Annotated in this window: 48 protein-coding genes, 1 pseudogene and 1 riboswitch (1 of these 50 running past the window's edge); of the genes and pseudogenes, 27 read left to right on the plus strand and 22 right to left on the minus strand. The window is 61.5% G+C overall.

Annotation, left to right across the window (positions count from 1 at the left end; all coding sequences use genetic code 11):
• From ASD32_RS03040 to ASD32_RS03055, 4 genes are all read left to right on the plus strand, one after another.
• Positions 1 to 874, plus strand: partial view of an EAL domain-containing protein gene (locus ASD32_RS03040; RefSeq protein ID WP_060636428.1) — the end only. The gene continues 2,306 nt to the left of window position 1, outside the view; only the last 874 of its 3,180 coding nucleotides appear in the window; the start codon falls outside the window, past its left edge; the stop codon is at positions 872 to 874.
• 158 nt (positions 875 to 1,032) lie between these two features.
• On the plus strand, positions 1,033 to 2,130 hold the full coding sequence (aroC, locus tag ASD32_RS03045; RefSeq protein ID WP_060636429.1) for a chorismate synthase: 1,098 nt from the start codon (positions 1,033 to 1,035) through the stop codon (positions 2,128 to 2,130).
• An 18-nt stretch (positions 2,131 to 2,148) separates the two neighbouring features.
• Positions 2,149 to 3,249, plus strand: coding sequence for a 3,4-dihydroxy-2-butanone-4-phosphate synthase (ribB, locus tag ASD32_RS03050; RefSeq protein WP_060636430.1), 1,101 nt, complete (start codon positions 2,149 to 2,151; stop codon positions 3,247 to 3,249).
• A 147-nt stretch (positions 3,250 to 3,396) separates the two neighbouring features.
• The gene (locus ASD32_RS03055; RefSeq protein WP_082546620.1) at positions 3,397 to 4,041 is read left to right on the plus strand and encodes a GNAT family N-acetyltransferase; all 645 of its coding nucleotides are present in this window, start codon (positions 3,397 to 3,399) and stop codon (positions 4,039 to 4,041) included.
• Between the two features lie 169 nt (positions 4,042 to 4,210).
• On the opposite strand, the gene ASD32_RS03060 is transcribed toward ASD32_RS03055, so the two are convergent.
• Entirely contained in the window at positions 4,211 to 5,401 is a 1,191-nt protein-coding gene (locus tag ASD32_RS03060) for a winged helix-turn-helix domain-containing protein (protein ID WP_060636431.1), read from the minus strand.
• Positions 5,402 to 5,513: 112 nt separating this feature from the next.
• On the opposite strand from ASD32_RS03060, the gene ASD32_RS03065 reads away from it, so the two are divergent.
• The 6 genes from ASD32_RS03065 to ASD32_RS03090 all read left to right on the plus strand — a co-directional run bounded on the left by ASD32_RS03065 (position 5,514) and on the right by ASD32_RS03090 (position 9,708).
• On the plus strand, positions 5,514 to 6,194 hold the full coding sequence (locus tag ASD32_RS03065; RefSeq protein WP_060636432.1) for an ABC transporter ATP-binding protein: 681 nt from the start codon (positions 5,514 to 5,516) through the stop codon (positions 6,192 to 6,194).
• Positions 6,188 to 6,808, plus strand: coding sequence for an energy-coupling factor transporter transmembrane protein EcfT (locus ASD32_RS03070; protein ID WP_060636433.1), 621 nt, complete (start codon positions 6,188 to 6,190; stop codon positions 6,806 to 6,808). Before ASD32_RS03065 ends, ASD32_RS03070 begins: the two co-directional genes overlap by 7 nt.
• A 78-nt stretch (positions 6,809 to 6,886) precedes the next feature.
• On the plus strand, positions 6,887 to 7,450 hold the full coding sequence (locus tag ASD32_RS03075; RefSeq protein WP_060636434.1) for a biotin transporter BioY: 564 nt from the start codon (positions 6,887 to 6,889) through the stop codon (positions 7,448 to 7,450).
• A gap of 75 nt (positions 7,451 to 7,525) precedes the next feature.
• Positions 7,526 to 8,449, plus strand: coding sequence for a zinc-dependent alcohol dehydrogenase family protein (locus ASD32_RS03080; protein WP_060636530.1), 924 nt, complete (start codon positions 7,526 to 7,528; stop codon positions 8,447 to 8,449).
• A 63-nt stretch (positions 8,450 to 8,512) separates the two neighbouring features.
• Positions 8,513 to 9,439, plus strand: coding sequence for a histone deacetylase family protein (locus ASD32_RS03085; RefSeq protein ID WP_060636435.1), 927 nt, complete (start codon positions 8,513 to 8,515; stop codon positions 9,437 to 9,439).
• Positions 9,440 to 9,441: 2 nt separating this feature from the next.
• The gene (locus ASD32_RS03090; RefSeq protein ID WP_060636436.1) at positions 9,442 to 9,708 is read left to right on the plus strand and encodes an exodeoxyribonuclease VII small subunit; all 267 of its coding nucleotides are present in this window, start codon (positions 9,442 to 9,444) and stop codon (positions 9,706 to 9,708) included.
• Between the two features lie 12 nt (positions 9,709 to 9,720).
• Here ASD32_RS03090 and ASD32_RS03095 read toward each other — a convergent pair whose 3' ends face one another.
• On the minus strand, positions 9,721 to 10,071 hold the full coding sequence (locus ASD32_RS03095; protein ID WP_060636437.1) for a hypothetical protein: 351 nt from the start codon (positions 10,069 to 10,071) through the stop codon (positions 9,721 to 9,723).
• Positions 10,068 to 10,385: a DUF6516 family protein gene (locus ASD32_RS03100; RefSeq protein ID WP_244490087.1), complete on the minus strand. Its 318-nt coding sequence runs from the start codon at positions 10,383 to 10,385 to the stop codon at positions 10,068 to 10,070. Before ASD32_RS03100 ends, ASD32_RS03095 begins: the two co-directional genes overlap by 4 nt.
• A 96-nt stretch (positions 10,386 to 10,481) precedes the next feature.
• Between ASD32_RS03100 and ASD32_RS03105 the strand changes: the two genes are divergently transcribed.
• Both ASD32_RS03105 and dxs read left to right on the plus strand, forming a co-directional pair.
• Complete coding sequence (locus tag ASD32_RS03105; RefSeq protein WP_060636439.1) at positions 10,482 to 11,405, plus strand: pirin family protein; 924 nt, start codon at positions 10,482 to 10,484, stop codon at positions 11,403 to 11,405.
• A gap of 163 nt (positions 11,406 to 11,568) precedes the next feature.
• Positions 11,569 to 13,482 carry a 1-deoxy-D-xylulose-5-phosphate synthase gene (gene dxs / locus ASD32_RS03110; protein WP_060636440.1) on the plus strand — a complete coding sequence of 638 codons (1,914 nt, stop codon included), beginning with the start codon at positions 11,569 to 11,571 and terminating at the stop codon, positions 13,480 to 13,482.
• Between the two features lie 20 nt (positions 13,483 to 13,502).
• On the opposite strand, the gene opgC is transcribed toward dxs, so the two are convergent.
• Positions 13,503 to 14,606 carry an OpgC domain-containing protein gene (gene opgC / locus ASD32_RS03115; protein ID WP_060636441.1) on the minus strand — a complete coding sequence of 368 codons (1,104 nt, stop codon included), beginning with the start codon at positions 14,604 to 14,606 and terminating at the stop codon, positions 13,503 to 13,505.
• Between the two features lie 251 nt (positions 14,607 to 14,857).
• Here opgC and ASD32_RS03120 point away from each other — a divergent pair, with 251 nt between their 5' ends.
• Both ASD32_RS03120 and ASD32_RS03125 read left to right on the plus strand, forming a co-directional pair.
• Positions 14,858 to 15,661, plus strand: coding sequence for a TlyA family RNA methyltransferase (locus tag ASD32_RS03120; RefSeq protein ID WP_060636442.1), 804 nt, complete (start codon positions 14,858 to 14,860; stop codon positions 15,659 to 15,661).
• Positions 15,658 to 16,908, plus strand: coding sequence for a class I SAM-dependent RNA methyltransferase (locus ASD32_RS03125; RefSeq protein ID WP_060636443.1), 1,251 nt, complete (start codon positions 15,658 to 15,660; stop codon positions 16,906 to 16,908). Before ASD32_RS03120 ends, ASD32_RS03125 begins: the two co-directional genes overlap by 4 nt.
• Positions 16,909 to 16,928: 20 nt before the next feature.
• Here the strand turns inward: ASD32_RS03125 and ASD32_RS03130 are convergent, their stop codons facing one another.
• The 6 genes from ASD32_RS03130 to ASD32_RS03160 all read right to left on the minus strand — a co-directional run bounded on the left by ASD32_RS03130 (position 16,929) and on the right by ASD32_RS03160 (position 24,402).
• Complete coding sequence (locus tag ASD32_RS03130) at positions 16,929 to 17,660, minus strand: nucleotidyl transferase AbiEii/AbiGii toxin family protein (RefSeq protein WP_060636444.1); 732 nt, start codon at positions 17,658 to 17,660, stop codon at positions 16,929 to 16,931.
• A gap of 59 nt (positions 17,661 to 17,719) precedes the next feature.
• Positions 17,720 to 17,944: a hypothetical protein gene (locus tag ASD32_RS03135; protein ID WP_060636531.1), complete on the minus strand. Its 225-nt coding sequence runs from the start codon at positions 17,942 to 17,944 to the stop codon at positions 17,720 to 17,722.
• Between the two features lie 89 nt (positions 17,945 to 18,033).
• Positions 18,034 to 20,112, minus strand: a complete 2,079-nt coding sequence (gene mcpU / locus ASD32_RS03140; RefSeq protein WP_244490093.1) for a methyl-accepting chemotaxis protein McpU — start codon at positions 20,110 to 20,112, stop codon at positions 18,034 to 18,036.
• A 311-nt stretch (positions 20,113 to 20,423) separates the two neighbouring features.
• The gene (locus ASD32_RS03145; protein WP_060636446.1) at positions 20,424 to 21,491 is read right to left on the minus strand and encodes a PHB depolymerase family esterase; all 1,068 of its coding nucleotides are present in this window, start codon (positions 21,489 to 21,491) and stop codon (positions 20,424 to 20,426) included.
• 346 nt (positions 21,492 to 21,837) lie between these two features.
• The gene (locus ASD32_RS03155; RefSeq protein WP_060636532.1) at positions 21,838 to 22,590 is read right to left on the minus strand and encodes a crotonase/enoyl-CoA hydratase family protein; all 753 of its coding nucleotides are present in this window, start codon (positions 22,588 to 22,590) and stop codon (positions 21,838 to 21,840) included.
• 30 nt (positions 22,591 to 22,620) lie between these two features.
• Complete coding sequence (locus ASD32_RS03160) at positions 22,621 to 24,402, minus strand: acyl-CoA dehydrogenase (RefSeq protein ID WP_060636448.1); 1,782 nt, start codon at positions 24,400 to 24,402, stop codon at positions 22,621 to 22,623.
• A gap of 205 nt (positions 24,403 to 24,607) precedes the next feature.
• Between ASD32_RS03160 and ASD32_RS03165 the strand changes: the two genes are divergently transcribed.
• Complete coding sequence (locus ASD32_RS03165; protein WP_060636533.1) at positions 24,608 to 25,600, plus strand: transporter; 993 nt, start codon at positions 24,608 to 24,610, stop codon at positions 25,598 to 25,600.
• 72 nt (positions 25,601 to 25,672) lie between these two features.
• On the opposite strand, the gene ASD32_RS03170 is transcribed toward ASD32_RS03165, so the two are convergent.
• On the minus strand, positions 25,673 to 26,122 hold the full coding sequence (locus ASD32_RS03170) for a BA14K family protein (protein ID WP_060636449.1): 450 nt from the start codon (positions 26,120 to 26,122) through the stop codon (positions 25,673 to 25,675).
• 154 nt (positions 26,123 to 26,276) lie between these two features.
• Between ASD32_RS03170 and ASD32_RS03175 the strand changes: the two genes are divergently transcribed.
• From ASD32_RS03175 to ASD32_RS03185, 3 genes are all read left to right on the plus strand, one after another.
• On the plus strand, positions 26,277 to 27,290 hold the full coding sequence (locus tag ASD32_RS03175) for a GH25 family lysozyme (protein ID WP_060636450.1): 1,014 nt from the start codon (positions 26,277 to 26,279) through the stop codon (positions 27,288 to 27,290).
• Between the two features lie 129 nt (positions 27,291 to 27,419).
• Positions 27,420 to 29,090, plus strand: coding sequence for a calcium-binding protein (locus ASD32_RS30915; protein WP_060636451.1), 1,671 nt, complete (start codon positions 27,420 to 27,422; stop codon positions 29,088 to 29,090).
• Positions 29,091 to 29,294: 204 nt separating this feature from the next.
• On the plus strand, positions 29,295 to 30,917 hold the full coding sequence (locus ASD32_RS03185) for a phosphoethanolamine--lipid A transferase (protein ID WP_060636452.1): 1,623 nt from the start codon (positions 29,295 to 29,297) through the stop codon (positions 30,915 to 30,917).
• Between the two features lie 169 nt (positions 30,918 to 31,086).
• Here ASD32_RS03185 and ASD32_RS03190 read toward each other — a convergent pair whose 3' ends face one another.
• Positions 31,087 to 32,184: a hybrid-cluster NAD(P)-dependent oxidoreductase gene (locus ASD32_RS03190; RefSeq protein WP_060636453.1), complete on the minus strand. Its 1,098-nt coding sequence runs from the start codon at positions 32,182 to 32,184 to the stop codon at positions 31,087 to 31,089.
• Position 32,185: 1 nt separating this feature from the next.
• Positions 32,186 to 33,436 (minus strand): aromatic ring-hydroxylating dioxygenase subunit alpha, encoded by a 1,251-nt coding sequence (locus ASD32_RS03195; protein ID WP_060636454.1) that lies wholly within the window; start codon positions 33,434 to 33,436, stop codon positions 32,186 to 32,188.
• Between the two features lie 125 nt (positions 33,437 to 33,561).
• Positions 33,562 to 33,760, minus strand: a riboswitch (cobalamin riboswitch).
• A 353-nt stretch (positions 33,761 to 34,113) separates the two neighbouring features.
• Here ASD32_RS03195 and ASD32_RS03200 point away from each other — a divergent pair.
• The 3 genes from ASD32_RS03200 (at position 34,114) to ASD32_RS03210 (ending at position 37,241) form a co-directional block, all read left to right on the plus strand.
• Positions 34,114 to 34,719 (plus strand): DUF6656 family protein, encoded by a 606-nt coding sequence (locus tag ASD32_RS03200; RefSeq protein WP_060636455.1) that lies wholly within the window; start codon positions 34,114 to 34,116, stop codon positions 34,717 to 34,719.
• 109 nt (positions 34,720 to 34,828) lie between these two features.
• Positions 34,829 to 35,803: an L-threonylcarbamoyladenylate synthase gene (locus tag ASD32_RS03205; RefSeq protein WP_060636456.1), complete on the plus strand. Its 975-nt coding sequence runs from the start codon at positions 34,829 to 34,831 to the stop codon at positions 35,801 to 35,803.
• Positions 35,804 to 35,807: 4 nt separating this feature from the next.
• Complete coding sequence (locus ASD32_RS03210; RefSeq protein WP_060636457.1) at positions 35,808 to 37,241, plus strand: FAD-binding oxidoreductase; 1,434 nt, start codon at positions 35,808 to 35,810, stop codon at positions 37,239 to 37,241.
• A 9-nt stretch (positions 37,242 to 37,250) separates the two neighbouring features.
• Here the strand turns inward: ASD32_RS03210 and ASD32_RS03215 are convergent, their stop codons facing one another.
• Positions 37,251 to 39,857 (minus strand): DUF1217 domain-containing protein, encoded by a 2,607-nt coding sequence (locus ASD32_RS03215; protein ID WP_060636458.1) that lies wholly within the window; start codon positions 39,855 to 39,857, stop codon positions 37,251 to 37,253.
• Positions 39,858 to 40,206: 349 nt separating this feature from the next.
• Here ASD32_RS03215 and ASD32_RS03220 point away from each other — a divergent pair, with 349 nt between their 5' ends.
• On the plus strand, positions 40,207 to 40,773 hold the full coding sequence (locus tag ASD32_RS03220; RefSeq protein WP_060636459.1) for a DUF6101 family protein: 567 nt from the start codon (positions 40,207 to 40,209) through the stop codon (positions 40,771 to 40,773).
• 310 nt (positions 40,774 to 41,083) lie between these two features.
• Here ASD32_RS03220 and ubiA read toward each other — a convergent pair whose 3' ends face one another.
• The 3 genes from ubiA to ASD32_RS03235 all read right to left on the minus strand — a co-directional run bounded on the left by ubiA (position 41,084) and on the right by ASD32_RS03235 (position 43,984).
• A complete protein-coding gene (ubiA, locus tag ASD32_RS03225) occupies positions 41,084 to 42,043 on the minus strand; it encodes a 4-hydroxybenzoate octaprenyltransferase (RefSeq protein WP_060636460.1) in 960 nt (319 codons plus the stop codon).
• A 66-nt stretch (positions 42,044 to 42,109) separates the two neighbouring features.
• Positions 42,110 to 42,889: a MipA/OmpV family protein gene (locus ASD32_RS03230; RefSeq protein WP_156383046.1), complete on the minus strand. Its 780-nt coding sequence runs from the start codon at positions 42,887 to 42,889 to the stop codon at positions 42,110 to 42,112.
• Between the two features lie 276 nt (positions 42,890 to 43,165).
• Positions 43,166 to 43,984 (minus strand): helix-turn-helix transcriptional regulator, encoded by an 819-nt coding sequence (locus ASD32_RS03235; protein ID WP_060636461.1) that lies wholly within the window; start codon positions 43,982 to 43,984, stop codon positions 43,166 to 43,168.
• Positions 43,985 to 44,093: 109 nt separating this feature from the next.
• Here ASD32_RS03235 and ASD32_RS03240 point away from each other — a divergent pair, with 109 nt between their 5' ends.
• The 5 genes from ASD32_RS03240 to ASD32_RS03260 all read left to right on the plus strand — a co-directional run bounded on the left by ASD32_RS03240 (position 44,094) and on the right by ASD32_RS03260 (position 50,895).
• A complete protein-coding gene (locus ASD32_RS03240) occupies positions 44,094 to 45,293 on the plus strand; it encodes an MFS transporter (protein ID WP_060636462.1) in 1,200 nt (399 codons plus the stop codon).
• A gap of 148 nt (positions 45,294 to 45,441) precedes the next feature.
• Positions 45,442 to 46,485 carry a spermidine/putrescine ABC transporter substrate-binding protein gene (locus ASD32_RS03245; RefSeq protein ID WP_060636535.1) on the plus strand — a complete coding sequence of 348 codons (1,044 nt, stop codon included), beginning with the start codon at positions 45,442 to 45,444 and terminating at the stop codon, positions 46,483 to 46,485.
• A complete protein-coding gene (locus ASD32_RS03250) occupies positions 46,482 to 48,875 on the plus strand; it encodes a bifunctional diguanylate cyclase/phosphodiesterase (protein WP_060636463.1) in 2,394 nt (797 codons plus the stop codon). Before ASD32_RS03245 ends, ASD32_RS03250 begins: the two co-directional genes overlap by 4 nt.
• Before the next feature lie 113 nt (positions 48,876 to 48,988).
• Positions 48,989 to 50,260 (plus strand): phosphoribosylamine--glycine ligase, encoded by a 1,272-nt coding sequence (gene purD / locus ASD32_RS03255; RefSeq protein WP_060636464.1) that lies wholly within the window; start codon positions 48,989 to 48,991, stop codon positions 50,258 to 50,260.
• 107 nt (positions 50,261 to 50,367) lie between these two features.
• Positions 50,368 to 50,895 carry a plant virulence effector HPE1-like domain-containing protein gene (locus ASD32_RS03260; RefSeq protein ID WP_060636465.1) on the plus strand — a complete coding sequence of 176 codons (528 nt, stop codon included), beginning with the start codon at positions 50,368 to 50,370 and terminating at the stop codon, positions 50,893 to 50,895.
• Positions 50,896 to 51,099: 204 nt separating this feature from the next.
• Here ASD32_RS03260 and ASD32_RS03265 read toward each other — a convergent pair whose 3' ends face one another.
• The 5 genes and pseudogenes from ASD32_RS03265 to ASD32_RS31005 all read right to left on the minus strand — a co-directional run.
• Positions 51,100 to 51,588, minus strand: a complete 489-nt coding sequence (locus ASD32_RS03265; RefSeq protein ID WP_060636466.1) for a DUF523 domain-containing protein — start codon at positions 51,586 to 51,588, stop codon at positions 51,100 to 51,102.
• Positions 51,589 to 51,650: 62 nt separating this feature from the next.
• Complete coding sequence (locus tag ASD32_RS03270; protein ID WP_060636467.1) at positions 51,651 to 51,965, minus strand: hypothetical protein; 315 nt, start codon at positions 51,963 to 51,965, stop codon at positions 51,651 to 51,653.
• Between the two features lie 44 nt (positions 51,966 to 52,009).
• Complete coding sequence (locus ASD32_RS03275; RefSeq protein WP_060636468.1) at positions 52,010 to 54,364, minus strand: glycine--tRNA ligase subunit beta; 2,355 nt, start codon at positions 54,362 to 54,364, stop codon at positions 52,010 to 52,012.
• The gene (locus tag ASD32_RS31000) at positions 54,364 to 54,588 is read right to left on the minus strand and encodes a DUF559 domain-containing protein (protein ID WP_348270733.1); all 225 of its coding nucleotides are present in this window, start codon (positions 54,586 to 54,588) and stop codon (positions 54,364 to 54,366) included. Before ASD32_RS31000 ends, ASD32_RS03275 begins: the two co-directional genes overlap by 1 nt.
• A 35-nt stretch (positions 54,589 to 54,623) precedes the next feature.
• Positions 54,624 to 55,283 (minus strand): annotated as a pseudogene (locus tag ASD32_RS31005) (DUF559 domain-containing protein); the annotation flags it as partial.
• Positions 55,284 to 55,378: the final 95 nt, after the last annotated feature.

The raw sequence follows: 55,378 nt of genomic DNA on the forward strand, positions 1-55,378 counted from the left end.
GCTTTTGGTCAATGCCGATATCGCGCTCTACCGGGCCAAGGAAAACGGCCGCAACCGCCACGAATTCTTCACCGAGGCGCTGCAGGCCGAGATCGTCACCACCAAGCGCATCGCCGACGAAATTCTCGAGGGTATCGAACAGAACCAGTTCGTCGCCTGGTATCAGCCGCAATTCGACGCCGTGACCCTGCGGCTTTCCGGCGTCGAGGCGCTGGTGCGCTGGAACCATCCACGCGAGGGGGTGCTGACGCCTGACAAGTTCCTGCACATTGCCGAGGAACTGAACGTGGTGGCCACGATCGACCGCATCGTCCTCGACCGCGCGCTGATCGATGCGATGCGCTGGGCGGCCATGGGCATCGACGTGCCGAAGATTTCCGTCAACGTTTCGGCCAAGCGGCTGAGCGACGACTTGCTGTTGAACTCGCTGCAAGGCCTATCGTTCAAGCCGGGCCAGCTGTCGTTCGAGCTGGTGGAATCGATCTTCCTCGACGAAAGCGACGATATCGTCACCGCCAATATCGAGGGCATCAAGAAGCTCGGCATCGACATCGAAATCGATGATTTCGGCACCGGCCATACCTCGATCGTCAGCCTCTTGAAGATCAAGCCGAAGCGGCTGAAAATCGACCGCCAGCTGGTGGCCCCAATCCTCAATTCGCGCAACGAACAGGCGCTGATCCGCTCGATCATCGAGATCGGCCGGTCGCTGGGCATCGAAACCGTGGCCGAGGGCGTGGAAACCATGGCGCATGCGGAAATGCTGGGCCTGCTCGGTTGCGATCTGCTGCAGGGCTATGCCTTTGCCAAGCCGTTGAGCTTCGATAGGTTCGTGGCCTTTGCCGGCAAGGAAGCGCTGCAGCTGGCCTCCTGATTAGCGTTTCCCGCGAGACAGACTGTTCACGCCGCAATCCATGAAATTTCGCCAGAAAGGTTTTCCCTTTCCGGCATTTTCCACTATGAGTCTGCGCCTACTGAATGGCGCGGCGGCTCGCCCGGATGCGCTTGGCCTCATTTCCGGTTGCCTGATCCATGTCGCATAACACTTTCGGTCATCTTTTCCGCGTTACCACCTGGGGCGAAAGCCACGGACCGGCGCTCGGCTGCGTCATCGACGGCTGCCCTCCCGGCATCCGCTTCACCCTGCCCGAGCTGCAGGCCTGGCTCGACAAGCGCAAGCCCGGCCAGTCGCGCTTCGTCACCCAGCGCCGTGAGGACGATCTGGTCAAGATCCTCTCCGGCGTCATGCTGGACACGGACGGCGAGACGATGATCACCACCGGTACGCCGGTCTCGATGATGATCGAGAACACCGACCAGCGCTCCAAGGACTATTCCGAGATCGCCAAGAGCTACCGGCCGGGTCACGCCGACTATACCTATGACGTCAAATACGGCATCCGCGACTATCGCGGCGGCGGCCGGTCGTCGGCGCGCGAAACCGCAGCCAGGGTCGCGGCCGGCGGCCTTGCGCGCAAGGTCGTGCCGGGGCTTCTCGTGCGCGGCGCGCTGGTGCAGATCGGCAAGCACAAGATCAACCGCGACAACTGGGACTGGAACGAAGTCGGCAACAACCCGTTCTTTGCGCCGGATCCTGCCATCGTTCCGGTCTGGGAAGACTATCTCGACGGCATCCGCAAATCCGGCTCCTCGGTCGGCGCCGTTGTCGAAGTCATTGCCGAAGGCGTGCCTGCCGGGATCGGCGCGCCGATCTATGCCAAGCTCGACCAGGACATCGCCTCCAACCTGATGTCGATCAACGCCGTCAAGGGCGTGGAAATCGGCAACGGTTTCGGCGCGGCCGAAATCACCGGCGAGGAAAATGCCGATGAAATGCGCATGGGCAATGACGGCAAGCCGATCTTCTTGTCCAACCATGCCGGCGGCATATTGGGCGGCATCTCGACCGGCCAGCCGGTGATCGCCCGTTTCGCCATCAAGCCGACCTCCTCGATCCTCACCGAGCGGCAGTCGATCGACTCGGACGGCAAGAATGTCGATATCCGCACCAAGGGCCGCCATGACCCTTGCGTCGGAATCCGCGCCGTGCCGATCGGCGAAGCCATGCTTGCCTGCACCATTGCCGATCATTACCTGCGTGACCGTGGCCAGACCGGCCGGTTGAAGTAACATCCAAGGAAGAACCCCATGCCCTTTGACCAGAAGCGCGTTGCCGATGCCATCCGGGCCTTCGAGGCCGGCGAGATCGTTGTCGTCACCGATGATGACGGCCGCGAGAACGAAGGCGACCTGATCGTCGCAGCCGTCCATTGCACGCCGGAAAAAATGGCCTTCATCGTGCGCCACACATCCGGCATCGTTTGCGCACCGATGCCGAAGGAAGAGGCAAAGCGCCTCAACCTCAACGCCATGGTGGCGGAAAACGATTCGGCCCATACCACGGCCTTCACCGTCACCGTCGATTTCAAGCACGGCACGACCACGGGCATTTCGGCCGACGACCGGACGCTGACGGTGCGCAACCTTGCCAATCCGAATGTTGGCGCCGCCGACTTTACCCGCCCCGGCCATATCTTTCCGCTGGTTGCCCGCGAAGGCGGCGTGCTCATGCGGTCGGGCCATACGGAAGCGGCCGTCGATCTCTGCCGCCTTGCCAGCCTGCCGCCGATCGGCGTCATCTGCGAACTGGTCAATGATGACGGCACCGTCACGCGCGGGCCGCAGGTCACGGATTTTGCCGAAAAGCATGGCCTGAAGCAGGTTTCCGTCGCCGATCTCATCGCCTACCGGCAGCGCAAGGAAACGCTGATCAATCTGGAAGCGTCCTTCGATGTCGATACTCCCTATGGCAAGGCCAAGGCGCATGCCTATTCGCTGCCCTGGGATCCGATGCAGCATCTGGCCGTCACCTTCGGCGACATCCGCGACGGCGTCGATATCCCTGTGCGCCTGCATCTGGAAAATGTCGCCGCCGACGTCTTCGGCCGCGATTGCCAGCTCGATCCGATCATGAAGCGCATGTCCGAACAGGGCCGCGGCGTCATCGTCTACCTGCGCGAAGGCTCCGTCGGCGTCGGCGTTTCAACGACGGCACGCGCGGGCAAGCATGAGCGCGAAGAGCATAGCGAGGCCCAGGCCCGCGAAAGCGAATGGCTGGAAATCGGACTGGGCGCCCAGATCCTCAAAGACCTCGGCATCACCTCGATCCGCCTGCTCTCCTCGCGCGAACGCCACTATGTCGGCCTGGAAGGTTTTGGCATCGAGATTGCGGCGACTGAGATCATCTGAGCCGGGCGCAATGAGCATTCTGGGCCACCGGTCTGGACATGACCGGTGGCTTTTTTGTTTTTGCCGGGAATGATTGCGCACCGATTGGGTCTGGAACTGAAAGAAGAATTAGGCATACTCGCCAGGACGACGGTTGGATGTTCGAACATGGACATTTTACAGACGGCACAGCTGACGCTCAGCCCCTGCTGCCCGGACGATAGCGCTGATTTCATCAATCTGGAGCTTGATCCCGAGGTCATGCGCTTTTTGAACGGCGGATATGCCGTCGATCACGAGCGGACAGAGGAGAATGCGACGTTCCTTATGCCCAGGGGAACGGAGCCCTATATCTGGACAGCGCGCCGGACCACCAATAACGCCTTCGTTGGATGGTTCTGCCTCTGGCCGGAGAGCGTGGGTCTGGCCGAACTCGGATACCGGCTGCGCCGGGAGGACTGGGGCCAGGGGCTGGCCTCGCAGGGCGCTTTCGCCCTCGTCGATTGGGGATTTAAAAGTGCCGGCTACGAGACGATCGTGGCGACCACGATGGCGGTCAATCAGGGATCACGCCGCGTGATGGAAAAAATTGGCATGAACCATGCGTACACAGTCGCCTATGACGGTCCAGATGCGATTGCGGGCAGCGAACATGGCGAGGTCTGGTACGAGGTGACGCGGTCGCAGTGGACGAGGCGCCAGCACGCAGAGATCGAGGCCGGACTTGCCGAAGCTGACCGGGGAGAGTTTGCCAGTGCCGAAGCGCTGGCGAATGTGATCGCAAAATATGTCAAGCCCGATCGGCCGGCATGAAGGGACGGTCGATCCGCTGGACCGAACGCGCCGTCAGGCGGCTTGGCGAGATCGGCCGCTGGCTCGTCAGCAGGCTGTCGGCAGCGTGGTTTTCTCAGGATTCGGCAGGTCACTTGGGAACAGATCCATACCAAATCGTCCCGTCATCTCTGAGAAGGGCACAGCGACCCTAACCGTTCCACCCCTCCAGAAACACCACCTTCTCCACCCCGGCGAATTTCGCCAGCCGGTCGAGTTCTGCTTCCAGGCGCTCCATGCGGCCGGATGATGGGCGCACGCCCTTTTCCCACCAGAGCCGTTTGACGGTGAGCGTGCCGTTCTTGCGCTCAGCCTTCATGTCGATGCGGCCGACAATGCGGTCGCCTTCGAGCAGCGGGAAGACGTAATAGCCGTATTCGCGCTTGGGCTCGGGGACGAAGATTTCGATGCGGTAATAGAAGCCGAACAGGCGTTCGGTGCGGTTGCGGTTGCGGATCAGCGGATCGAAGGGGGAGAGCACGCGCATGCGGGCGGGCGCTTCCGCAAGGCCGCCGAGATTGCCGGGGAAACCGGCGAAGGCATAGGAAAGACGCGGTTTTTCGCCATCGGCCGGCTCGATCATCACTTCCGTCAACTCGTCGCGGTGTTGCAACACCCAGGCTTTCGCCTCTTCCGGCGAGATCAGGTCGAAGAAGGCGGCGATTTCGCCATGGGTGGCAAAACCCAGCCGTTCGAGCGCTGCCCGGCAGGCCCAGTCGAGGAAGGCGTCGTGGCTGACCTCGGGCTCATAGTGATGACCGGGAATGACGCGCTCGGCGAGATCGTAGATCTTCTGGAAATTCTGGCGGCCGGCGATGGCGAGCTTGCCGGTATGCCAGTAATATTCGAGCGCCGTCTTGTTGGGATGCCAGTTCCACCAGCCGCCCGATTTGTGATCGGCGACCTTGAGGTCGCGCGACATGGTGCGGCCGCCTTCGGCAATGCGCTGGAACGTCTCCTCAAAGGTGCTGTCAAACCCTTCGCCATGCCATTTCAGCCAGCGCTCCTTCAGCACAGGCTCGCGCCTGGCAAACCGGTGCTTCCAGTAGCGGAAAAATTCCGACGGCAGGATGGAGGCATCATGCGTCCAGTGTTCGAACAGCGCGCCGTCCTTTTCCAGAAGCTCGGTCAGGTGTTCGCGCTTATAGGTCTGGTTGCGCGAAAACAGGATCTGGTGATGGGCCCGCTCGACGGTCGAGATGCTGTCCACCTGTACGAAGCCGATCTCATGGATGAGATCGAGCAATCCCTGCTTGCCGAGCGCCCGGTTGGGGGCTGCGGCCAGGCCTTGCTTGTTGAGGAAGATGCGCCGGGCATCACGGTTGGAAACGAGAATCGCCATACCTAATCTAGGCAAATGTTCACAGTTTGTTCAAGCCCCAACCGGAAGCCTCTTTCCATCGGCGAAGAAATCGTCCTATAGAGCCTCGACATTCGAACGCGGGGGACGCGGATTGGACATACGCTTTGCCAGCGTGTCCGTCAGTTTTGGCGGGCGCACGGTTCTTCAGCCGCTGACGCTGTCGCTGAGCGAGCGGCGCATCGGCATTATCGGGCTGAACGGCTCGGGCAAGACCACGTTCGCACGGCTGATCAACGGACTGGTCAAGCCGTCCACCGGCACCGTGACCGTCAACGGTCTCGATACCGTCAACGATGCCAGCGCGACACTGGCCGAGGCCGGTTTCATCTTCCAGAACCCGCAGCACCAGATCATCATGCCGATCGTGCACGAGGATATCGCCTTCGGCCTGAAGAACCGGGGCTTGAACGCTGGCGAGATCGAAAGCCGGACCGCAGCCGTACTCGAACGGTTCGGCATTGCGCATCTGGCGCGGCGCCGGGTGCACGAGCTTTCCGGCGGCGAGACGCAGCTGGTCGCGATTGCCAGCGTGCTGGTGACCGGCCCCGGCATCCTCATCCTCGACGAGCCGACCAACCAGCTGGACCTGAAAAACCGGCGTCTGGTGGAAGAGACCATTGCAAGGCTTGATGAGCACACCATCGTCATCAGCCACGACCTGCCGTTGATCGCGCAATTCGACCGCGTGCTTTTGTTCCACGATGGCCGGCTCATCGCCGATGGCCCGGCGGACGAGAGCATCCGCGCATATCATGCGGTGGCCGCATGCTGAACGGGCTGAATGTCGAGGGCACGACGCCGCTGCACCGGATGTCCGTGCGGGCAAAGCTCGCCATTCTGCTCCTCTGCGGGCTGGCGCTCTATGCCGTGTCCTCACTCACTATCCTCGTTCCGGTCTTCCTCATCGCTGCGGCGATCTATTTCACCACCGGGCTTTCCTTCGGCGAGGCGGTGTCGCGGCTGAAACCGGTTCTGTTCACCATCCTCATCCTTTTGATCGCCACGGCCTATCTCACTTCGGTGCGCGAGGCGGCTGAAAGTTTCTTCCGGCTGATGGCGATCGTGCTGTTTGCCGGCGCCGTGACCGCGACGACGGCGACCGGCGCCTTCATCGACGAAATCACCCGGCTTTTGCAGCCGCTCGACCGGCTCGGCCTGGTGCGGGCCGCCGATGTCGGGCTGGCCTTCGGGCTGGTGCTGCGCTTCGTGCCGGATATCTTCAACCATTACCAGTCGATCCGCGAGGCGCACCGGGCGCGCGGACTGAAGGTCAGGCCGTTGACGATCCTTGCGCCGTTGATCATCCTGACGCTGAAAGATGCCGACACGATCGCCATGGCCATCGACGCGCGCGGGTTCAGGCGGCCACGGGAGAACCATCGCTGAGCGACGGCGCGACGCCTCTCAATCTTTTGCGGCCTTGCCCGGCCGGATACGACAATACCGATAGACAAAGGACCTGCCATGACCACCAGAGACCTCGTTCTCATTGCCCTCTTTACCGCCATCATCGTGGTTCTCGGCCTCATCCCGCCGGTGACGCTCGGCTTCATTCCGGTGCCGATCACCGCCCAGTCGATGGGCGTGATGCTGGCCGGCTGCATCATCGGCGCCAAGCGCGGTGCGCTCGCCTATGTGCTGCTCGTGCTTTTGGTCGCAATCGGGCTTCCGGTTCTGTCGGGCGGCCGTGGCGGGCTTGCCGTCATCCAGGGCCCGACCGGCGGTTTCGTGATCGGCTGGATCGCCGCAACCTTCGTGACGGGCCTGATCGCCGAGCGGCTGGTCAAGGAAGGCCAGAGCGAAATCAAGCAGTTCGCCGGCTTCTTCATCGCCTCCGTGGTCGGCGGTATCGCCGTTCTCTACGCCATCGGCATGCCGTGGGTTACCGCCGTCACCGGTACGCCGCTCCTGGCGGTTGCCACCGGTTCGCTCGCCTTCATTCCCGGCGATATCGTCAAGGCCGTGATTGCGACGCTGGCGGCCCGCGCCGTGCTTGCCGGTTATCCGCTGCTGCACGCACGCGCCTGAGGCCGCGTGAGCGATCATCTTGCAGCGCTCGTGACAGAATATGGCAGGCCGGAGGATGTGATCCGGCTTGCGCGGATGCCCTGTCCTGAGCTTCAACCGGGCATGATCGAGATCGCGGTCGATCGCGCCGCGATCAACCCGTCGGACCTGATCCCGGTGACGGGGGCCTATCGCAATCGCACCGTCCTGCCCTTTGTCCCCGGCTTCGAGGGGACCGGGACCATCAGCCGTGTCGCTCCAGATGTCACCGGGTTCAAACCCGGCGACCGCGTGCTGCCACTCGGCGCGAGCGGCCTGTGGCAGGCGGTTTTGCAACGCCCTGCCGAATGGTGCTTTGCCGTTCCCGCCGATCTTTCAGCGGAGCAGGCGGCGACCGCCTATATCAATCCGATGACCACGCTGCGGCTCATCTCCGCGTTGCAGGATCATTTCGGTGGTGTCTCCAGCCTTGCCGGCGTTCGGATCGGCGTCACGGCTGCCGGTTCCGCCATCGGAAAGATGCTGCTGAAGACGCTGACGGCGCAAGGCGCTGATGTGACCGCCATCGTCCGAAACGAGAGCACGGCTTCCCGGCTGCCTGCCCTGCCGGGTCTCCGGACGCTCTTGACCGGGCAGAAGCCGGCGGATCAGGACCGGAGGTTCGACGCGGTGGCCGATGCGGTCGGCGGCGAGACCGGCGGCAGCCTGCTCCGGCACAATCTTTCGGCCGGCGGCGCGTTCCTGCAATATGGCGCGTTGAGCGGGATGCCGATTGCGCAATCGGTCCTTCTCGCCCGGCCGGATGTACGCTTTTCTTTCCTCTGGCTGCGCACCTTCGTCCATTCTGCGGGACGCGAAGCGCTAACGCATGCGTTGGCCGAATGCTTCGACGGCCTTCGCGAGGGACCATTAGCAAGCGAGATCGCCGCCACCTATCCGCTGTCCCGGCTTGCAGACGCGCTCAAGCACCAGAATGCCCCGGATCGCCGCGGCAAGGTGCTGATCGACCCGCGCTGTTGAAAACACCGCAAACGCCCTACCTAAGCCATGGACCTTCACACCTTGACGCCATAGGTTCCCGCCATGACCACGATCCTGTTCGAAAACCCGATCTTCCTGGAGCACAAGGTTCCGGAGGGCCATCCGGAACGGCCCGACCGGCTGAAGGCGCTGAACCTTGCGCTCGAGCATGAACGGTTTTCGCCGCTGACCCGGCTTGAGGCGCCGCAGGGCAACGAGGATCTGGTGCTGCTTGCCCATCCCGAACAGCATCTGCGCACCGTGATGTCCGCCATTCCCGAGGACGGTATCGAGGCGCTCGAGGCCGACACCTATGCCAGCCCCGCCAGCCTGCAGGCCGCCCTCACCGGCATTGGCGGCGCGGTCGCGGCTGTCGATGCGGTGTTTTCCGGCAAGGCCGACAATGCTTTCGTCGCCTCGCGCCCGCCCGGCCACCACGCCGAGAAAAACAAGGCGATGGGCTTCTGCTTCTTCAACAATATCGCCATCGCCGCCCGCCACGCCCAGCAGACATACGGGGTTGAACGCGTCGCCATCGTCGATTGGGACGTGCACCACGGCAACGGCACGCAGGACATCTTCTGGGACGATCCGTCGGTGCTGTTCTGCTCGACGCACCAGATGCCGCTCTATCCCGGCACAGGTGCCAAGACCGAGACGGGTGCCGGCAATATCGTCAATGCACCGCTTTCGCCCGATACCGGCAGCGAACATTTCCGCGAGGCCTTCAAGTCGCGCATCCTGACGGCGCTCGATGATTTCCGCCCGGATTTCATCCTGATCTCCGCCGGTTTCGACGCCCATCACCGCGATCCCCTGGCGCAGATCAATCTGATGGCAGAGGATTTCGACTGGGCGACCGGGCGTCTGCTGGATGCCGCCGGGAAAACCGCCAACAACCGCATCGTCAGCCTGCTCGAAGGCGGCTACGATCTTCAAGGGCTGGCCGAATCGGCCGGAACCCATATCTACCGCCTGATGAGAGGATGACCATGACCACGCAAGCGCAACCGGGCGCCGCCCCAACCGACGTATCCGCCCTCTCCTTCGAAAAAGCCGTCGAGGAACTCGAAGCCATCGTCTCGGCGTTGGAGCGCGGCGATGTGGCGCTTGATAAATCCATCGAGATCTACGAGCGCGGCGAAGCGCTGAAGAAACATTGCGAGGCGCTTCTGGGTGCCGCCGAAAACCGCATCGAGAAGATCAGGCTCGACCGGGCGGGCAAGCCGCAGGGCGTGGAGCCGCTCGACGGGGAGTGAGTGCGACCCGTTCTACAGGGCAATGGTCGTTCTGATTTCATCGTAGCCTGCATGCAGGCCGGTGGCATCGTGTTCGATCAGACCGGCTTTCGTGAGAATTTCCACGTCCTCGTGAACACGCCGGTAGTCGCGGCCCAGGCTGCGCGCCAACGCGGCGATACTGGCTTGCGGATGGCGGCGCAGATGCCGCAGCAATTCAAGCCGCTTCGTCGTCATCGTCTGTGACAGCGCATCCCAATTCACGAAGGTCAGGTGGTCCTCGGAAACGGCCTCGCCCTTTTCCGCGCGATGCCAGGCCTCAGTGACCCTCTTTTCCAGATCGCCAAAGGAACCGCCAATATGAAGCTGCACATCCTTGCTCATATCCGCTCTCCTCTTATTTTTTCGACATCCAGCCGGAAATCGGCCAGCAGCTTTTCAATGGAGACAAACGCGTAATCTTCTTCGCGGTCACCGTAATGGCGATGATCACCCTTGCCGCGTTCATTGTCATATCCAATCATTCTCTCACCGGGGCGGCCGTAAAACAGTGAATATTTGAGAAAGTGGGATGTTGGCGGAACGGATACCGGCACGCGCCAGACCTTGACCTCAAGGATGGCTCCATCCTGAAAAATCAGGCGATCGCGAATGATCAATATCGCTTTCATCGCGCAAAATATGTCATGCGGCGCCATATGGCGTCAAGCGCCATAAATCCTGGAAAGCAGCACTGGTAGTTTTGCTGCTGCGGGCCTACCTTAGTGCCGATTTAAACCGACGAGGATCACCCCATGTCCTTCTTTCCCGGAAACGATCCAGACGCTGGTGATGCGCCAGCCTGCGATGCGATCGAGCATCTGATCATCCCGCGCACCAGCGATATCGGCAATCTGCAGGTGCGCCGGGCGCTGCCCTCGGTCAAGCGGCGGCTGGTCGGGCCGTTCATCTTCTTCGACCGGATGGGACCTGCCTTGCTCAAAGCCGGACAGGCGCTGGATGTGCGGCCGCATCCGCATATCGGGCTTTCCACCGTGACCTACCTGTTCGACGGCGAGATCAAGCATCGCGACAGCTTAGGGACCGAGATGGTGATTTCGCCCGGCGACCTCAACCTGATGACGGCGGGGCGCGGCATCGTGCATTCCGAACGCTCGCCGGAAAACCTGCGCGGCAAGCCGCAGTCCATCTCCGGCCTGCAGACCTGGCTGGCGCTGCCGGATCAATATGAGGAGATCGACCCGATCTTTGCCCATACGGAAAAGCGGGAGCTGCCCTCCTTCGATACGGACGGCCTGAAGGGGCGCGTGGTCATCGGCCAGTTCGAAGGCATGCGGTCGCCGGTGTCGGTTTTTTCCGACACGATCTATGTCGATCTCACGATCGAACCCGGCAAGAGCGCGCCGTTTGCGGCCGAATGGGAAGAGCGCGCGCTCTATATTCTGGAAGGCGAGGCCATCATCGCCGGCGATCATTTCGCCAGCAACCAGCTGCTGGTTTTCCGGGCCGGCGATGCGATCACCGTCACGGCCGGACCGGCCGGCTGTCATATCATGCTGTTTGGCGGGGCGGCACTTGGATCCGCCCGGCATATCTGGTGGAACTTCGTGTCTTCCTCTAAGGAACGCATCGATCAGGCCAAGGAAGAATGGCGAACCGGCCGTTTCGACATCGTGCCGGGAGACGAGGAAGAGTTTATCCCTTTGCCGGAGCGGTAATATTGGTTAAACTCGCCGGAACGCCGCAAGAAAACCGGTTTTTGCAATCCATAACGAACCTGTTTAAAGACGCGGCTCCCAGCGGATACCAACACAGACATCGCGGCTCTCTTGATGCTGCGAGAATGAAGGCCCTAGCGTGACACAATTGCCAGTCCATCCCATGCCGGCGACCCCCCTTCTCGATCAGGTTGTTTATCCCGATGATTTGAAGAGGATCGAGGACAAGGACTTGCCGCAACTGGCAGCCGAACTGCGCACCGAGATGATCGATGCGGTATCGCGCACCGGCGGGCATCTGGGCGCGGGTCTTGGCGTCGTCGAGCTGACCATCGCCATCCACAAGGTCTTCAACACACCGCATGACCGGCTGATCTTCGATGTCGGCCATCAATGTTACCCGCACAAGATCCTGACCGGCCGCCGCGACCGGATCCGCACGCTGCGCCAGGAGGACGGCCTGTCCGGCTTTACCCGCCGCGCCGAAAGCGAGTACGACCCCTTTGGCGCTGCCCATTCCTCGACCTCGATTTCCGCCGGCCTCGGCATGGCGGTCGCAGCCGACCTGTCCGGCGAGCACCGCAATGTCATTTCCGTCATCGGCGACGGCGCGATGTCGGCCGGCATGGCCTACGAGGCGCTCAACAATGCCGGCGCGCTCGATGCGCGGCTGATCGTCATCCTCAACGACAACGACATGTCGATCGCGCCGCCGACGGGGGCCATGAGCGCCTATCTCGCCCGCCTTGCCTCCGGCCGCACCTATATGGGCTTTCGCGAGCTGGGCAAGAAACTGACGGCCTATCTTGGCAAGTCGGTCGACCGGGCGATTACCCGAGCGGTCGAACATGCGCGCGGCTATGTCACCGGCGGCACATTGTTCGAGGAGATGGGCTTTTACCATATCGGCCCGATCGACGGGCATTCCTTCGAGCATCTCCTGCCGGTCTTGCGCAATGTGCGCGACAACTCCAAGGGTCCGGTGCTGATTCATGTGGTGACGCAGAAGGGCAAGGGCTATCCGCCAGCCGAAGCTGCTGCCGACAAGTATCACGGCGTCAACACGTTCGACGTCATTACCGGTGCGCAGGCGAAAGCCAAGCCGAATGCGCCGGCCTACACATCCGTCTTTGCCGAAGCGCTGACGCAGGAAGCCGAGTTTGACGACAAGATCGTCGCGGTTACTGCGGCCATGCCGTCCGGCACCGGGCTCGACAAGTTTGCGCTCGCCCATCCCTCGCGCTGCTTCGATGTGGGCATTGCCGAACAGCATGCGGTAACCTTTGCCGCCGGTCTGGCGTCGGAAGGCTACAAGCCGTTCTGCGCGCTCTATTCGACCTTTCTGCAGCGCGGATATGACCAGGTGGTGCATGACGTGGCGATCCAGGGATTGCCGGTGCGCTTTCCGATCGACCGCGCCGGTTTCGTCGGCGCCGACGGCCCGACGCATGCCGGTTCGTTCGACACGACCTATCTTGCCACCCTGCCCGGCTTCGTGGTCATGGCGGCCGCCGACGAGGCGGAACTGAAGCATATGGTGCGCACGGCGGCCGCCTATGACCAGGGTCCAATCTCATTCCGCTATCCGCGCGGCGAAGGCGTCGGCGTGGAAATGCCGGAGCGCGGCGAGATCCTTGAAATCGGCAAGGGCCGGATGATGAAACAGGGCTCGAAGGTGGCGCTGCTTTCCTTCGGCACGCGTCTGGCCGATTGCCTGCTTGCGGCGGAAGACCTCGATGCCGCAGGCCTTTCGACGACGGTCGTCGATGCCCGCTTCGCCAAGCCGCTCGATCACGACCTGATCCGCCAGCTGGCCAAGCACCACGAGGTGCTGATCACCATCGAGGAAGGTGCTGTCGGCGGTTTTGGCAGCCATGTGCTGCAATTCCTTGCCCATGAAGGCCTGCTCGACAATGGCCTGAAGATCCGGCCGCTGGTGCTGCCCGATATCTGGATGGAACAGGCCAAGCCCGAGGCCATGTATGCCAAGTCCGGCCTCGATCGCGCTGGCATCGTTTCCACCGTGTTCAAAACGCTTGGGCAGAAGCAACGCATCGGCTCCAGCGTCGCCGGCTGAGGCGCAAGCTCGAAACAGTCTCAGGCGGTGCGGTGCAGGCCGTAGGACGCAGCCTGCGCCCGTGTGGTCTTGCGGGCCTCGAGCCACCAGCCGATGACAAGCTGCAGCGCGCAGCCGCCGGCCAGCAGCAGCAGCTGAAGGGCGACCGGCATATCGGGATCGAGCGTCATCAGCACCACCGCACCGAAAGACAACAGGATCCCCACCGAAAAGACCGCCAGGCTGTGGCGTCCTGCCAGGCAGAGGAGCCGTAAGCCTGGATGACCGGCGGCCGCTTTAACGGCTGGAATGTTCCAGGCGAGATAGAGGATCGCCAGAACATTGGCGATGCGCAAAGGGCCGTCATTGATCTTCGACACCAGCTGATGATGGAGTTCGCCGAACGGCGAGGCCATGAAGCCGAGGTGAATGGCCAGATTGGCGGGGATGGCGGCCAAGGCGAAAATGGCGGCAGCGGCAAAGACGAGCTTGTTATAGGGGAAAACCGGCTGGCCGCGCTTCATGCGGGCGCCGAGATAGATGCCGATCACGAAGATGAACTGCCACGATAGCGGGTCGAAAAACCAGGTCCTGCCTTCAAGGGCGGCATTGGGAAAGTTGATATGGCCAAGGCCGGCAATGAACCAGATGAGGCAGGACAACCCCAGCAGAAACGTCTTTGACCAGTCATGCAGCAGGAAAGCGAAAGGGGCGATCAAAAGCAGCACGACATACATCGGCAGAATGTCGAGATTGCCGGGCATATAACTTAGCGACAGCGCCTGAAGTCCGTGGTGCAACGGGTTCTGCCAGAAATTGGTCATGTCGGCCGTCCAGGCGATCCGGTCGAAAGCCATGATCACCATCGCCGATACCGTCACCATGATCGCAAACAGCAGGAGATGCACGGCATAGAGCCGCATCGCCCGCTTCCAGGGCCGTGCCACCTGCAGACCCGCGTGCGGACGGTGATAGGCGAGAGCGCAGGACATGCCGGCCAGAAGAACGAAGATTTCCGAGGCATCCGAAAAGCCGCGTGATTGCTGAAACGTCGCCGAAAACGTGAACTCCGCGTGACCTATGAAAATCAGCAGAAGCGACAGCCCCCGCAGAAGGTCTATTCTGTTCTCCCGTTCGCCGTTCATCTCAGGTTTCCACGGTTGCCACCATCGCGGCGGGCGCGATCACCTCTTCCTAAAGCAAAAACCTTACTCTCCCACCTGATGCCATCGATACAATTTTAGCGATTGTTGTTTTTGGTTAAGCCTTCATGTTGTACTTCCCTGCCCGGCATTCCCAGCAGGATCAGGGTCGCGATCATGCTCTTTCGGCATTATTTGCCCGCGCCCGGCCGCCTGGCCCTTGCCATCGCGGGCCCGACGCGCCATGAGAACCCATGTCAAACGAACCAAAAACCTCCGTCCGCCTCGACCAGCTGCTTTTGAACCTGGGGCTTGTCGCCAGCCGTTCGCGCGCCCGCGATGCGATCCAGCGCGGGACCGTCACCGTCAATGGCCGCGTCGTCACCAAGGCGAGCTCGACCTTTCCCGAGGATGTGACCATCGCCATCGATGATCCGGTCCAGCCCTATGTGTCGCGCGCGGCGCTGAAGCTGAAGGCGGGCCTGGAGCATTTCAAGCTGTCGCCGGAAGGACTGGACTGCCTGGATATCGGTGCCTCGACCGGCGGCTTTACCGAAGTGCTGTTGCATGCCGGTGCTGCCCATGTCATTTCCGTCGATGTCGGCCACGGCCAGTTTCATCCGCGTCTGGAGGCCGATCCGCGCGTCACCAATATCGAGGGGCTGAATGCCCGGGTGCTGGATGAGGATCATCTGGAAGACCGCGAGATTTCCTTCATCGTTTCCGACGTCTCGTTCATCTCGCTGAAACTGGCGCTGCCGCCGGCGCTTGATCTGGCCGAACCCGGCGCCCATTGCATCCTGCTCGTCAAGCCGCAATTCGAAGCCGGCCGCGAGGCGATCAGCAAGGCCGGCCTGCTCAAGGATCCGTCGACCGCGCCTGCGGTTGCTGCCGAACTGGAACGCTGGCTCGTCGAAGACATGGGCTGGGTCAGCCTTGGTCTCATCCCCTCGCCGATCTCGGGCGGTGACGGCAACGAGGAATATCTGCTGGCCGGCCACAAGCCGCTCGAAGACGGCGATGGCTTGGGCGACGACGAAACGGATGAAGACGCATGAGCATGGAGACGCTGACGATCGAGAAGATCGGCCAATCCGGCGATGGCATCACCCGTGGTCCGTTCGGGCCGGTCTATGTGCCGTTCACGCTGCCCGGCGAAACCGTGGCGCTGGCGGTTAACAAGGACAAGGGCACGGTCATGTCGATGACCGATATCTCGCCCGAGCGCGTCGCGCCGAAATGCCGGCATTTCGGACCGGATGGCGAGAACGGCACCTGTGGCGGCTGCAGCCTGCAGCATGCCAGCGACAGCCTTTACCAGAGCTTTAAGCGGCAGCTGGTCCTCGACGCCCTGAAATCGAAAGCCTTGCAGGCCGAGGTCGCACCGTTGGTCATTGCCAACCCGGGCGAGCGGCGGCGCACGGTATTTACGGCGCGGCGCACCGAAAAAGAGCTGCTGCTCGGCTATAACCAGCCTGAAACCCATCATATCGTGGCGATATCGGAATGTCCCATCGCAAGCCCCGGCATCGTGTCGCGGCTTGCAACCATCCGCACGATGGCAAACGCCATGGCCGTCAACGCCGAGCCGTTCCGCATCACCGTGCTTGAAACGCTGTCCGGCCTCGATCTGGCCTTTGACGGCATCAAGGCGATGGACGACCGGCAGCGGCGCATGGCGGTCGAAACCGTTCTTAGCCTCAAGGGCATTACGCGGCTGAGCCTCAACGGCGAAATTCTGGTCGAGCCGGTCAAGCCGGTCATCGATTTCGGCGGCGTTTCCGTTTCGCCGCCGCCGGGCAGCTTCACCCAGGCGACCAAGCCGGCCGAAGAAGCGATGACGGCGCTGGTGCTTGCGCATCTGGGCAAATCCAAGCGCGTCATCGACCTGTTTTCCGGGTCGGGCACTTTCTCGCTGCGCATCGCCCGCAAGGCGCGCGTGCACGCCGTGGAAAGCGAAGACAAGCCGCTGAAGGCACTGGATCTTGCCGCGCGCAACACGCAAGGGCTGAAACCTGTCACCGTGGAAAAGCGCGACCTGTTCCGCCGGCCGATGATGGCTTCGGAACTGAAGGTCTACGACGCGATCGTCTTCGACCCGCCCCGCGCCGGCGCTGAAGTGCAAACCAAGGAAATGGCCCGTTCCGGCGTCAAGAAGATCGTCGCGGTCTCCTGCAATCCGGTCACGCTGGTGCGCGACCTGCGCATCCTCGTCGATGCCGGCTACCGCATCACAGGCGTCACCCCGATCGACCAGTTCCTCTGGTCGTCGCATGTGGAAGTGGTGGCGACGCTGGAGAAGTGAAGCTGAGCGTTCCAGTCGAATTAAAGCGCCGCTGAAGGAATATCGATGGATGCAGCCGGCCAAATCCGGCGGCACTCTTGCCGGAACGCGGCAATCGCTTGAACCGCGTCGTCATTCTTCATCTGTACGGCATCGGAAGCGCGACGGAGTTCCGCCAAATCACAAAGGCGGTTGACGACCCAGATCGCCCGTCTTTCGATATCTGCGCCATAGGCCCGCTCGACCTTGGCAAGCGCTGTCCCTGGAATATTGCCGAAACCTTTGATCAGCATGCCGGTATCGAAAGCATCGCGATAATTCACTGACGGATCAACGCAGCGATCGGCATTTGCAAGCAGCTTTTCGGCAAACATGTTGGATGGCGACAAAGTCGGCACCGCGAGGACTTCATCAAGGCTTCCATCGAGATCGATGCGCGCTTCCCGGACGATTTCGAATTTTATGGTCAGGCCGCGATAACCCAGGAGCGTTCTGATACCGTATTGATCCGCTTTGACGTCGCGGACGCTCTCAACCTTGCTTGAGAAAAAAGCATTTACGCCCTCGGTGACAGCCGCCATGCGCAGTTTCCGATACCCATCGACGTCTGAACATAGAAAATCGATATCCACCGATCGGCGATATTCTCCAAGCTTCAGAACGATGGCTGTTCCTCCCCCGAACCAGCACTTGCTGTCCAGGAGAAACGCGTGGTTCATCGCGCCCAGGATTTCTGCAATGATCTGATGTTCCGCGAGGAGATATTGAGCCATGAGGTCCTGCGCTGCGTTTTATCGATGATGCAGGATCATGCACCTGGGGTGAAGGGCTGTCAGGAAAAAAGCCTGCCGCCCGCGCCGAATTGGCGCTCCAGGCTTTGGATCAGCTGGGTCTCCGCAGCGGTCAAATGCGCCGTATCGACGAAACGCCAGTTGCGCTCGTAAAGGGCAAAGGCTTCTTCCCGCAAGATAGGCCGCGTAATGTCGCGGTTCCAGGCCAGCAAACGCAGCTCCGGATAATCGGCGGGGACGATGCTGTTGTCGACGGCGGCGGTCATCGCAGCAATATATGACCACCGGGCAGTCATATCAACATGCGAACCCCGGCAGCACCTGCGTTCTGCCGGGGGTTTCAAAAGGCTCTTGTCTATGCCGCGCGACGCCCATAGGCCGGTTGTCTTGCTGCCGCCTGCTGTGTGCCACCGATATTGAACTGGGCGAGCAGGTCGTTGAGGGCGGCGGCTTCGGAGGCGAGGCCGTGGCTGGCGGCGGTTTGCTCCTCGACCATGGCGGCGTTCTGCTGGGTGCCCTGGTCCATGGTGTTCACAGCCGTGTTGATCTCCTGCAGCCCGGTTGATTGTTCGCGGGTGGAGGTGACGATGGCGCTGATATGCGTGTTGATCTCCTGGACCTCAGAGACGATCGCCTGCAGCGACTGGCCGGTTTCGCCGACGAGGGTCACCCCGGCGCGGACCTGCTGGCCGGAGGTGGTGATCAGCGCCTTGATCTCCTTGGCGGCATTGGCCGAGCGCTGGGCGAGTTCGCGCACTTCCTGGGCAACGACGGCAAAGCCCTTGCCGGCATCGCCCGCGCGGGCCGCCTCGACGCCGGCATTCAGCGCCAGCAAGTTGGTCTGGAAGGCGATGTCGTCGATGACGCCGATGATGTTGGAGATTTCGCCGGACGACTTTTCGATGCCCTGCATGGCATTGACGGCATTGCGTACGACCTCGCCGGATTTTTCGGCACCGGCACGGGTACGGGCAACCAGCTGGCCGACTTCTTCGGCGCGGCGGGCACTGTCCCTGACCGTGGTGGTGATCTGTTCCAGCGCTGCGGCGGTCTCCTCGACCGAGGCTGCCTGCTGCTCGGTGCGGCGGGCGAGATCGTCGGCGGCGGTGCGGATTTCGGTGGCACCCGCATCGATGGCGCGGGCATTGGTGCCGACGGCCTGCAAGGTCTGGTGCAGCTTGGTCACCGAATTGTTGAAGTCGGCGCGCAGGCGGTCGAGATGCGTGACGAAGGGAACCGAGATGCGGTAGCCGAGATCGCCATCGGCAAGGCGGCCAAGACCGGTTGCGAGTGCCTCGACGGCCTGCTGGATATCGGCGGTTTCGCGGGCCTTCAACGCTTCGCGCTCGCGGCGCTCCTGTTCAGACAGCGAGCGGCCGCTCTCGGCTTCGCCTTCCAGACGCGCCCGTTCGATCGCATTGGTGCGGAACACGGCAACGGCTGCGGCCATCGAGCCGATCTGGTCGCGGCGCTCCTGGCCGGGGATTTCGGCCTTAAGATCGCCTGCAGCCAGCCGCTCCATGGCGCCGGTCATATCGGTGACCGGACGGATGACGAGACGGCTGAGAAGGGTCGCAAGGAAAGCTATCATCATGCCGACCGCCAGAAGCGTGGCGATGGTGGCGGCAATCCGGAACTGGCCGATGGCGGAATAGGCGAGATCGGCATCGACGGCGAAACCGACATACCATTCCACCGTTGGCAGGCCCGCGACCGGCACGAAGCTGACCAGCATCGGCTTGCCCTCAAGCTCGGTCTCGACGATTGCCGAACCGATCGATGGCGTCGTGACGGGGAAAGCATCCGTGAGCGTCTTGGTGACCAGCTTGGCATCGGGATGGACGAGGATCTGGCCGGACTTGTTGACGAGGAAGGCAAAGCCTTCGCCGCCGACATCGATATCCTTGACCATCGAGACCAGCGTCTTCAGCGAGAAATCGCTGCCGGCCACGCCAGCCAGCTTGCCATCCTTCATGACCGGGGCTGCAGCGCTGATGATCAGGTCGCCGCTTGACGCATCGATATAGGGATCGGTAAGCACGCTGCCGCCGGCCTTCACCGCGTCCTGATACCAGGGGCGCTTGCGCGGATCATAGCCCTCCGGCATCGGCATGACCGGCCAGGTGGTGAATTTTCCGGTTTCGTCGCCGACATAGGTGCTGATGAATTCCTTGACGAGAACATCGTTGTTGAGCGTGGCTTCGAGCCCGGCCTGGCCGGCGACCGCGCCTGCGGCATCGGCCACCATTGCCGTTAGGGTGACGCGGCCGTTCAGCCAGTTGGCCACGCTTTGGGCCGCCTGCTTGCCGGAGGAGGAAATGTTGTCTTCGACAGCACGGGTCGTCGTGTCGTGCTGGAGGCTGTCAATATAGACGGAGAAGCCGGCAAAGGCGGCAACGACGACGAAGGACGCGGCGACAAGGATGCGCGTCATCAGGTTCGATCTTTTGGACAAGTCAGGTTTCCCTATTGCGGCCAGGCGTTTGCGCCCGGCGGAGGCTCGATCTTATGCGCATGCGGGACCGGCGGCCGGCGCTTTCAACGCAAGGCTGTTCCAGAATGCGGAAAATGGGGGGACATGCCGCAAAGGGCCAATAGCAGAGCGTGCATCATGCGGCCCTTCAGGAACCGGACGACCGGGCCCGTTATGATCAAATCATATCGGCGCGCACTTAAGGCAGTGTTAAATTTCACCGCCGGAAAACCAGGGATTTCGGGGCTTTCCGGGCGATTGAGCCGTCTGCGCTAAAGCAGTGGCGGCTTCTTCAGGCCCCAGGCGGTTGCCAGATGCATGGAGGAGGAAATGCCGGCATCGAGCATGTAGGGACCGGGCGTATCAGCCTTGGCGCGCGAGGCGGGCCTCGGTTTCAACGGCGTGCCGTGGCCCATGCCGTCGATCAGGTAAAGTTCGACGGCGGTCCTGCCGTCCTTATCCTTCCAGACGCGATGGACATGGCCATCGACGTCGTTCTGCGCATAGGCATCGATCTTCAGGCCATGGACATCCAGCCATTGCTGCAACAGCGCATCGGCGTTGGAGAGGGAGACGGTATGATCCCTCGTGCCATGCCAGATCGACACTGTCGGAAAATCGCCGGTGACCGGCGACGCTGCGCGCACCAGGTCGCCCCATTCCTGCCCTGGCCGTTCCGGCGCGGATTTCATCGCAGACAGCGCGCGATGGACGTCACGGGCCGCGCCATAGGCAAGGCCGGCGATGACGCCGCCGCCGCGAAACACGTCGGGATAGGTGGCCAGCATCGCCGCCGCCATCGCGCCGCCGGCCGAGAGCCCGGTGACGAAGACCCGCTTGCGGTCGATCCCGTGGGTAGACGCCATCTTGGCGACCATCTGGCGCACCGACATCACCTCGCCGCGATCGCGGGTGACGTTGCTCGGGCGAAACCAGTTGAAACAGAGATTGCCGTTGTTGGAGCGCTTCTGCTCGGCATAAACGACGGCAAAGCCGCGTTCGCGCGCCAGGGTCGACCAGCCACTGCCGAGATCATAGGCTTGCGCCGTCTGCTGGCAGCCATGCAGCACGACGACCAGCGGGGATTTTTTCGGCAGGTCGGCCGGGACATAGCGCAGCATGCGCAGGCGGCCGGGATTGCTGCCGAATGCCTTGACCTCCTGCAGCCCTGCCGCCGGTTTGGCTGACGTCCGGGCTTTTGCAGCCGGCGCTGCTGGCGATGGTTTTGCGGAGGGTGCTAGCGCCTTGCGCGTCACCTTGACGGCCTTGGCGATGGTCTTTTCCCAACGGCGATGCTGCTTGAGCATGTCGGACAGGGAAAACTTGAAACGAGACCGCATGGACGAACCCTTGTCTGCCGGCATTCTCCCAATGCCGAAATTCCTCCACGCTATGGGTTTCAATATGGAGCACAGCCTGCGGTCCGGCAAGGGAGCGGGGTGGACTATTGTGGAAGTCAGCTCCGCGTCTGCGGCATCACCCCCCTCTGTCGGCGACGCCGACATCTCCCCCGCAAGGGGGGAGATCGGCCGCTGGCTCTGTGGCCTCAAGGGAAATGAATGATCTCCCCCCTTGAGGGGGAGATGTCACGCAGGTGACAGAGGGGGGTGAAGCGGCAAATTCCGAGTTCGCGGCCCCCTCATCCGCCCTTCGGGCACCTTCTCCCCGGCGGGGAGAAGGGGAAGATCAACGGCGCATGAAGGCTTCGAAGGCGGCGCGGGCTTCGGGGCTTTTCAGCTGGGCGGCGAAATGCTTGGCTTCCTCGTCGATGCGCGCCAGCACGTCGGAGCGGTCGCCGCGGATAAGATTGCGGGCGATGCGGAGTGCTTCCGGTGGCTTTTTCGCAAGGTTGGCGGCGAGCGCCAGCACCTCTTCCTCGATCGCATCGGCACCGGCGATCTTCCAGATCAGCCCGGCGTCCTGCGCCTCAGCGGCGGTGAACGGCTCGCCGGCGGCGAGAAGCGCAAAGGCGCGCTGATGGCCGGCAATGCGCGGCACGAGCAGGCTGGAGGCAGCTTCCGGCACCAGCGCCAGATCGACGAACGGCGTCCTGAAGGTCGAACGCGCGGAGGCGATCGTCAGGTCGCAATGAAGATGGATGGTCGTGCCGATACCGATCGCCAGGCCGTCCACGCCGGAGACGATGGGTTTTGCGGCACTGGCGAGCGCCTTCAGGAACGTGATCACTTCCTCGCCCATCGATCCGCCCATGGCAAAGGCCATGAAATCGGTCATGTCGTTTCCGGCCGAAAAACAGCCGTCCGTGCCGAGAAAGGCGGTGACGCGGATGGCATCATCGGTTCCGGCGACCGTCAGCGCATTGGCCATCTTGGCATACATGTCCCGCGTGATGGCATTCTTCTTGGCCGGGCGGTTGAAGCGGATCACCTGGACGCCGGGATAGGTTTCGGGCCGCTCGATCAGAACATCATCGGTCATATCCATCTCCTTCAATCAAGCCATTTTCAATCAAGCGAGCGCAATCCGGGCGGCGGCAAGGCTTGGCCCACCCGTGACAATGCCGTTTTTCAGCGCCGCCGTTTCGGCCAGAAGGTTTTCGGCGGCAAACCGGCAGAGCGCAATGCGGATGTCCCGGCCCCCGTCGCCGGCGTCGGCCAGCCCACCCTTGGCGAGATAGACGCCCGTCAGGGTCAGGCCGAACAGCCGCTGATAGGCGGTGGCGCCGGCAAGCGCATCCGCAGACGTGCCTTCGGCAAGCTGCGCCAAAAGCCATTCGGTCGCCTCTTCCAGATCGGCGATCGCATCGTCAAGACGGCTGCCGGTTTCGCCGAAACTGGCCAGATTGGAGGCGCCCACATCGGAGGCAACGGCTTTCAATTCGGCAATGAAGCCACGCACATGCGCGCCATCCGAGAGAGGAAGCTTGCGGGTGACGAGATCGATCGCCTGGATGCCGTTGGTGCCCTCATAGATCGGAGCGATCCGGGCGTCGCGCAGATAGCGCGCCGCACCCGTCTCCTCGATAAAGCCCATGCCGCCATGGACCTGAATGCCCATCGAGGCGGCATCGACGCCAACATCGGTGCCGAAGGATTTGGCGATCGGCGTGAGCAGGCTGGAACGCTCCTGCCAATGGCGGGCCTCGTCGCCTTGCGACACATGCGCCCGGTCGACCGCACGGGCACATGTAAGCGCGATGGCGCGGGCGCCCTGCGTCAGCGCCTTCATGGTGAGCAGCGTGCGGGCGATATCCGGATGCTCGATGATCGGGCTCATGCCCGTGCCCTTCCAGCCCGGCGCCTTGCCCTGCGTGCGGTCGCGGGCATAATTGAGCGCATGCTGGGTGGCCGCATCGGCCATGGCCACGCCCTGTATGCCGACGGCAAGCCGCGCATTGTTCATCATCGTGAACATGCAGTTGAGGCCCTTATTCTCCTCGCCGACGAGATAGCCGACGGCCCCCTTCTCGTCGCCGAACCGGCCGTCGCCATAGACCATGGTGCAGGTCGGCGATGCATGAATGCCGAGCTTGTGTTCGAGCGAATGGCAGAACAGGTCGTTGCGGGCGCCCAGCGATCCATCCGCGTTGACGAGAAATTTCGGCACCAGGAACAGTGAGATACCGCGCGTTCCCTCCGGCGCGCCGGCGATCCGCGCGAGAACCAGATGGACGATGTTGCCGGTGACCTCGTGGTCGCCCCAGGTGATGAAGATCTTCTGGCCGAAAATCCGGTAGGTGCCGTCGTCGCGGCGCTCGGCGCGCGTTTTCAAAACACCGAGATCGGAGCCGGCATGCGGCTCCGTCAGGTTCATCGTGCCGGTCCATTCGCCGGAGATCATCCTGGCAAGGAACGTTGCTTTCAGGTCTGCGGACCCATGTTTTTCCAGCGCATCGACGGCACCCATGGTCAGCATCGGCGCCAGCGCAAAGGCCATCGAGCCGGCATTCCAGAATTCCATGGCCGCGATATGCAGCATATGCGGCAGCGCCTGGCCGCCGAATTCCTCGGGCGCGGTCAGGCTGTTCCAGCCGCCTTCCGCCCAGTTGCGGTAGAGTTCGGCCCAGCCTTCCGGTACCTGAACCTGGCCATTGACCAGCTTGGAGCCCTGCTTGTCGCCGATATCGGCAAGCGGCGCGACCTCTTCTGTCGCAAAACGGCCGGCTTCGCCGACAATCGCGTCGACCAGGTCCTCGTCGAGATCGCCGAAAATGCCGCCGGCGAGGTCCTCACTCAGCCCGGCCACATGTTTCAGCGTGAATAGAATTTCCTCAACCGGTGCCTTGTACATCGCCGTCTCCTCCTGCACTCACCTGACAACATTGCCATGCATCCGTCCAGCAATGGCTTTCAGTCCTGGTCCCGAAATTATTGATTTTTACGTAAACGTCAATATTCGATTGGCGATGCTTATCCAAGCGGGCGCGCAAGTCTGTAACAAAACTGTCATGAAACCCGCATACAGCGAAGTCTGGCCTCTGCCGGGATCCTGCCGCATGAATCTGATTTCCTCCGAAATACCGGGGCTCGTCTGGGCCTATCGCTTCTTGCCGGGCGAAAGCCGCTGCGCGCGGATCGCAGCCGATTCGTCGATCGACGCGCTGATGGAGGGCGACGGCTGGGTCTGGCTGCATCTGGCACTGAGCGATGCGCGCACCCCTGCTTTGATCGAGCGCATCACCACCTTGCCGCAAAATGCGCTCTCGACCTTGACCAGCCATGACACGCAGGCCGCCGTCACCATTTCAGACAATATGGTCTACGGCACGCTGGTCGATTTCGAGCGCACCTTCGATGCGGAGACCAAAACCATCGGCTGGCTGCATTTTGCCGTCACTGAAAAGATCATCATCACCACGCGGCTGCATCCGCTGCGCAGCATCGACCGGGTCAAGGCCGCCGTCGAGAAGAATGCCCGCTGCGCCCGGCCGATCGACCTGTTCGAGATGATGGTGGTCGAATTCCAGCGCACGCTGATCAGCCTGGTGCTGGAACTGACCGAAGAACTTAATATCATCGAGGACGATGTCTATGGCGAGGCTGGTCACAACCACCAGCCGCGTCTGGCACCGCTGCGGCGAACTGCCGTGCGGCTGCACCGGCACCTGCGCACCTTGCTGGCCCTGTTGCGGCGCGCCAGCACATCGGAGGAGGACGAAGTTCCCGATGGCTTCATCGATGGTGCAGAGCGGCTGTCGGACAGACTGGAAGCGGTGGATCGCGATGTCTTCGCGCTACAGGAACGCGCCCGGCTTCTGCACGAGGAGATCGACAGCAAGCTCTCGTCCGAGACCAACCGGCATCTCTATATTCTCTCGCTGATGACAGCTTTCCTCTTGCCGCCCACGCTGGTCACAGGCTTTTTCGGCATGAACACCAGCGGGCTGCCCTTTGCCGAGGGCATTCACGGCACGCTGCTGGCCGGTTTCTTGATCATGATGTCGATGGGTGTGGCCTGGACGATCCTGAAGAGGATCGGGATTCTCTGATAGCCCCCACATCACAAAAAAAAGGCCGGAGACAAAGCCCCGGCCTGAAATTGTGCTGATCGAAGTGTAAGCTCAGTAAGGTGAATTGCACTGGCGGCGTGGGCCGTTGTTGGGCTGATAGGTGTTGTCGTAGGCGCGGTAGCTGCGATAGCGGTTGGCGCACCATTCGACATGGCTTCCACCATAACGCATGGGAGGCTGGGCAACCGCACCGCCGATGATCGCGCCGGCTGCGAAGGCGCCGAGCGGGAACCATGCGCCATTGTACTGGCGGTAGCCCGGACGGTAGCGGTTATAGCCGCGATGACCGTTGTAATAGGAGTATCCGCCCCGGCGGTAATAGCCCCGGCGATTGAAGTCGCCGTCACCACGGCGGCGGTACTGAACGGAATCAGCGTCGGTGACGCGCTCCGCCTTGACCGGAACAGGAATACGCGTGAAGGCCTGCGACGGCGTGAACGAGGTGGCTAGCAAAACGGCTGACAGCGCCAGCGATGCCACTTTTAAATTGAAAACACCCATCGGGTTCCTCCATCACTTGCTATTGGACTGCATTGTCGTGGGGTGGAACGATTTCAGGTTGTTTTTGTTCCGCCCGCCAGCAATTAAACAGCGCAATGCGTTGCGCGCCCGGCATGTTAACGCTTGGTAAACCATCTTTCCGCACCCTCCCTGGATGGAAAAGCGCCGGAAAGCACATTTGGGCAGGTTTTTCCGCCTCGCCGCATGCCTCGGCGTTGCGTTGCTTTTCGGCGGCGGTCTTCTTGCGCCATTGAAACAGGCGCTGGCCCGCGATCTCATGCCCTGGAAAACTGCCAGCCACGCGCTTGTCATCGACGCCTATGAGCTGAACATCATCGACTGGGACGCAATGCTGAAAGACAAGCGCATTGCCGGCTTCATCTCCAAGGCATCGGACGGATTGCCGGAGAGCTTTGCCTGCACCGGTGATCACGCCGGTGATACCGTGGCGCACTGCAAGACGATGTGGCGCAAATATGCCGTCAGCCGCGAACTCTACCAGACACGGCGGCTCATCGCCCGGGCAAGCGGCCTGCTCTGGGGCGCCTATCATCTCGCCCGCCCCGGCAATCCGGTCGATCAGGCCAACCATTTCCTCGATTATGCCGACCCGCGCGACGACGAGCTGATGGTGATCGATATCGAGGGCATCGATCCGGAAAAATACATGTCGCTGGAAGACGCGGCGATTTTTGCCGGTCATATCAAGACCCGCACCGGCCGCTATCCGATGCTCTACACCAATCACGCTACCGCCACCTATATCGCCGCCAACCGCGACCGGTTCCCGCTCCTGTCACGCCTACCGCTCTGGTATGCCCGCTACAAGCCGGGCATCCGCAACGTCTTTCCGATGGGCAACTGGGATGACTATGCGCTCTGGCAATTCTCCGCCGCTCCCAATTGCGGCAAGCGGCATTGCCCCTACCGGGTGGCGGGTACGCTGAGCGATATCGACGTCAATGTGGCAGCGATGACTGCCGCAGCGCTGAAGACGGTCTGGGCGAAGGGCGAGCTGGTGCCAGAAAAGCCGATGGACAAACCGCTGATGATTGCGTCCGGAAAAGCCGAGTCTTTCTCAGGCTCCGGTTCCGGCCTTGGCACAAGCATCGACATGACCGTGACGGGGTCGATCGCCAAGACCTTCATACCCTTTGGCCTTCGCTAGAAATCGCTATTGTGGTGTTACCGCGAATTTACCATAAGAGCGGAAATGCAGTGTCCGGGATAACCTTGTTTACCCGTTTTGCCGTATGAGACGGTGAACCAAGTCAATGACACTGCACATGAAGAGCAGATGACCGAAAAGATCGTGATCAGCACCAACCGCACCACGCAGGTGACGGTTCTTGACACCGACAGCGAGTTTATCCTGAACAAGGGGATCACGCTGAGCACGGACGCGACTGCCATCCTCGCCACCGGCACGGCAACGCTGCGCAATTTCTACATCAACGGCACGGTGCTATCAGCCTCCAGCTACGCCTTCCAGTTCGGCACGGCTGAAGTGACCGACAGCAAGAGCCAGTTCGTCGTCAGCAAATCCGGCGTCGTCAAAGGCAGTGAATACGGCCTGAAGATCGACAGCGGCGGCCTGGAACTCATCAATGACGGTACGGTGGCGGCACGCCTGACAGCGATCACGATCGCTGCGGTATCGACCAAACTCGTCAATACCGGCCTGATCGATTCCTCGGCCGGCATCGGTATCGCCTCGTCCGGCAGCAATGCGGAAATCATCAATCACGGCACCACGCATGCGGCGCTGGACGTGGTGCAACTGCGCGGTGCCTCGGCTATTCTCACCAATAATGGCGAGTTGCGCTCCGACAAGGGCTCGGCGATCGTATCCAGCGGCAAATCGGCTGTTTTGACCAACCACGGCACCGCAACAGGCGTTGGGACGACCATCGCCTCCTCCGGCGCCAATGCGACGATCACCAATGACGGCGCTGTTATCTCGACCAAGGGCGGCGCGATCGCGGCATCGGGCGCTGTGGCGATCATCACCAATAGCGGCGACATCACCGCGCTGAAAAATGCCATCACGCTCACCGGCGATGACGGCAAGATCACTAATAACGGCCTGATCAAGGCCTCCGGCTATGCGATTGCCGTCTCGGCCGACGATACGATCATCACCAACAACAAGACGATCACGGCGGCCGGCGGCATCAAGGTGGCCGGCGCCGGCGAGACCGTGACCAATTACGGCACGATCACCGGGACGCAGGCATCGCTGGCCACGATCGATTTTTCGGCGGCAAGCAAATCGACCCTGCAGAATAGCGGCCTGATCAAATCGGCCGGCACTGCATTCCTGGGCGGCAATGGTGCCGATTCGCTCTTCAACAAGGGCACCATCACCGGCGACATCAAGCTGGGCAATGGCAACGACTATTTCGACGGCACCGGCGGCAAGGTCAACGGCACGATCTATGGCGGCAGCGGCAACGACGTCTATGTGATCAGCGACGCCAAGATCAAGATTTCGGAAAATGCCGGCGGTGGCACGGACCTCGTGAAATCGACGGTATCCTTCACGCTCGGCAACAATTTCGAGAACCTGACGCTGAATGGCGCGGCCGCCATCAATGCCACCGGCAACGCGCTGGCCAACCAGTTGCATGGCAATAGCGGCAAGAACGTCATCGACGGCAAGGCCGGAAACGATATTATCTGGGGTCATGGCGGCAACGATATCCTGACCGGCGGCGCCGGTGCCGACCAGTTCGTCTTTGCCACCAAGGACGGCAAGGACACGATCACCGATTTTGCGGCAACCGGCTCAAACCACGACATTCTCGACCTGACCGGGCTTGCCAGCATTACCGACTACAAGGACCTGGTTAAGAACCATATGAAACAGGTCGGCCACGACGTGTATATCGATGGCCTGAACGGCGACAGCATCCTGTTGAAGAACGTGAAAATGTCGGCACTGGATATCCACGACTTCCTGTTCTAGAGCCTCGCACTAGAAATGAGGCGCTGAGCGGGCGCCCCGAAATTGCCTTCATCGCGGCGTTTACCGGTTGTACAAACCGAACTGCAAAAGCTGCGAACGTTCAGGCTCCTGTCAGCAGGCGAGCGCAAGAAAAAGGGATCGTTACCCTCTTTGCCTTGATTGCCGGAGCCCATCTTGAATTTTCGCTCTCTCCAGCGGCCCAGCATGGGCAGCATACCGCTCAGCCTGCTTACCGTTCTCTTCATTCTGTGTTTCCAGAACCTGACGTTCTGGAATGAAGCCTTCTATGTCTTCGGCGGTTTCCACCTCAGCTTCTACACGTTCGTGGCGGCCATCAGCCTCCTGGTCTTTGCCGGCGTGGTGGTGTTTTCGGTCAAATACCTGATCAAGCCGGTTCTGGTCTTCCTGTTGATCGCAGGCGCGATGGCCTCCTACTACACGGATTTCTTCGGTGTGGTGATCGACAAGGAAATGATCCGCAACGCCGTGGTGACGACGCCGCAGGAAGCCGGTCCACTCATCACGTTCAAATTCCTCCTGCACATTTTCCTCTACGGTTTTCTGCCATCTGTAGTGGTCTGCCTGGTGCGGATCCGGCACCGTCCTTTCTTCGGCAAGTTTTTCGTCAATCTGGCGGTCATCTCGCTTTGCCTGGCGCTGTGCGTCGGGCTGATCGTCTCGAATTATTCGGGCATTTCCTCCAGCATCCGGCAGCATCGCGACATGATGGCCAAGCTGACGCCGTTTGCAGCGATTACCTCGGCGATTGGTCTGGGCGTCAGCACCTATCGCGAGATCGGCATCGTGCGGGCGCCGCTCGGCACCGATGCCAAGCTTGGCCCGCTCACGGCAAAGGCCAAAAAACCCGTCGTCACCATCATCGTCGCCGGTGAAACCGCACGCGCGATGAACTTTTCCCTTAACGGCTATGCGCGCGAGACCAACCCGGAGCTGAAGACGCTGGGAGTAACCAACTTCACCAAGACCAGCAGCTGCGGAACGGCAACCGCCGTATCCCTGCCGTGCATGTTTTCCGTCTATGGCCGCAAGGACTATAGCGACCGCAAGGGCCGCTCTACCGACACGCTGATGGACGTTCTGCGCCGCGCGGGCATTGACGGCTACTGGTGGGACAACAATACCGGCAGCAAGGGCATCGCCGATCTCATCAGCTTTGCCAGCCTGACCAAGCAGAAAAACAGTCCGCTCTGCAAGGAGGACGGCTGCCTGGACGATATTTTCCTGAGCAAACTTGATGAAAAGCTGGCCGGCACGACCAAAAACACCGTTATCGTGCTGCATCAGCTCGGCAGCCACGGCCCGTCCTATTATCAGCGTTATCCGGAGGAATTCCGCCGCTTCCAGCCGGATTGCCGCACGCCGCAGCTCTCCGATTGCTCACGCGAGGAGATCGTCAACGCCTATGACAATTCGATCCTCTACACCGATCACAACCTCGCCGAAGTCATCAAGCTTTTGAAGAAGCATCAGGATACGGTCGACGGGGCGATGATCTATATGTCCGATCATGGCGAATCGCTTGGCGAGAACGGCATGTTCCTGCATGGCGCGCCCTATATGTTCGCCCCTGTCGAGCAGACCCATGTGCCGTTCATCGCCTGGTTTTCCGACCAGTATGCCCAGCTGACAGGCCTTGATCGCGCCTGCCTCAAGGCCCGCGCCGACACGCCCACCTCGCACGACAATCTGTTTCATACCGTTCTGGGCATGATGGATGTCATGACCAAGGTCTACAATCCCGCACTGGATGTGTTTGCCGCCTGCCGCTCGAGCGCTGGTGCACCTGCGGCTGTGCCGGAATCCTGATGCAGTGAACCGGCCGATATCCCGGTTGCCGCTTGCCCCTCACCCTAGCCCTCTCCCCGCTTGCGGGGAGAGGGGACGACAGAGGTTGCCGCAGGTCCCTTCTCCCCGCGAGCGTGGAGAAGGTGCCCGGCAGGGCGGATGAGGGGCCGCCGTCCCCAAAAAGAGGCCATTACGCCTCGATCTGCACGTCTCCGATCGGGCGGGAACAGCAGGCCAGGATGTAGCCTTCGTCGATTTCGTCGTCGAGGATGCCGCCATTGTGGTTCATATCCACTTCCCCGGAAATCTTCATCACCCGGCAGGTGCCGCACAGCCCGCCCTCGCAGGCGGCGCCGATGCGCACGCCGGCGGAACGCGCCGTCTGCAGGATGGTCTGGCCGGGCTGACACTTGGCCTCCTTGCCGGCCATGGTGAAGGTGACGGTGGCAACCGCCGTCGCATCCGCTTCGCCGGCACCGGCGCGGATGGCAAGCTCTGCCGGATCCGGCGCATTGGCCGGCTGAAAGCTTTCCTCGTGATAGCGGTTCATGTCGAAACCGACGCTTTCCAGCATGGATTTGACGCCGCGCATGAACGGTTCGGGGCCGCAGCAGAACACGGTGCGCTCGCGGAAATCCGGCGCCAAGAGCGCCAGCTTCGATGTCTCGATGCGGCCACGCAGCCCGTGCCAGCTGTGGCGCGGCGCATGGGTCTCGACGATGAAGCCGAGATTGAGATTGGGCATGTTGCGGGAGATGTTTTCCAGCTCGTCGCGAAACAGCAGATCGTCGGGCTGGCGGGCGCAGGACAGGAACGAGACGTCCGTCTGCGGGGCACAATCGGCCATCCAGCGGGTCATCGACATCATCGGCGTGATGCCGGAACCCGCCGAGATGAACAGGTATTTTTCGCCGGGATGGCGCACGAAGGAGAAATCGCCGAGCGGGCCGAATGCCTTCAGCTTCATGCCCGGCTTCAGGTTTTCAAACATCCAGCGCGTGCCGATGCTGGATGCCTGGGCCTTGACGGTCACGGCGATGGAAAACGGCCGTGACGGGGTCGAGGACAGCGTATAGGTGCGCATCACCGGATCATCCGGCGTTACCGGCAGTTCAAGCGTGACGAACTGGCCCGGCAGGTAACGGAACCAGCTGTCCTTGTCGGCCTTGAAGCCGAACGTCATCACATCCGGCCCTTCGGCGGTGACGGAAATGCATTCCAGCAGTTGCTGGCGGTCGTTGAACGGCTGCAACTCGTCGAAGTGCCGGAAGGATGAGGCAATCGTCATGTCAGGCGACCCGGACCAGAGGGGTGGAGATGGACTTGCCCTTCAGGCGCTCGGCCATGAAGTTGGTGTACCACTCGACGAACTGCATCACGCCGCCTTCATGCTCCGGCGAATAGGGGCCGGGCTGATAGGCGGGCGAGCGGATGCCGAACGCGTTTTCCTCGACGATCTGGCGGTCCTGGTCGTTGGTCTCGGTCCAGACATGCGTCAGTTCGTCGATCGTATAGTCAACGCCTTCGACGGCATCCTTGTGCACCAGCCATTTAGTGGTGACCTGGGTGAGTTCGGGGCCAAGCGGCAGGACGCGGAAAGTGATGGCGTGGTCGGCCAGCACATGGTTCCAGGTGCTTGGATAATGGAACAGGAGCAGCGTGCCGATCTGGCTCTGATTGACATCATCAGACAGCTGGCGCTTGACGGCGCGTTTGCCGGACATGGTGTAGCTTTCGGCGCCTTCGATCAGCGGCATGCGGGCAACGCGGAACTGGCCGGTGTGATCGATCTTGAATTCGCTCGGCAGGCCGGAGGCTTCGCAATGGGCCCAATGGGCGGCGATGACCGGATCATCCTTGGCACCCTGCACGCCGGTGGCGGTCGGGGCTTCCGGATAGGTGCGGCAAAGCTCGGGGTGGTTTGCCGCGCAATGATAGCATTCGCGGTTGTTTTCCCAGACGAGCTTCCAGTTGCCCTTTTCGATGATCGTGCTTTCGAAGGCGACCTTGGTATCCTTCAGATTGTGCGGCGTCAGATAGGACGAGACCATGTCGCGCACCGGCTGGAAATCCATCGCCTCGTCAGCCAGGCAGATGAAGATGTAGCCGCCGATGGTTTCGCAATGGATTGGTTTCAGGCCGTGCTGGTTCTTGTCGAAATCCTCGCCCATCTGGCGGGCAAACAGAAGCTTGCCGTCCAGCTCATAGGTCCACTGGTGATAGGGACAGACAAGCTTGGCGGATGACCCCTTGGCACCGGCGCAGACGCGCGAGCCGCGGTGGCGGCAGGAATTGTGGAGCGCGCGCACGGTCCCCGCACGGTCGCGGACGATGACAACAGGATATTCGCCGACCTGCACGGTGACATAATTGCCGGATTTCGGGATTTCGCAGTCATGGCCGATGAACAGCCAGTCCTTGTACCAGATCTCCTCCATATCGAGCCTGTAGAGGTCCGGATCGGTATAGAAGGCCTGTTCGAGACTGTGGGTGTCCCGGCGGTTCGTCAATTTGCGGAGGACTTCACTGCGGAGATCCATGGTCATTTCCCTTGTGCTCGCCAACGTTCTTTTGAAGGTTGCCGCAGGCAGGAAAGGAACCGCCGCCGCGCCGGGAGAGCGCGTGGATATAGTGGTTCTCCTTCCGGCTGCCCGCCGCAACCCAGATATCAATTTCATCACAAGGCTGGTTTCCGGGCTCTGGAGCTGTCCTTGCGGACGATCCCGGCGCCTTCCCGGATTTCTCCAGTGGCCTTTTGCCGAGGTTTCGCTCCACCACCGTTGCGGGGGCAGCGCCGGATTTCGACCGGCTTCCCAATTCTCCGCCCTCCCTATAAAGGTGGCACCTTGAGTGTCTTCATCTAATCCTCACGCCCACGAAAACAGCCGCCGATTAACGACATCCGATTCCAGAATGACGACACGCAACAGATTGCGGGGAGGCAAGGCTCACCTGTCTATTTTATAAGCATAAACAAGGCGATCTGCCGGATTTGGATCAAAAGCCGGGTTTTCCGCACAACGCTTCGGCAATCGGCCAGGATACGGCCTCTTTGCGACATCGCCCGCCACACATACGCGCCTTGCCATGTGCCGGTTTCGCCACGAAAGATTGATGCGCCGAAAGACTGCATTAACCATAACCGGGTAGCCTCGTCGCATTCGCGATTAGCCCCGCAATGCGCGCCACGCATTCCACCGCAGTCTGGTAGAGGCCGATGTCAAACTTGAGATATTTCGATGCCGCCAAGGTCAAGGAGCCGGCCCCCTCGCCGAAGGCGGCGATCTATACCGAATTCCTGCGCACCGGGCGGATCAACCGGAACCATCAGCAATGGAGCGCGGCCGAAAAACGTTACCTGACCCATCAGGAAGTGGCTGTCCGCACCGGCAAGAAGCTCGAGGCCGCCGGCACGGTTACGCATGACCGGATCAACGGTTTCCATCGCTCGATCCGCTTTCCGAAACTGCTGTTTCACCGCACGCTCGCCGACAGCCCGCATCTCGGCTATTGCCATGTCACCGCCGCCAGAACCCGCTTTGCCAAATTCGAGGATGTGCGCTGGTCGTTCTATATCGCCAATTTCTTCTCCGATATCGGCGACGACCAGCATTTCTTCGAGAAGATCAAGCTCGGCTATTCGCGGATGTATTTCGCTGTCGCAACCGAGATGGATGCCGAGGCCGGCAAGCTGACCGTCAATCGCGCCGTGCATGACAACGGGCTGCTGTTTCGCACCCGCGACCCCAAGGAAGCGCTGAAGAACGTGCTTTTGCTCGGCGCGCGCAATGCCGAGCTTCGCAAGATCATTGGCAGCCTCTGACCGCATCAGCCTTCGAATGCGCTTGGCAATACCCGGCCTTGCGCTGTAAGGAAACGCCATCGCGCCTGCCTGTCTTTCGTAAGAGGGCGCATTGACGTTTGGAAGTTTGATGGCCCTGATCATAGACACGCGGACCGAGCCGGACCGGGCCCTGACAATCGCTTGCGAGATGCTGGGCGAAGGCCTGCCGGTGGCGATCCCGACCGAGACGGTCTATGGACTGGCGGCAGACGCCACCAATCCTGATGCCATCAGCCGCATCTATGAAATGAAGGGCCGCCCGCGCTTCAATCCGCTGATCTGCCATGTCTCGGATTTCGCGATGGCCGAGGCCTATGTCAGCTTCGATCCGCTGTCGCGGCAACTGGCCGAAGCCCTCTGGCCCGGACCGCTGACCCTGATCCTGGCGTTGAAGCCAAACAGTGGCGTACACCCGCTGGCCTCGGCCGGTCTCGATACGCTGGGCATCCGCATGCCGGACGGATTTTCCCGGCAGGTGATTGCCCGGTTCGGCAAACCCTTGGCAGCGCCCAGCGCCAACACATCCGGCAAAATCAGCCCGACCAGCGCTGCGCATGTCGAGGCCGATCTTGGCGGCAAGCTGGCGTTGATTCTCGACGCCGGCGCTGCCGAAATCGGCTTGGAATCGACCATCATCAAGGTGGAAGGCGACGACATCCGGCTGCTGCGGCCCGGTGGCCTGGATGCCGCCGAGATCGAGGCGCTGACCGGCAGGACCGTCACACGGCCGCAAGCGGCGGGAGCCGTGATCGAGGCGCCGGGCATGCTGGCATCGCATTACGCGCCGGGTGCTGCCGTGCGGCTGAACGCTACGGATGTCAAAGCCGGTGAAGCGCTGATCAAATTTGGCGGCACGCCGTTGGCCGGCGAGGAGAACGCCGTTGTCATCCTCGACCTAAGCCCATCGGGAAACCTGCGCGAAGCGGCTGCCAACCTGTTTGCCTTCATGAAACGGGCCGATGCGTCCGGCGCCAAGACCATTGCCTTTGGCGTGATCCCCAGCGAGGGCCTCGGCGAGGCCATCCTCGACCGCATCGAACGCGCTGCCGCACCACGGGAATGAGCCTATGACCAACACCCTGCCCTCCGCCGATCTGATCGCCCGCTTTACCGCCATCGTCGGCGCCGCCAACGCGCTGACGGATGAGGCGGATATTGCGCCCTATCTCGTCGAATCCCGTGGTCTCTACAAGGGCAATGCACCATTGGTGCTGAAGCCCGGCAGCGTTCAGGAGGTATCGCAAATTCTCAAGCTTGCCAGCGAAACCGGTGTGGCGATCGTGCCGCAGGGCGGCAATACCGGCCACGTGGCGGGGCAGATTCCGCGCACGGGCGCCCAGGATATCGTCCTGTCTCTGGCACGGCTGAACCGCATCCGCGATATCGACCCCGTCGGCAATGTCATCGTTGCCGATGCCGGCTGCATTCTCGCCGATATCCAGAAGGCGGCGGAGGCCCATGACCGGCTGTTTCCCCTCTCGCTCGGCTCGGAAGGATCCTGCCGGATCGGCGGCAATCTTTCCACCAATGCCGGAGGCACCGCCGTGCTTGCCTATGGCAATATGCGGCAACTGTGCCTGGGCCTCGAAGTGGTCTTGCCAACAGGGGAAATCTGGGACGGGCTGCGGCGCTTGAAGAAGGACAATACCGGCTACGACCTGCGCGATCTGTTCATCGGCGCCGAAGGCACGCTGGGCATCATCACCGGCGCGGTGCTCAAACTGTTTCCGCAGCCGCGCGGCCATCAGGTTGCCTTTGCCGGCCTGAAAAGTGTCGAGGATGCGCTTGCCCTGTTCGACAAGGCCTCAAGCCTGTGCGGTCCGGCGCTCACCGGTTTCGAACTGATGCCGCGCCTGGGCGTCGAATTCACCGTAAAGCATATTCCCGGCGTGCGCGACCCGATGGAGACGGTGCATGCCTGGTACGCGTTGATCGACATTTCGACCGCCGATTCAGCCGAAAGCGCCGAACGGATGATGCAGGCGGTGCTCGAAACCGAAATCGCCAGCGGCCTGATCGAAAATGCGGTTGTCGCCACCAGCGAGGCGCAGCGCAAGAGCCTGTGGCACATGCGCGAAAGCATGTCGCCGGCGCAAAAGCCGGAAGGCGGGTCGATCAAGCATGACGTCTCGGTGCCGGTCTCCAGCATTCCGGCCTTTATGGCGCAAGCCGATGCGGCCGTGATGAAGGCCATTCCTGGCGCCCGCATCTGCTCGTTCGGCCATATGGGCGACGGCAATATCCACTACAACATCTCGCAGCCCATCGGCGCCGACAAGGATCAGTTCATCGGCCGCTGGCGCGAGATCAACGCGATCGTTCACGGCATCGTCCTGTCGTATAACGGCTCGATCTCTGCCGAACACGGCATCGGCCAGCTGAAGCGCGACGAATTGGCAGACGTCCGCCCGGCGATCGAGATCGACCTGATGCAGCGGATCAAGCACGCGTTCGATCCGGCCGGGATCATGAACCCCGGCAAGGTGCTGAAGGCTGATTGATATCCGGTATCAGAAGCCGCCCAGGCGCAGCTGCGACAGGCTGAACAGCGTATCGGCGCTGATGCCGCCACCACCACCGCCCGACAGGATCAGCTGGGCAGCGGAAATATCGACATTGTTTTCGACGTCGTAAAGGGCTGTGAAGCGCAGCAGCAGCTTTTCCAGCTTGTCCGGATCCTGCAGGTCTTTCACGTCGAGCAGCCGGTTGATATAGGCATATTGCACATCGACATCGGCACTCGACATGGCCTCGGGGATGCTGAATGTGGTCTGGATAACCTGCAGAAGGGCGCTGTCGGCCAGAAGATCGTAAGCGGTGTTGATGCCGCTTGCCTGACGCCGGAAATAGAGTGCAAGCCGCACGCCGGCATTGTCCTCGCCCCTTTGCTGCTCCAGGGTCTGGTTGAGATAAAGATCTTCCGTCTCGAGCAGGCCGCGCTTGGTCTGGATGCCCAGTTCGGGGCGGGCGAGCTCCCCCTTGCTGTCGAAATTGTAGGAGGCGACGAGTTCCTTGTAGATCGTCGTGTCCGGCTCCTTGTTGATGAAGCTGTCCGGATCGCTGAAATCGGACTGAAACATCTTGCGGACGTGGTCGGTCGACACTTTTTCCGGATCCAGCCCGGCGGAAACAAGCACGAAATCGACCAGGCGCCGGTTGGACAGGAGCTCGTCGAGGGATTTGACCTTCGAAATCTCGGCGCTGTAATATTTCGCTTCCTCGGTCGCCTTGGTCTTGACGTCCTCGGTCGCGAAACGGCTCTTTTCGATGACATAGGACTTGGCGGTGTTGAGGATTTCGGATTCGGCCTGCGCCAGCATCGGCACGCCGGCCGATCCGTCCGCATTGAAATTGAACGCCTTTGCCAGCTGCAGATAGCGGTCGTCCTTCAGCGTATAGACATAGCTCTTCGGATCGGTGAGATCGCTGGTCAGCACTCTCCTGATCTTGCGCGCCGTATCGCTTTCGTTTTCAAGGCCGACCGCAGTCAGCGCCAGTTTCATGATCTTGGTGTCTGCAATCAGATCATCGACATTGGAGACGATCTTCATCAGGCTCTTGAAGGAATTGATCAGGGTCGCGTCAGCCGCTTCGTCGGCATCGTTATAGCGCACCATGTAATTGTCGGAGGTCGTCTTGATCTGCGCCGCCGTCTGCGGCTTGTCGCCGGCGGCGAGCGTCCCGTCCGTCTGGAAGTTGAACGCGGCCCGCAAGGTCTTGTAGGCGGCATTGTATTCGCCGCCCTTGGTGTTGACGTAGCTTGCCGGGTCATTGGGATCGCTGGTCAGAATGCTTTCGAGCATCGTGACCGTGGTGCTCGACGGCAGGCCGAAGGCCGTGAGGATATAGGAATAGAGCCGGCTGTCACCCTTGATCTGCGCGACCGTGGTGACGTTGGCGATCGTTTCCTCATAATAGGCCTTGTGCAGCACGGCGACCGAGTTCGTCGCGCGCGGCGCCTTGTAGGCGTAGACTTCCTGCGTCGCCTTGCGGCTGTCTGCCGCCTGCGCCGTTCCGCCCGACGGCACGGAGCCATCCGCTGCGAAATCATACATCAGGGCCAGGTCCTTGAAGACGGCGATCCGCGCGATCGTGGCGGTGCTTTCCTGCTGTTTGGTCTGCAGGTCGGTGGCGTAGAAATTCACGCCCTTCATGGTTTTCAGCGCGGTCTGGCGCTCGTCGATCTCAGCCTGGAACGCAGCCTTCTCGGCCTCGGTGACATCTGGCTGGTTCATCTGCGTGCGCAGATCGCGGATTTCAGCCTCGACGCCGGCATAGGCATCGATATTGGAGGTCATCTCCGGGAAAGCGGCATTGATGGTGGCAATATTGTTCTGCAGCGTGGTTTTTTCCGCCTGCAGCGTCACCTTGTCTTCATCCGATGTGTCGGGCCGCGCGAGCAGAGCATCGATATTGGTGATGCGCGTCTGCGACTGGACACGGCTCGACAGGGCTGAAAGCGCCTGGTCGGACGAGGCCTTAGTGGCGATTGCCGCGTCCAGCGCGGGTGCGAAATTGGTGTTGAAGTAGCTGTTGGGATCGTTGAGATCGCTCGTCAGCGCGCCGCGCACCTGGGCATAGTTGAAATATTTCGCGTCAACGCCGAAGACCTGAAACGTGTAGGACCGTAACCTGTCATTCTGCAGGAGCTGGTCCACGTTGGTGATCGTGTCCATCATTGTATCGTAGTAGCGCGTCTCCTGGACCATCTTTGTATCGATGTTGGAGACTGACTGATTATACAGGCCGATCAGCGCGTCTTCCTGTGCATCACTTTGGACCACCTCGGTCGACTGGGAGAAACTGAATGCCCTGGCGAAATTCTGGTAGCGGTCATCCGTCAGCATATTGGCGTAGCTGTTGTCGTCGCTAAGGTCGCTCTCCAGCACCTTTCGCATGAAGGCCTTGGCATAAGTCATGTCTTCCAGGCCATGTGCCTTCATGGCATAGGCATAGAGCCTGTAGTCGCCGAGGAACTCGTCGATCGAGGTGACGTTGCCGATATTGGCCTTGTAATACTCGGTTTCGCGGGCGACCAGCGTCTGCTGCGCGGTCCGCTGAAGACTGGTCTTCATGTCGCGCGTGAGGAGGTTGTAGTCGATGTAGGTGGAAACCATTGCCGCTCTGCCGATCGCCTGAAACCGCCCGGCGCCAAGGGGCAACGACGGACGCAATGCCGCGCAGTGCGGCCATATTAAGAGACACCATCGCCGGTCTTGCTTGTGCGTGGCTTTTCCTCACCCCGGCGGCGCGGGATTGGGGGATCGGCAAAATTCTGCCGATTTTCTTCAGATTTGAGAAACCCTGCTGCGTTGGCCTTTGCTAACCATCAGGAAATGCAAAGTTTTTTAACTGCGATTTTTAAGTGGTCTCAAACCCGGCCCGCCTATCCTTGGCTCACAGAGGACGAAAAGTCCCGACGAGAAGACCGGGAACCGGCTCTCAAGGAAAACAAGGGCGATTGAAATGCTAAAGACACTTTCCCAACCGGCTTGGGTTGAAACCACACTGCGACTGGATCCGAAGCGCTTTCCCCAGCAGGCAAGCTACACCTTGCACGGACAGTCCAGCAATGTCACCATAAGCCTGGACGAGCGTGGAGCTGTCCTGCGCAAGGTTTTGCCATCCAGCGGCCTGCCGCTGTCGATCGCCCTGCCGGCCCGCGCTTTCAAAGGCGTGGCCGCCCGTGCCATCGACCATGGAGACGGAGAAGTGACTGTGACGCTTGAACTGCATCATGACGACCCTGATCTCTGCATCCCACTTCTGGTTGCCCACGATCTTTCCGACATTGCCGCCGACTGGCGCACCTGGTCGGAAGCCTACCGGATCCCGATGCTGATGGTCGAAGCCGACGGCGTCGCCCGCCCGCTGGAAGAGCATCTCGGCGAAGTCCGCACCCGCGATATCAAGCCGCGCCGCCGCCACTCTCTGTTCAACGACCGCCGCCCGCGCTTCCTGATGCGCCGCGCGACCGGCAGCCTGGGTGTCAACATGAAGATCGACGGCCGCGAGATCATCGCCCGTAACTGAGTTTCGACACAATCTTAAAGCCTTCCTCCAGTGCAAACGACCGGCTGTCCCTGCAGCCGGTTTTTTGTTTGTGTTTTCAGCTACTTAGCAAGCCTCTGAAAAACCCCGGAAGCGCCTTCTTGATGCCACAGGCAGACAGCACATTGCCCGCACGAGAAGGAGACAGATCATGCGCACATTCATCCTTGCGGCCATTGCCGCCTTTTCCGCCCGCTTTGCCAGAACAAAGAAGACCCGCGAGAAGGACATGAGCTGGGCTTAAGCCTCGACATACTTTGCCCACTGCCCTCCGGCCATCCGGAGGGTTTTTTTATGCAAGCCGAACAATCAGGGCTGCACAAAGGCTAACAAACAGGATCAGCCCGACGACGTTGTTGAACTTGAACAGCGTCAGGCATTGGGCGGCATCGTGGATGTCGAGCACGAGGATCTGATAGAACAGAAGTACGGCTGCCATCAGAAGTCCGAGATAGGCAAGCAGCCCGGCGCCAGCCAGCGCAAACGCCACGAACAGCAGCAGGATGGTCATACCGTACAGCGCAAAGAGCCAAGGGCGCGGACGATCGCCGAAGCGCCGCGCCGTTGAGCGCACGCCGATCAGTTCGTCATCCTCCTTGTCCTGATAGGCATAGATCGTGTCGTACCCCACCGTCCAGGCGATGGCTGCGGCGTAGAGGACAACCGGGGCCAGCGCGATCGAGCCGAATTCCGCTGCCCAGCCCATGATCGCGCCCCAGGAAAAGGCAAGGCCGAGGAAGAATTGCGGCCAGTCGGTAAAGCGCTTGGCAAACGGATAGACGGCGACGAAGATCAGCGAGAAGATGCCAAGGCCAATGGAAAAGCCGTTGAACTGCAAGAGCACGATCAGCCCGGCAAGCGCCTGCAGCACCATGAAAACCTTCGCCTGCAACCGTGTGACACGGCCCGACGGCAGGGGCCGCGAGCGGGTGCGCGCCACCTCCATGTCGATGTCATGGTCGATGATGTCATTATAGGTACAGCCGGCGCCGCGCATGGCGACAGCGCCGATGAAGAACAGCAGAAGATGGAAGACGAAGCGGCCGGCCGAAAACGTGCCGAGCGCCGCCGCCGCGTTGGCGGCAAGTGCCGCCGACCAGAAGCAGGGCCACATCAACAGTTGCCAGCCGATCGGCCGGTCCCAGCGGGCAAGCTGCGCATAGGGCCAGAGCGGCCTTGGCAGCACGCGGTACACCCAGTTGTTGGACGGCGCATCGTAGACGCGCCCGGAATCGGCAGGACGTGTGGTCATGCCGATTGTTTGCAGCGCCAGCGGCCGCCGGTCAAGCTGGCAGACCGCCGCATGGCAGGCTCCGGCCTATTCCAGGGTGAAATCGAAACGGTAGGTGGCCGACAGGCCGACCAGGAACTGATTGCGGCTGCCGCCTTCTTTGACGATGCTCGAATCGGCTGCCGGGCCCATCAAACGCTTGTATTCGGCAAAGGCGCTGGCTTCGATCTTTTCGGTCGCCTGCCAGGTGATGGCGGCTCCGGCGCCAACAGAGTTCAGGCCGCCTGAGGGCGTATATTTCGAATAGCCGGATTTTGCCGCTTCCGACGCGTTGATGCCGTAATAGGCGTCGAAATAATCGCTGGTGGCAGCCGACAGGCGCGGGCCGGCGGACAGGCGCACAGTCTCGGTGACATCGACGAAGCCATCGGCCGCCACATCGGCGACGATGCCGTGATGGCTGCGGATGCCCTGGCGCAATTCGGCACGGATGCGCAGCCAGTCGGTCGGATAGACTTCGGCAAAGCCGCCGAGTTCGCCGCCGAAGCGGACGGGATCAATGCCCTTCAGATCGGAGGAGGTATCGTCATCGCGCTCGAAGATCAGCTTGCCGACGACACCGGCGCGAAACGCACCCTTATCGACGAAGGCAAAGGCCGGATTGTCGTTGCGCGACGAAAACCGCACCGTGCTGCCGGCCCGGCCAAGCGAAATCAGCGGCGCTGCCTGGAACAGGCGATCGGATGAGCCGTCATATTTCGGGCCGAGAAAGCCGGTGGCGCCGACTTTCAAGTACCAGTCGCCGGACCAGAAATGCTGGCGCTCCTGCGCCTGAGCGCCGGCAGACGTGGCAAGAAACAACCCCATGGAAAGGGCAAACACGGATCGGTTGAACACGTCGCAACTCCAGACAAACAATGCTTCGTTAAGCGGCTTAACACCAGCCATCGATGATAGGAGCCCATAGGATCGGCTCGATTTTCGTTTCCGGCCGGAAGAGGTCGTCCTATGGTCTCCTATCATCGATCTTTGGTGTTGTAGGCTTTGCCCCACTACCATCCCGTTAACCAGCCGCCTTTAGCGATTATTTTCCATAGGCGGCGCAATCGGCCCCGCATTGTCGCCAATTTGCCATAGCCAAGGTCACCCCAGCGTGCGCGATTTCAGATAGGTGCTGGGTGCGCTTCCAAGCATGCGCCGGAACATCGTGGTGAAGGCGGCGATGTTTTCATACCCGGCATCGAGCGCCACATTGGTCACGGGCTCGCCCTCTGCCAGCCCCGGCAGCGAGGCGAAAATGCAGGCCTGCTGGCGCCAGGTGACGAAGCTGACGCCGGTTTCGGCGCGAAACAGCCGGGTGAAGGAGCGGCGGCTCATGCCAAGGCCGCTTGCCCATTCGTCGATACCGGCATTGGCGTCGGGTGACTTCAGGAAATGCCGGCAGAGGCGGCCAAGCCGGGCGTCGCTGGGAAACGGCAGGCCGAGCGGCCGTTCCGGCAACAGGCTGATTTCGTCCAGCAAAAGCTCGATGATCAGCCGCTTGCGGCGCGGCGTCAGCGGCTTTTCCTCCGCAAGCACCAATTCCTCCATCAGGCTGGAGGCAAGCGGTGTCACTTCCAGAACGCGCGGCTGAACGGCAGAAATCACTGCGGGATCGGCATAGATCGAATGCATTTCGACATCGCTGATCATCTCGCTGAAATGTTCGAGCCCTGCAGGGATGAGCAGACCATGACCGGGCGGGATCATCCAGCGGCCGCCGGCGGTATTGACCAGCACCACGCCGCGCCGCGCGCACCAGAGCTGCGTCTTCGTATGGCTGTGCGGAAGCCCGCGCGAACCCGCCGGATAATGACGGCCAAGCGCTGTAATGGGATCATCGTTCAAATCGATCCATTGCAGGTTCTCAATATGGGTATCATCGCCCGCGGGATCGCGGGATTTGAGGTCGTATGTCTGCATTTGGCCCACTCTCGAAAGAATACGACCAGAGCACAAAAGCAGGCCATACTCAAGCGATGTAGAGACAGCGCATATTCATGTCTACACTACCGTCGGCGAGGAAAAGAGCATGGCGAGCATCGCATCACCCACAGGCATCAGCCCAGAAAAGACGGCAGTCTCCGTCATCGTGGCCGTCAGCTTCTGCCATATGCTGAACGATATCATGCAGTCGCTTCTGACATCGCTCTACCCGCTGCTGAAGGAAAACTACGCGCTGGATTTCGTGCAGATCGGTCTCTTGACCTTCGCATTCCAGGTGACCGCGTCGCTGCTGCAGCCTGCCGTGGGGGTCGTCACCGACCGCTGGCCGATGCCGTTTTCGCTGCCGGCGGCCATGCTGTCGACCTGCGCGGGTTTGATCACCCTTGCCAATGCCCATCATTTCTACGTGCTCGTCATCGGCGCCTGCCTGATCGGCATCGGTTCGGCGATCTTTCATCCGGAAGCCTCGCGCGTGGCACGGCTTGCCTCCGGCGGCCGCCATGGCCTCGCCCAGTCGCTGTTCCAGGTCGGCGGCAATACCGGCACGGCGATCGGGCCGCTGCTCGCCGCGTTCATCGTCATTCCGCAGGGACAGGGAAGCCTCAGCTGGTTTTCGGTGATCGCGCTGACCGGCTTCATGGTTCTGTCCTGGGTGAGCGTCTGGTACACACGCCACCGCCGCAGCTCGGCCGGCCGCAAGCCGGTCAGCCGCACCCTGCCCTTGCCGCGCAACCAGGTTATCTGGACGCTGATCGTTCTCGTCATCCTGACGGCAACGAAAAATGCCTATCTGTCCAGCCTGTCCAGCTACTTCACCTTCTTCACGATCGAGAAGTTCGGCGTCGGCGTGCAGGAAGCGCAGATGCTGCTGTTCCTCTTCCTCGGCGCATCGGCTGCCGGCGTGATCTTCGGCGGGCCGATCGGCGATCGTTTTGGCGCGCGCTTCGTCATCTGGTTCTCGATCCTCGGCGTCATCCCCTTCGCGCTGCTCCTGCCCTATGCCAACCTGTTTTGGACGGCGGCGCTGGTCGTCATCATCGGCTTCATCTTCTCCTCGGCGTTCTCGGCCATCGTGGTCTTTGCCCAGGAGCTGGTGCCGGGCCGGGTCGGGCTGATTGCCGGCATGTTCTTCGGCTTTGCCTTCGGCTTCGGCGGCATCGGCGCGGCGGTGCTCGGCATCTTTGCCGATCGCAACGGTATCGAGTTCGTCTATACGCTGTGCTCCTACATGCCGCTGCTCGGCCTCTTGACGATCTTCCTGCCGAAGCTTCCCAGCCATCGGTAAGGTGCGGCTGACGGGGAAGGCATTCACGTCGCCGTGACGAAATCTCTCCCGGTGGCAGTTCACCCAATTGCAACCGGGACATCCCATTGTAAGTATTCATCAAGTATTGAGCGATAAGTTCGGCCCGGGGACTATCGGGGTGAATATGATGCGCAACTTACTTATGGCCGCTTCCGCTGCGCTTGCCGCGTCATTCGCGCCAGCGCCCGCGCAGGCCGAGACGCTCAACCTGTTGATATGGGAATCCTATATCGACCAGAAGATCCTCGACCGCTTCACGGAAAAGACCGGCGTCACCGTTCACCAGATCTATTATGACAGCGGCGACGCACGCGACGAGGTGCTGTCGGACCCCAGCAGCAATATCGACCTTGCCGTCGTCGGCGAAAACGGCGCCGAACTGTTCGGCAAGCGCGGCGTGCTCGAACCCCTGTCCGGCCAGAACGTCGCTTCGATGAACGACTACAAGCCCGAATGGACGTCGCGTTGCGCCGGCTATGCTATGCCCTATCTCTGGGGGACGATGGGCATCGTCTACCGCTCCGACATGGTCAAAATCGCGCCCACCTCCTGGAACGACCTGATGGCGCCGGACCCGGCGCTGAAAAAACATATCGCCATGTACGACGATCACAACGAGGCCTTCATCGCGCCGCTGATCATGCTGGGCAAATCCATCAATGCCAATGACAACGAGACGCTGAAAGCCGCCTTCGAGGTGATGAAGAAGCAGGCTCCCTTCGTTCTCACCTATGACTATGTGATCACCTCGATCCAGAGCCCTGAAAACGGCAAGAACATCTACATGGCGCTCGCCTATAGCGGCGACCAGCATGTGCTCAATGAAAAGGCCGGCACGCCGGGCGTCTGGCGCTATGCGGTGCCGAAGGAAGGCACGCTCTCCTGGCTCGATTGCATGGCCGTCACCGCCGCCTCGCCACGCAAGGCGCTGGCCCTGCAGCTGGTGGATTTCATCGGCTCGCCGCAAAGTGCGGCCGACAATGCGCTGGCGCTGACCATGCCCGCCGCCAGCGACAAGGCGCTCGAACTCATCCCCGCCGACATGCGCGCCAACCAGGAAATCTACCCGCCCGCCGATATCATGGCGAAAAGCCAGTACCAGAAGGAATTGTCGATCCAATCGATCCAGACGCGCCGGCGCATCATCAGCTCGATGGCAAACTTCCAGTGACACTTGGCAAGCGCGCGTTCTTCCTGATCTTTCCGGTCGTTCTGGCAGGCTATCTGCTTGCCGCCCTCTCGGTCTATTTCATCGAAAGCCGCGCGGTGCTGGCTTTGGAGCGGACGCGGCTTTCGCAGCAGCTCGACCATATGGCAGCACTGTTCCGCAACGAGGTCAGCCAGAGCCGGAGCTTCCTCTACTCGATGCTGGAGGGCAACGCGGTGCGTCTGTTCGTGTCGGAATCGGACGAGGCCTACCGCAACAATGCGCTGGGGCTGCGGCTGCAGCAGAGCGTTCGCTCGCTGTCCGACGATCCGAAGAAATTCATTTCCTTCGCCATCCTCAATCCCGACCTGACGCCGGGTTACTACTTTGAAAACAGCGACGATCCTTTTGCCGAGATCGGTCCGGCGCAGTTTGCGCTGGCAAGCCGGCTGGCCGGTGGCAGCCAGCTGCGCGACTGGAGCTTCCTGCACGACACGGAGACGCGGCAACTGATCGTCTATTCGGAATTTATCGACCCCGTCACCTTCAGCCGCCCGCTGCCGAGCGCCAAGGCCGATGCGCTCCTGGTGCAGGTGGCGATCGAACCGACGCAGTTTCTGAGCATGCAGCGCGCCCTGCAGCACGAATATGAAGCCGATATTACATTCGAGACCGCACCTCAGCCGTCATCCTCCACCAATCTTTCCGCCGCCGTGCGCATGGCGCCCTCGCTGTTTGCAACCATGACGGTGCCGCCGTCGCATGGGTCGGGCAATATGGGGCAGCTGAAATTGCTGCTGGTTTCCGGCGCGCTGGTGATGAGCTTTCTCTCGGTCGGGCTGATGATCGCGCTGATCCGCCGGTTCATCACCAATCCGATCTCGGCCCTCGACCGGCAGGTAACGGCGGTGATGAGCGGCGAGAATGCGGATATCAGAGAGACCGGCGCGGAAGGCGAAATCGGCCGCTTGACCGGCAATATCAAGCAGCTGCACGACCAGTCGCAGCGCGCCTTGAACCTGGTGCAGCAGGCGTCCTGGACCGATACGCTGACCGGCATCAGCAACCGCGCCCATTTCAACATGCTCGCCGCCGATATCATCAACTCGGTGACCACAAATGGTGGCCATTGCAGCCTGTTGTTCATCGATATCGATCACTTCAAATTCGTCAACGACAAGTATGGCCATGAGGTCGGCGACGACCTGTTGCAGACGCTGGCGATGCGGATCGAGGCTGCCATCGGCGGCATCGTTGCGCGCCGGCAGATGCTGCCGGCCGTCTTTGCCCGCCTGTCCGGCGACGAATTTGCCGTTCTCGTGCAATCGACACCGCGCGACGGCACGATCCGGGAAATGTGCGCTGCGATCCTTGGGCTGTTTTCCAACGGCTTCGAGGTCCGCGGCAAGTATTATCCTGTCACCGCCAGCATCGGCGTCGCCATCTGCCCGACGGATGCCAATAATCTTGCCGAACTGATCTCCAATGCCGATGCGGCGATGTACCAGGCCAAGACCGACGGCAAGAACCGCTCCTCGCGCTTTTCGCGGGCGCTGCAGGACAAGCGCGACCGCATCCGCCAGATCCAGGAGGAACTGCGGCTGGTCGATCCCGACGAGCAGTTTCACCTCGTCTACATGCCGATGGTCGATACCGGCGGCAAGGTGATCGGCTGCGAGGCGCTGTTGCGCTGGCATTCGCCGGCGCTCGGCAATATCACGCCCGACGAATTCGTGCCGATTGCCGAAAGCACCGGCCTGTTTACCAAGATCGACTGGTGGGTGATCAACCGGGCGATGTCGGAATATCACCGGCTGAAGCAGCTTTTCGGCCCCGAGACCGTTCTTGCAATCAACATCTCGTCGGCGGAGCTGCATTCCAAATCGATCAGCGACTACTTCTCCGACTGCGCGGCAAGGCACCGGCTCGATCCGCGTATCATCGAGATCGAGCTGACGGAAACCTATGCGGTCAAGCTCGGCGACCAGCTGCACCGCAATATCGAAACCCTGCGGGAACGCGGCTTCCGGATTTCCATCGACGATTTCGGCGCCGGCTATACCTCCGTGCAGCAGATCATCGAATATACCGCCAACACCATCAAGCTCGACCGGGCCCTGGTGCAAAATCTTGCCAACGAGGAATCGCTTCCGGCGCTGAAGGCGATGATCGCGCTCTGCCACGCGCAGGAGATGATTGTGGTTGGCGAAGGCGTGGATACGCCAGAAAAGCTGGCAATGCTGACGGCGGCCGGCTGCGATCATTTCCAGGGCTATCTCATCAGCAAGCCGCTGATGCTGCCGGAACTCACCATCTGGGCCTTGAAGCAGACGGCGAAAATTGCCGGCCCCGCAGACGACTATTCGTCCTTTACCGATCGCGACCGCCAATCCGGGATATCCAACCTGTCGTGACGGCCTGTCTCGCCGCCATTGCAGCGATTTTTCCTTGACCTTGGAGCGCCCTCGCCATAGAGCCCCCTACGACAAATGGGGCTCTTGAGCCTCGCGAGATGGCGGAGTAGGCGATGAAAGTTCTGTTGATCGGTTCGGGTGGCCGCGAACATGCGCTGGCATGGAAACTGGCGCAATCGCCACGCCTGACGGCGCTTTACGCCGCACCCGGCAATCCCGGCATCGCCGAAGAGGCAATCATTGCCGATATCGACACGGCCGATAACGCCGCCGTTTTGGCCTTCGCCCAAAAGGAAGCCATCGATTTCGTCGTGGTCGGCCCGGAGGCTCCGCTGGTGGCGGGTCTTGCCGACACGTTGCGCGCCGCTGGCATCGCGGTTTTCGGACCGTCTGCCGCCGCCGCCCAGCTGGAAGGCTCCAAGGGTTTTACCAAGGATATCTGCGCCAAATACAACATCCCGACCGGTGCCTATCAGCGCTTTACCGCAGCCGGACCGGCCAAAGACTATATCCGTGAACAAGGCGCGCCGATCGTCATCAAGGCCGACGGCCTTGCCGCCGGCAAGGGCGTGACCGTTGCCATGACGCTGGACGAGGCGCTTGAGGCTGTCGACAGCTGCTTTTCCGGCACGTTTGGCGAAGCCGGTGCCGAAGTGGTGGTCGAGGCGTTCCTCGACGGCGAGGAAGCGAGCTTCTTTTGCCTTTGCGACGGCAAGACCGCTCTGGCGCTCGCCTCGGCGCAGGATCACAAGCGCGTCGGCGATGGCGATACCGGCCCGAACACCGGCGGCATGGGCGCCTATTCGCCTGCCCCCGTCATGACCACAGACATGGTCGAGCGCACGATGCGCGAGATCATTGAGCCGACGATCGCCGGTATGGCCGATAGCGGCCACCCCTTTACCGGCGTGCTGTTTGCCGGCCTGATGATCACGGCCAAGGGGCCGGAACTGATCGAATACAATGTCCGGTTCGGCGATCCGGAATGCCAGGTGCTGATGATGCGGCTGAAGAGCGATCTGCTGCCGCTTCTCCATGCGGCCGCCACCGGCACGCTTGCCTCCGTCAGCGCCGAGTGGCGCGACGAAGCGGCACTCACCGTCGTCATGGCGTCGAAGGGCTATCCCGGCACTTACGACAAGAACACGCCGATTACAAAGCTGCCGAAGGAAGGCACCGATGCCAAGGTGTTCCATGCCGGAACGGCGCTGAAGGACGGGCAGCTGGTCGCGACCGGCGGCCGCGTGCTCAACGTCACGGCGATGGGCAGCACCGTCAGCACGGCGAAAGACCGGGCTTACGCCGCACTCGATCAGGTGGAATGGGACAACGGCTTTTGCCGCCGCGATATCGGCTGGCAGGCGGTCGAGCGCGAGACAGCGTAACGGCCGCGCCGCCCATCGTAAAACTCACTCAATTTTTACCAATTCTCCTGACGGGAACGTAACGGAGACCGGATATTTTCCTTTGACGATATCAAAGGAGAAAGCCGATGCGCGCCCTTTTGCTTACATTTGCAAGCCTGGCTGCCGCCAGCACAGCCGGCGCGTCTTCGCTCGAACGCGTCGTCTCCGGCGAGAAGATCAATCACAGCATCACGCAGCTTTCCTGCGGCCAGTGCCCTGCGTTGATCGTCGCAAAGAAGACCGGCTACATCGTTCCCGAAATCGCTGCGGGCACCGAGCGGGTGGAGCTGAGGGAAATCAACGGCGAGATGAAAATGGTGCGCACGGAAGCCTGGCTTGGCGGCTCACCAGTCGTCTTCATCAGCAAGGCATCCGACGACGACATCAAGGAGGCGCATGCCAAAATGACGCTGTCAGGCAATCTGGCAAAGACCGCAACTGCGGAAATTCTGCCTGTTGAGGCCGAGGCAACAGCCACGCCCGTGATGATCGATAGCGCTGCGAAAACAAGCTCGGTCAGCGTCGCGTCGCTTTCCGGAATGGCTGCGGTAACGCCGCAAGACAGACGGTCACAAGAAGTTGATCTCGAAAATTTCCAACTTCGGCTAAAATGACGGGGAACTCCAAGTCCCTGCCCTAACCAGCCACTCATCAAAGGCTGACCGGGCATTCGCCCTCCAGGCGAAAGATTGCGCCCCTGAGAGAAGCAGGGGCGCAATTTTTTGTGGCGAATGCCAAATGCCGCACCTCTAACCTTCCGGCAACTCTGGAACTACTGGCGGTAACGATCCGGCGGGCCGGACGGTTTCGGCGAGCTCTCAATGACCGATGGCAGCCACGAGCTCTTCAATCTGCCGATCTGAAAACACCTGTATGCCATGCGCCTTCAAAAGCGCCGCCGTCACGCCCTCGTCCTTCTGGCGGCGGCCTGAAAAACTGCCGTCATAGACAAAGCCGGACCCGCAGGACGGGCTACCGTCGATCAACAGCGCGTGCGTACAGCCGGTTTCGACCGCCAAGGCCAGTGCGTTGCGCGCCGCCTGCAGGAACCCGCCCGTCACATCCGTGCCATTGCTTTCGCGCACCTGACCCTTGCCGGACAGAATATCCGCCGCCGACCACCCCTCCCCGATCTCCGCCGCCAACCGCGGCACCGGCATGCCCGCCGACATTTCCGGACAGACCGTCACCAGCCGCCCCTCATCTCGCCAGCGATCGAGTGCAGCATGCACAAGCGGCTTTGCCTGTCCGTCATAGCGGACGGCATGGCCCATGAGACAGGCGCTGACGAGGATTTTGGCGGTCATGCGCCCTGAATAGCGCGGGTGGCATCTGATTTCCAGAGCTGTTCCACCGCGCCTCTATCGCTTCAGGCGGCAGCAACCGCAAGATGGACGCCGGTTTCTTCCTGCAGGTGACGGATGACATGGAAGAGGTTTTCCGCACGCGGATTTCCCTTCGGTCCGAACATACGCATCAGGCTTTTAGCGGGCGTGCCGGTTTTTTCGGCCAGCCGTTCGAACCCCACCGTCGCATTGATAAAATCCCGCAGAACCGATTTCCCGGTTTCCATATCGCCCGACAGCAAAAGTTCGATCGCGTCCGACAACAGCGCAGCACGAAAATCCGCGTCATTTTTGGCGCGCGCCTGAATGGTCACCTTGAAGTCACGGGTCAATGGCATGTCGGCTTCCCTTGCGGCGCTTGTAATCGCGCCAGCGTCATGCGTTAGCCCGAAATCTTCGAGAAATCCGCAACTGTTCCTGTCGCCGCGCGGATCAGGCCGAGCAGGGCCAGGCGGTTGGCGCGGATGGCGGGGTCTTCATCGTTGACGAGGACATCGGCGAAGAACTGATCGACCGGACCGCGCAGCTTCGACAGGGCTTCCATGGCCGAGCGGAAATCCTCGCCGGCGATGGCAGCGCTTGCTTCGCTCGAGGCTTGCGTCACGGCGGCATAGAGCGTCTTTTCGGCATCGAGCGTCAGGAGTGCGGGATCGACCGTGGCTGCGACCCGCGTGCCCTTCTTTTCCTCGGCGGCCAGAAGCTGAGTGGCGCGCTTGGTGCCGGCAAGCAGGTTGAGGCCTTCTTCCGAGGTAACAAACGCCGTCAGCGCTTCGACGCGGCGGGCGACCATCAGGAGGTCGTCATTGGCGCCCCCCTCATCCGCCCTTCGGGCACCTTCTCCCCGCTGGGGAGAAGGGATCTCTGCCGCTGCCCCTTGCTCCCTCTTCTCCCCAGCGGGGAGAAGGTGGCCCGAAGGGCCGGATGAGGGGGGCGCAGCCAAAACCGCATCGATCAGGTCATGACGGGCGCCGAGATCGCGGAGATAGACTTTGAGGCGGTCGTGGAAGAAGGAGATGAGGTCGCTATCCTCAACGACGGTGGAAAGCGGCAACCGCACCTTCCGCTCCAGCAAAATCCGCACGACACCCAGCGCCGCGCGGCGCAGCGCATAGGGGTCCTTGGAGCCGGTCGGCTTTTCGTCAATGGCCCAGAAGCCCACCAGCGTGTCCAGCTTGTCGGCGAGCGCCACGGTCAGGCCGACGGCATCGGCCGGCAGGCGGTCGGACGGGCCCTGCGGCTTCCAATGATCTTCGATGGCGGCGGCGACGGAGGCGTCTTCGCCCTGCAAACTCGCATATTTGCGGCCCATAATGCCCTGGAGCTCGGGGAATTCGCCGACGGCTTCGGTGCGCAGGTCGGCTTTTGCCAGCACGACGGCGCGATCGACCAGTGTCGGATCGGCGCCGGTCACCTTTGCGAGTTCTGCGGCCAGCGTGCGGATACGCTGGACGCGTTCCCCTTGCGTGCCGAGCTTGGCATGGAAGGTGACGTTCAGCGCGTCGAGCTTGGCCATGCGCTGGTCGAGCGGCTTTTTCAGGTCGAGATCGAATTTTGCGGCCGAGGCTTTAAGCGTTTCGAGATCCGGCAGGTTGCCCTGATCGCGGGTCCAGAAATGCTTGGCGTCGGAGAGACGCGCGCGCACGACCTTGCCATTGCCGTGGATGATTTCCCTGCCGCCGTCCTTGGCCTCGATATTGGCAACGAGGATGAATTTGTTCGACAGGGCACCCTCCCCTTGAGGGGGAGGGTCGGCGCGCAGCGACGGGGTGGGGTGATCCTGTGTGCCCGCCTGACTGTCACCCCCACCCGCGCGTACCGCGCGACCTCCCCCCTCAAGGGGGAGGTGGTCGCCCGGCCGGCGGGTGACGAAGCATTTCTGGTTGGTCTTGATGGTCAGCCGGATGATTTCCGACGGGATCGCCAGGTAATCCTCCTCGAACGCGCCCATCAGCACCTGCGGCCACTCGACGAGGCCGGACACTTCCTCCAGCAGGCCTTCGTCCTCGACCAGTTCAAGACCGCTGGCAAAGGCGATATTGGCGGCGTCGGCGGCGATGATCTGCTTGCGGCGCTCGGCATCGAGCACGACCTTGGCCTTTTCCAGCTTTTCGATGTAATCGGCAAAACGGCGCACGGTGATGGCTTCCGGCGCATGAAACCGGTGGCCGTAGGTGACGTTCGACGCGGTGATATCGCCAACCGTGAACGGGATCACCTGGGTTTCCTCGTGTTCCGGGCCGAACAGGCAGACGATCGACTGCAGCGGCCGCACCCAGCGCAGCGAGCCGGGCTTGGCGGACGCAGCGCCCGAGCGCATCGGATTGCCCCAAGGGAAATTGCGGATGATGCCGGGCATCACCTCGGCAATGATCTCTTCTGCCGGACGGCCGGGCTTGACGATGTGGGCGACATAGAAATCGCCTTTTTTGGGATCGCTGTGCACATGCGCCTGATCGATCGAGGTAAGACCGGCACCGCGCAAAAAGCCTTCGATCGCCTTTTCATTGGCATCGGTGCGCGGACCCTTGCGGTCTTCGCTGACGTCGGCGGAGCGGGTGTTGAGGCCGCGAATATCGAGCGTGAGGCGCCGCGGCGTCCAATATTCCCGCGCCCCCTCATAGGTCAGCCCCGCCTCGACCAGCGCATCGGTCAACAGCTTCTTCAGATCACCGGCAGCCTTGCGCTGCATACGGGCCGGGATTTCCTCGGAGCGGAGTTCAAGCAGAAGATCGGGCATCAGATTTCTTCCTCACCCTCGCCGCGAAGGAGAGGGTCGGCACACGGTGCCGGGGTGGGGTGAAAATGGCTGGCTTCTGCTAGCAAAATTTGACGTTGCTGCACAATGGCAAAAATTGTGTCAAGGACGGCATTAAGCTCCTCGAAGACATCGCCATTCCAGAAGCGCAGGACGTGATAGCCTTCATTCTCCAGAAAAGCCGTTCTTTGCGCATCCCGCCGCAATCCCGCTCAGAGGCATGCTGGCTGCCGTCGAGTTCGATGATCAAGCCGATCTGATGGCACGCGAAATCAGCAAAGTAGGGACCGATGGGAACCTGGCGGCGAAAGTGCGTGCCATCAATCGGAATTCGCTCCAAGTGGCGCCAGAGTTTAATCTCGGCATCCGTGGCGCCGTTGCGAAGACGGCGGCTGTTGGCGATTTTGAAGCGATCCAATTTTGACGGCTTTTTGACCATGCACCTCTCCTCGCGTTTAAATTGCAGAGAAGTGATGCGGATTGCAATACCTTCTCCTTGAGGCGGAGGGGCGGAGCGAAGCTCCGGGGTGGGGTGACCGGCGGCATGGGCAATGGGCAATCGAGTTCGTGGTGGGTCACCCCCACCCGCGCCTGTGTCGCGACCTCCCCCCTCAAGGGGGAGATGAAGCGGCCGCCGAAATGGAGGAAAGCTTGCGGAGCGCAGTACCCTCCCCTTGAGGGGGAGGGTCGGAGCGAAGCTCCGGGGTGGGGTGACCGGCGGCATATTCAATGGGCAATCGAGTTCGTGGTGGTCACCCCCACCCGCGACTGCGTCGCGACCTCCCCCCTCAAGGGGGAGGTGAAGCGGCAGCCGAAATTGAGGAAAGCTTGCGGAGCGCCACACCCTCCCCTTGAGGGGGAGGGTCGGAGCGAAGCTCCGGGGTGGGGTGACCGGGGGCATACTCAGGTGGGCAATCGAGTTCGTGGTGGTCACCCCCACCCGCGACTGCGTCGCGACCTCCCCCCTCAATGGGGAGGTGAAGCGGTAGCCGAAAT

The organism is Rhizobium sp. Root483D2 (assembly GCF_001426685.1).
Classification (GTDB): Bacteria; Pseudomonadota; Alphaproteobacteria; order Rhizobiales; family Rhizobiaceae; genus Pararhizobium; species Pararhizobium qamdonense.

Excerpts from the sequence above, each read along its gene's own strand:
- aroC (WP_060636429.1), top strand. The coding sequence starts at position 1,033 with ATGTCGCATAACACTTTCGGTCATCTTTTCCGCGTTACCACCTGGGGC.
- ribB (WP_060636430.1), top strand. The coding sequence starts at position 2,149 with ATGCCCTTTGACCAGAAGCGCGTTGCCGATGCCATCCGGGCCTTCGAG.
- ASD32_RS03055 (WP_082546620.1), top strand. The coding sequence starts at position 3,397 with ATGGACATTTTACAGACGGCACAGCTGACGCTCAGCCCCTGCTGCCCG.
- ASD32_RS03060 (WP_060636431.1), bottom strand. The coding sequence starts at position 5,401 with ATGGCGATTCTCGTTTCCAACCGTGATGCCCGGCGCATCTTCCTCAAC.
- ASD32_RS03070 (WP_060636433.1), top strand. The coding sequence starts at position 6,188 with ATGCTGAACGGGCTGAATGTCGAGGGCACGACGCCGCTGCACCGGATG.
- ASD32_RS03075 (WP_060636434.1), top strand. The coding sequence starts at position 6,887 with ATGACCACCAGAGACCTCGTTCTCATTGCCCTCTTTACCGCCATCATC.
- ASD32_RS03080 (WP_060636530.1), top strand. The coding sequence starts at position 7,526 with ATGCCCTGTCCTGAGCTTCAACCGGGCATGATCGAGATCGCGGTCGAT.
- ASD32_RS03085 (WP_060636435.1), top strand. The coding sequence starts at position 8,513 with ATGACCACGATCCTGTTCGAAAACCCGATCTTCCTGGAGCACAAGGTT.
- ASD32_RS03090 (WP_060636436.1), top strand. The coding sequence starts at position 9,442 with ATGACCACGCAAGCGCAACCGGGCGCCGCCCCAACCGACGTATCCGCC.
- ASD32_RS03095 (WP_060636437.1), bottom strand. The coding sequence starts at position 10,071 with ATGAGCAAGGATGTGCAGCTTCATATTGGCGGTTCCTTTGGCGATCTG.
- ASD32_RS03100 (WP_244490087.1), bottom strand. The coding sequence starts at position 10,385 with ATGGCGCCGCATGACATATTTTGCGCGATGAAAGCGATATTGATCATT.
- ASD32_RS03105 (WP_060636439.1), top strand. The coding sequence starts at position 10,482 with ATGTCCTTCTTTCCCGGAAACGATCCAGACGCTGGTGATGCGCCAGCC.
- dxs (WP_060636440.1), top strand. The coding sequence starts at position 11,569 with ATGCCGGCGACCCCCCTTCTCGATCAGGTTGTTTATCCCGATGATTTG.
- opgC (WP_060636441.1), bottom strand. The coding sequence starts at position 14,606 with ATGAACGGCGAACGGGAGAACAGAATAGACCTTCTGCGGGGGCTGTCG.
- ASD32_RS03120 (WP_060636442.1), top strand. The coding sequence starts at position 14,858 with ATGTCAAACGAACCAAAAACCTCCGTCCGCCTCGACCAGCTGCTTTTG.
- ASD32_RS03125 (WP_060636443.1), top strand. The coding sequence starts at position 15,658 with ATGAGCATGGAGACGCTGACGATCGAGAAGATCGGCCAATCCGGCGAT.
- ASD32_RS03130 (WP_060636444.1), bottom strand. The coding sequence starts at position 17,660 with ATGGCTCAATATCTCCTCGCGGAACATCAGATCATTGCAGAAATCCTG.
- ASD32_RS03135 (WP_060636531.1), bottom strand. The coding sequence starts at position 17,944 with ATGACCGCCGCCGTCGACAACAGCATCGTCCCCGCCGATTATCCGGAG.
- mcpU (WP_244490093.1), bottom strand. The coding sequence starts at position 20,112 with ATGACGCGCATCCTTGTCGCCGCGTCCTTCGTCGTCGTTGCCGCCTTT.
- ASD32_RS03145 (WP_060636446.1), bottom strand. The coding sequence starts at position 21,491 with ATGCGGTCTCGTTTCAAGTTTTCCCTGTCCGACATGCTCAAGCAGCAT.
- ASD32_RS03155 (WP_060636532.1), bottom strand. The coding sequence starts at position 22,590 with ATGACCGATGATGTTCTGATCGAGCGGCCCGAAACCTATCCCGGCGTC.
- ASD32_RS03160 (WP_060636448.1), bottom strand. The coding sequence starts at position 24,402 with ATGTACAAGGCACCGGTTGAGGAAATTCTATTCACGCTGAAACATGTG.
- ASD32_RS03165 (WP_060636533.1), top strand. The coding sequence starts at position 24,608 with ATGAATCTGATTTCCTCCGAAATACCGGGGCTCGTCTGGGCCTATCGC.
- ASD32_RS03170 (WP_060636449.1), bottom strand. The coding sequence starts at position 26,122 with ATGGGTGTTTTCAATTTAAAAGTGGCATCGCTGGCGCTGTCAGCCGTT.
- ASD32_RS03175 (WP_060636450.1), top strand. The coding sequence starts at position 26,277 with ATGGAAAAGCGCCGGAAAGCACATTTGGGCAGGTTTTTCCGCCTCGCC.
- ASD32_RS30915 (WP_060636451.1), top strand. The coding sequence starts at position 27,420 with ATGACCGAAAAGATCGTGATCAGCACCAACCGCACCACGCAGGTGACG.
- ASD32_RS03185 (WP_060636452.1), top strand. The coding sequence starts at position 29,295 with ATGGGCAGCATACCGCTCAGCCTGCTTACCGTTCTCTTCATTCTGTGT.
- ASD32_RS03190 (WP_060636453.1), bottom strand. The coding sequence starts at position 32,184 with ATGACGATTGCCTCATCCTTCCGGCACTTCGACGAGTTGCAGCCGTTC.
- ASD32_RS03195 (WP_060636454.1), bottom strand. The coding sequence starts at position 33,436 with ATGGATCTCCGCAGTGAAGTCCTCCGCAAATTGACGAACCGCCGGGAC.
- ASD32_RS03200 (WP_060636455.1), top strand. The coding sequence starts at position 34,114 with ATGTCAAACTTGAGATATTTCGATGCCGCCAAGGTCAAGGAGCCGGCC.
- ASD32_RS03205 (WP_060636456.1), top strand. The coding sequence starts at position 34,829 with ATGGCCCTGATCATAGACACGCGGACCGAGCCGGACCGGGCCCTGACA.
- ASD32_RS03210 (WP_060636457.1), top strand. The coding sequence starts at position 35,808 with ATGACCAACACCCTGCCCTCCGCCGATCTGATCGCCCGCTTTACCGCC.
- ASD32_RS03215 (WP_060636458.1), bottom strand. The coding sequence starts at position 39,857 with ATGGTTTCCACCTACATCGACTACAACCTCCTCACGCGCGACATGAAG.
- ASD32_RS03220 (WP_060636459.1), top strand. The coding sequence starts at position 40,207 with ATGCTAAAGACACTTTCCCAACCGGCTTGGGTTGAAACCACACTGCGA.
- ubiA (WP_060636460.1), bottom strand. The coding sequence starts at position 42,043 with ATGACCACACGTCCTGCCGATTCCGGGCGCGTCTACGATGCGCCGTCC.
- ASD32_RS03230 (WP_156383046.1), bottom strand. The coding sequence starts at position 42,889 with ATGGGGTTGTTTCTTGCCACGTCTGCCGGCGCTCAGGCGCAGGAGCGC.
- ASD32_RS03235 (WP_060636461.1), bottom strand. The coding sequence starts at position 43,984 with ATGCAGACATACGACCTCAAATCCCGCGATCCCGCGGGCGATGATACC.
- ASD32_RS03240 (WP_060636462.1), top strand. The coding sequence starts at position 44,094 with ATGGCGAGCATCGCATCACCCACAGGCATCAGCCCAGAAAAGACGGCA.
- ASD32_RS03245 (WP_060636535.1), top strand. The coding sequence starts at position 45,442 with ATGCGCAACTTACTTATGGCCGCTTCCGCTGCGCTTGCCGCGTCATTC.
- purD (WP_060636464.1), top strand. The coding sequence starts at position 48,989 with ATGAAAGTTCTGTTGATCGGTTCGGGTGGCCGCGAACATGCGCTGGCA.
- ASD32_RS03260 (WP_060636465.1), top strand. The coding sequence starts at position 50,368 with ATGCGCGCCCTTTTGCTTACATTTGCAAGCCTGGCTGCCGCCAGCACA.
- ASD32_RS03265 (WP_060636466.1), bottom strand. The coding sequence starts at position 51,588 with ATGACCGCCAAAATCCTCGTCAGCGCCTGTCTCATGGGCCATGCCGTC.
- ASD32_RS03270 (WP_060636467.1), bottom strand. The coding sequence starts at position 51,965 with ATGCCATTGACCCGTGACTTCAAGGTGACCATTCAGGCGCGCGCCAAA.
- ASD32_RS03275 (WP_060636468.1), bottom strand. The coding sequence starts at position 54,364 with ATGCCCGATCTTCTGCTTGAACTCCGCTCCGAGGAAATCCCGGCCCGT.